This window comes from Marinobacter sp. C1S70, assembly GCF_000475355.1.
Taxonomy (GTDB): Bacteria; Pseudomonadota; Gammaproteobacteria; order Pseudomonadales; family Oleiphilaceae; genus Marinobacter; species Marinobacter nauticus.
In genome coordinates, this window is record NZ_AXBW01000010.1 from 1 (window position 1) to 57671 (window position 57671).

52 protein-coding genes (1 of these 52 running past the window's edge) are annotated in these 57671 nt (G+C 58.4%); 29 read left to right on the forward strand and 23 right to left on the reverse strand.

Features of this window, described 5'->3' with window-relative positions; genetic code table 11:
- The first annotated feature begins 506 nt into the window (after window positions 1–506).
- The gene (locus tag Q669_RS19195; protein WP_022991002.1) at window positions 507–2258 is read left to right on the forward strand and encodes a type VI secretion system PAAR protein; all 1752 of its coding nucleotides are present in this window, start codon (window positions 507–509) and stop codon (window positions 2256–2258) included.
- Window positions 2248–2838: a DUF2931 family protein gene (locus Q669_RS01745; RefSeq protein WP_022991003.1), complete on the forward strand. Its 591-nt coding sequence runs from the start codon at window positions 2248–2250 to the stop codon at window positions 2836–2838. Before Q669_RS19195 ends, Q669_RS01745 begins: the two co-directional genes overlap by 11 nt.
- Before the next feature lie 143 nt (window positions 2839–2981).
- Here the strand turns inward: Q669_RS01745 and Q669_RS01750 are convergent, their stop codons facing one another.
- Window positions 2982–4022, reverse strand: a complete 1041-nt coding sequence (locus Q669_RS01750) for a threonine aldolase family protein (protein ID WP_022991004.1) — start codon at window positions 4020–4022, stop codon at window positions 2982–2984.
- A 222-nt stretch (window positions 4023–4244) separates the two neighbouring features.
- On the opposite strand from Q669_RS01750, the gene Q669_RS01755 reads away from it, so the two are divergent.
- The 5 genes from Q669_RS01755 to Q669_RS01775 all read left to right on the forward strand — a co-directional run bounded on the left by Q669_RS01755 (window position 4245) and on the right by Q669_RS01775 (window position 12616).
- The gene (locus tag Q669_RS01755) at window positions 4245–5222 is read left to right on the forward strand and encodes a TAXI family TRAP transporter solute-binding subunit (RefSeq protein WP_022991005.1); all 978 of its coding nucleotides are present in this window, start codon (window positions 4245–4247) and stop codon (window positions 5220–5222) included.
- Window positions 5223–5306: 84 nt separating this feature from the next.
- The gene (locus Q669_RS01760) at window positions 5307–7502 is read left to right on the forward strand and encodes a TRAP transporter permease (protein WP_022991006.1); all 2196 of its coding nucleotides are present in this window, start codon (window positions 5307–5309) and stop codon (window positions 7500–7502) included.
- 107 nt (window positions 7503–7609) lie between these two features.
- Window positions 7610–9424, forward strand: a complete 1815-nt coding sequence (locus Q669_RS01765; protein ID WP_022991007.1) for a sensor histidine kinase — start codon at window positions 7610–7612, stop codon at window positions 9422–9424.
- The gene (locus Q669_RS01770; RefSeq protein WP_022991008.1) at window positions 9421–10773 is read left to right on the forward strand and encodes a sigma-54-dependent transcriptional regulator; all 1353 of its coding nucleotides are present in this window, start codon (window positions 9421–9423) and stop codon (window positions 10771–10773) included. The genes Q669_RS01765 and Q669_RS01770 overlap by 4 nt, the downstream gene beginning before the upstream one ends.
- 148 nt (window positions 10774–10921) lie before the next feature.
- Window positions 10922–12616, forward strand: a complete 1695-nt coding sequence (locus Q669_RS01775) for a methyl-accepting chemotaxis protein (RefSeq protein ID WP_022991009.1) — start codon at window positions 10922–10924, stop codon at window positions 12614–12616.
- Between the two features lie 70 nt (window positions 12617–12686).
- Here the strand turns inward: Q669_RS01775 and Q669_RS01780 are convergent, their stop codons facing one another.
- The 3 genes from Q669_RS01780 to Q669_RS01790 are packed head-to-tail and all read right to left on the reverse strand — an operon-like array spanning window position 12687 to window position 17147.
- Window positions 12687–14345, reverse strand: coding sequence for an acetolactate synthase large subunit (locus Q669_RS01780; RefSeq protein WP_022991010.1), 1659 nt, complete (start codon window positions 14343–14345; stop codon window positions 12687–12689).
- Window positions 14342–15529 carry an L-lactate dehydrogenase gene (locus tag Q669_RS01785; protein ID WP_022991011.1) on the reverse strand — a complete coding sequence of 396 codons (1188 nt, stop codon included), beginning with the start codon at window positions 15527–15529 and terminating at the stop codon, window positions 14342–14344. The genes Q669_RS01780 and Q669_RS01785 overlap by 4 nt, the downstream gene beginning before the upstream one ends.
- Window positions 15530–15533: 4 nt before the next feature.
- Window positions 15534–17147, reverse strand: a complete 1614-nt coding sequence (locus Q669_RS01790; protein WP_022991012.1) for an FAD-binding dehydrogenase — start codon at window positions 17145–17147, stop codon at window positions 15534–15536.
- A 90-nt stretch (window positions 17148–17237) separates the two neighbouring features.
- On the opposite strand from Q669_RS01790, the gene Q669_RS01795 reads away from it, so the two are divergent.
- Window positions 17238–18245: an AraC family transcriptional regulator gene (locus Q669_RS01795; protein ID WP_036148391.1), complete on the forward strand. Its 1008-nt coding sequence runs from the start codon at window positions 17238–17240 to the stop codon at window positions 18243–18245.
- Window positions 18246–18248: 3 nt separating this feature from the next.
- Here the strand turns inward: Q669_RS01795 and Q669_RS01800 are convergent, their stop codons facing one another.
- The 3 genes from Q669_RS01800 to Q669_RS01810 all read right to left on the reverse strand — a co-directional run bounded on the left by Q669_RS01800 (window position 18249) and on the right by Q669_RS01810 (window position 20959).
- Entirely contained in the window at window positions 18249–19634 is a 1386-nt protein-coding gene (locus tag Q669_RS01800; protein ID WP_036148393.1) for a PhoH family protein, read from the reverse strand.
- Between the two features lie 24 nt (window positions 19635–19658).
- Window positions 19659–20150 carry an HPP family protein gene (locus tag Q669_RS01805; protein WP_014420722.1) on the reverse strand — a complete coding sequence of 164 codons (492 nt, stop codon included), beginning with the start codon at window positions 20148–20150 and terminating at the stop codon, window positions 19659–19661.
- A gap of 83 nt (window positions 20151–20233) precedes the next feature.
- On the reverse strand, window positions 20234–20959 hold the full coding sequence (locus tag Q669_RS01810; RefSeq protein ID WP_022991015.1) for an START domain-containing protein: 726 nt from the start codon (window positions 20957–20959) through the stop codon (window positions 20234–20236).
- Between the two features lie 137 nt (window positions 20960–21096).
- On the opposite strand from Q669_RS01810, the gene Q669_RS01815 reads away from it, so the two are divergent.
- The gene (locus tag Q669_RS01815) at window positions 21097–22104 is read left to right on the forward strand and encodes a DUF2804 domain-containing protein (RefSeq protein WP_036148395.1); all 1008 of its coding nucleotides are present in this window, start codon (window positions 21097–21099) and stop codon (window positions 22102–22104) included.
- A gap of 14 nt (window positions 22105–22118) precedes the next feature.
- On the opposite strand, the gene minE is transcribed toward Q669_RS01815, so the two are convergent.
- The 5 genes from minE to Q669_RS01840 all read right to left on the reverse strand — a co-directional run bounded on the left by minE (window position 22119) and on the right by Q669_RS01840 (window position 24665).
- Entirely contained in the window at window positions 22119–22370 is a 252-nt protein-coding gene (minE, locus tag Q669_RS01820; protein ID WP_011785800.1) for a cell division topological specificity factor MinE, read from the reverse strand.
- A 3-nt stretch (window positions 22371–22373) separates the two neighbouring features.
- Window positions 22374–23186, reverse strand: a complete 813-nt coding sequence (gene minD / locus Q669_RS01825; RefSeq protein WP_011785799.1) for a septum site-determining protein MinD — start codon at window positions 23184–23186, stop codon at window positions 22374–22376.
- A gap of 65 nt (window positions 23187–23251) precedes the next feature.
- On the reverse strand, window positions 23252–24001 hold the full coding sequence (gene minC / locus Q669_RS01830) for a septum site-determining protein MinC (RefSeq protein ID WP_022991017.1): 750 nt from the start codon (window positions 23999–24001) through the stop codon (window positions 23252–23254).
- Window positions 23998–24387 carry a HopJ type III effector protein gene (locus tag Q669_RS01835; protein ID WP_011785797.1) on the reverse strand — a complete coding sequence of 130 codons (390 nt, stop codon included), beginning with the start codon at window positions 24385–24387 and terminating at the stop codon, window positions 23998–24000. Before Q669_RS01835 ends, minC begins: the two co-directional genes overlap by 4 nt.
- Complete coding sequence (locus Q669_RS01840; RefSeq protein ID WP_022991018.1) at window positions 24387–24665, reverse strand: DUF1244 domain-containing protein; 279 nt, start codon at window positions 24663–24665, stop codon at window positions 24387–24389. Before Q669_RS01840 ends, Q669_RS01835 begins: the two co-directional genes overlap by 1 nt.
- Before the next feature lie 112 nt (window positions 24666–24777).
- Here Q669_RS01840 and dinB point away from each other — a divergent pair, with 112 nt between their 5' ends.
- The gene (gene dinB, locus Q669_RS01845) at window positions 24778–25839 is read left to right on the forward strand and encodes a DNA polymerase IV (protein ID WP_022991019.1); all 1062 of its coding nucleotides are present in this window, start codon (window positions 24778–24780) and stop codon (window positions 25837–25839) included.
- A gap of 161 nt (window positions 25840–26000) precedes the next feature.
- The gene (locus Q669_RS01850; RefSeq protein WP_022991020.1) at window positions 26001–27410 is read left to right on the forward strand and encodes a pectin acetylesterase-family hydrolase; all 1410 of its coding nucleotides are present in this window, start codon (window positions 26001–26003) and stop codon (window positions 27408–27410) included.
- Here Q669_RS01850 and Q669_RS01855 read toward each other — a convergent pair.
- The 3 genes from Q669_RS01855 to Q669_RS01865 all read right to left on the reverse strand — a co-directional run bounded on the left by Q669_RS01855 (window position 27398) and on the right by Q669_RS01865 (window position 29888).
- Window positions 27398–28060, reverse strand: a complete 663-nt coding sequence (locus Q669_RS01855) for a hypothetical protein (RefSeq protein WP_022991021.1) — start codon at window positions 28058–28060, stop codon at window positions 27398–27400. The genes Q669_RS01850 and Q669_RS01855 overlap by 13 nt on opposite strands.
- 66 nt (window positions 28061–28126) lie before the next feature.
- Entirely contained in the window at window positions 28127–28675 is a 549-nt protein-coding gene (locus Q669_RS01860; RefSeq protein ID WP_011785792.1) for a phosphatase PAP2 family protein, read from the reverse strand.
- Window positions 28641–29888, reverse strand: a complete 1248-nt coding sequence (locus tag Q669_RS01865; RefSeq protein WP_081699705.1) for a glycosyltransferase family 4 protein — start codon at window positions 29886–29888, stop codon at window positions 28641–28643. Before Q669_RS01865 ends, Q669_RS01860 begins: the two co-directional genes overlap by 35 nt.
- Before the next feature lie 104 nt (window positions 29889–29992).
- Here Q669_RS01865 and Q669_RS01870 point away from each other — a divergent pair, with 104 nt between their 5' ends.
- The 4 genes from Q669_RS01870 to Q669_RS01885 all read left to right on the forward strand — a co-directional run bounded on the left by Q669_RS01870 (window position 29993) and on the right by Q669_RS01885 (window position 34447).
- The gene (locus tag Q669_RS01870; RefSeq protein ID WP_022991024.1) at window positions 29993–31030 is read left to right on the forward strand and encodes an NADP(H)-dependent aldo-keto reductase; all 1038 of its coding nucleotides are present in this window, start codon (window positions 29993–29995) and stop codon (window positions 31028–31030) included.
- Window positions 31031–31263: 233 nt separating this feature from the next.
- Window positions 31264–31617 carry a hypothetical protein gene (locus tag Q669_RS01875; RefSeq protein WP_011785789.1) on the forward strand — a complete coding sequence of 118 codons (354 nt, stop codon included), beginning with the start codon at window positions 31264–31266 and terminating at the stop codon, window positions 31615–31617.
- Between the two features lie 140 nt (window positions 31618–31757).
- On the forward strand, window positions 31758–33971 hold the full coding sequence (locus Q669_RS01880) for an acetyl-CoA hydrolase/transferase C-terminal domain-containing protein (protein ID WP_022991025.1): 2214 nt from the start codon (window positions 31758–31760) through the stop codon (window positions 33969–33971).
- A complete protein-coding gene (locus Q669_RS01885; protein WP_022991026.1) occupies window positions 33971–34447 on the forward strand; it encodes an FKBP-type peptidyl-prolyl cis-trans isomerase in 477 nt (158 codons plus the stop codon). The genes Q669_RS01880 and Q669_RS01885 overlap by 1 nt, the downstream gene beginning before the upstream one ends.
- Here Q669_RS01885 and Q669_RS01890 read toward each other — a convergent pair.
- A complete protein-coding gene (locus Q669_RS01890; protein WP_036148401.1) occupies window positions 34407–35225 on the reverse strand; it encodes a lysophospholipid acyltransferase family protein in 819 nt (272 codons plus the stop codon). The two genes, Q669_RS01885 and Q669_RS01890, sit on opposite strands and share 41 nt — an antisense overlap.
- A 15-nt stretch (window positions 35226–35240) precedes the next feature.
- Complete coding sequence (locus Q669_RS01895) at window positions 35241–36002, reverse strand: GNAT family N-acetyltransferase (protein WP_022991028.1); 762 nt, start codon at window positions 36000–36002, stop codon at window positions 35241–35243.
- A gap of 242 nt (window positions 36003–36244) precedes the next feature.
- Here Q669_RS01895 and Q669_RS01900 point away from each other — a divergent pair, with 242 nt between their 5' ends.
- From Q669_RS01900 to glpK, 3 genes are all read left to right on the forward strand, one after another.
- Complete coding sequence (locus tag Q669_RS01900) at window positions 36245–36979, forward strand: response regulator (RefSeq protein WP_011785784.1); 735 nt, start codon at window positions 36245–36247, stop codon at window positions 36977–36979.
- A 58-nt stretch (window positions 36980–37037) separates the two neighbouring features.
- Window positions 37038–38609, forward strand: coding sequence for an ATP-binding protein (locus Q669_RS01905; protein WP_022991029.1), 1572 nt, complete (start codon window positions 37038–37040; stop codon window positions 38607–38609).
- Window positions 38610–38853: 244 nt separating this feature from the next.
- Window positions 38854–40335, forward strand: coding sequence for a glycerol kinase GlpK (gene glpK, locus Q669_RS01910; RefSeq protein WP_022991030.1), 1482 nt, complete (start codon window positions 38854–38856; stop codon window positions 40333–40335).
- 3 nt (window positions 40336–40338) lie between these two features.
- On the opposite strand, the gene Q669_RS01915 is transcribed toward glpK, so the two are convergent.
- Together Q669_RS01915 and argF are read right to left on the reverse strand one after the other, a co-directional pair.
- Entirely contained in the window at window positions 40339–41415 is a 1077-nt protein-coding gene (locus Q669_RS01915; protein ID WP_011785781.1) for an ABC transporter ATP-binding protein, read from the reverse strand.
- Between the two features lie 3 nt (window positions 41416–41418).
- Window positions 41419–42333, reverse strand: coding sequence for an ornithine carbamoyltransferase (gene argF / locus Q669_RS01920; protein WP_022991031.1), 915 nt, complete (start codon window positions 42331–42333; stop codon window positions 41419–41421).
- A gap of 200 nt (window positions 42334–42533) precedes the next feature.
- Between argF and grxD the strand changes: the two genes are divergently transcribed.
- Entirely contained in the window at window positions 42534–42860 is a 327-nt protein-coding gene (gene grxD / locus Q669_RS01925; RefSeq protein WP_014420735.1) for a Grx4 family monothiol glutaredoxin, read from the forward strand.
- An 8-nt stretch (window positions 42861–42868) separates the two neighbouring features.
- On the opposite strand, the gene Q669_RS01930 is transcribed toward grxD, so the two are convergent.
- The 4 genes from Q669_RS01930 to Q669_RS01945 all read right to left on the reverse strand — a co-directional run bounded on the left by Q669_RS01930 (window position 42869) and on the right by Q669_RS01945 (window position 48154).
- Complete coding sequence (locus tag Q669_RS01930) at window positions 42869–43633, reverse strand: TonB family protein (protein WP_036148405.1); 765 nt, start codon at window positions 43631–43633, stop codon at window positions 42869–42871.
- Between the two features lie 5 nt (window positions 43634–43638).
- Entirely contained in the window at window positions 43639–45846 is a 2208-nt protein-coding gene (locus Q669_RS01935) for a DUF1631 domain-containing protein (RefSeq protein ID WP_022991033.1), read from the reverse strand.
- Between the two features lie 128 nt (window positions 45847–45974).
- Window positions 45975–47255, reverse strand: coding sequence for an HlyC/CorC family transporter (locus tag Q669_RS01940; RefSeq protein ID WP_011785776.1), 1281 nt, complete (start codon window positions 47253–47255; stop codon window positions 45975–45977).
- A 92-nt stretch (window positions 47256–47347) separates the two neighbouring features.
- Window positions 47348–48154, reverse strand: coding sequence for an inner membrane protein YpjD (locus Q669_RS01945; RefSeq protein ID WP_022991034.1), 807 nt, complete (start codon window positions 48152–48154; stop codon window positions 47348–47350).
- A gap of 161 nt (window positions 48155–48315) precedes the next feature.
- Here Q669_RS01945 and ffh point away from each other — a divergent pair, with 161 nt between their 5' ends.
- The 10 genes from ffh to recJ all read left to right on the forward strand — a co-directional run.
- Entirely contained in the window at window positions 48316–49701 is a 1386-nt protein-coding gene (gene ffh, locus Q669_RS01950; RefSeq protein ID WP_014420740.1) for a signal recognition particle protein, read from the forward strand.
- A 165-nt stretch (window positions 49702–49866) separates the two neighbouring features.
- On the forward strand, window positions 49867–50106 hold the full coding sequence (gene rpsP, locus Q669_RS01955) for a 30S ribosomal protein S16 (protein WP_011785745.1): 240 nt from the start codon (window positions 49867–49869) through the stop codon (window positions 50104–50106).
- 30 nt (window positions 50107–50136) lie between these two features.
- Window positions 50137–50664 carry a ribosome maturation factor RimM gene (gene rimM, locus Q669_RS01960; RefSeq protein WP_011785744.1) on the forward strand — a complete coding sequence of 176 codons (528 nt, stop codon included), beginning with the start codon at window positions 50137–50139 and terminating at the stop codon, window positions 50662–50664.
- Window positions 50665–50667: 3 nt separating this feature from the next.
- Entirely contained in the window at window positions 50668–51426 is a 759-nt protein-coding gene (gene trmD / locus Q669_RS01965; RefSeq protein WP_022991035.1) for a tRNA (guanosine(37)-N1)-methyltransferase TrmD, read from the forward strand.
- 25 nt (window positions 51427–51451) lie between these two features.
- On the forward strand, window positions 51452–51808 hold the full coding sequence (rplS, locus tag Q669_RS01970; RefSeq protein ID WP_011785742.1) for a 50S ribosomal protein L19: 357 nt from the start codon (window positions 51452–51454) through the stop codon (window positions 51806–51808).
- A 97-nt stretch (window positions 51809–51905) separates the two neighbouring features.
- Window positions 51906–52811, forward strand: coding sequence for a site-specific tyrosine recombinase XerD (gene xerD / locus Q669_RS01975; protein ID WP_011785741.1), 906 nt, complete (start codon window positions 51906–51908; stop codon window positions 52809–52811).
- A gap of 83 nt (window positions 52812–52894) precedes the next feature.
- Window positions 52895–53629 carry a DsbC family protein gene (locus tag Q669_RS01980; RefSeq protein ID WP_022991036.1) on the forward strand — a complete coding sequence of 245 codons (735 nt, stop codon included), beginning with the start codon at window positions 52895–52897 and terminating at the stop codon, window positions 53627–53629.
- 140 nt (window positions 53630–53769) lie between these two features.
- A complete protein-coding gene (locus Q669_RS01985) occupies window positions 53770–55071 on the forward strand; it encodes a homoserine dehydrogenase (RefSeq protein WP_036148423.1) in 1302 nt (433 codons plus the stop codon).
- A gap of 11 nt (window positions 55072–55082) precedes the next feature.
- Window positions 55083–56483: a threonine synthase gene (gene thrC, locus Q669_RS01990; RefSeq protein ID WP_022991038.1), complete on the forward strand. Its 1401-nt coding sequence runs from the start codon at window positions 55083–55085 to the stop codon at window positions 56481–56483.
- A gap of 6 nt (window positions 56484–56489) precedes the next feature.
- A protein-coding gene (gene recJ, locus Q669_RS01995; protein WP_022991039.1) for a single-stranded-DNA-specific exonuclease RecJ crosses the window boundary here: on the forward strand, window positions 56490–57671 show its 5' portion. It continues 552 nt past the right edge of the window; the window shows 1182 of its 1734 coding nt (coding positions 1–1182); it begins with the start codon at window positions 56490–56492; the stop codon falls past the right edge of the window.

Genomic DNA, 57671 nt, shown 5'->3' on the forward strand with positions numbered 1-57671 from the left:
TTGGGTCGCGCCCCTCGCGGGCGCGTGGATTGAAACAGAGCATCGGCAAGCCAGCCAAAAAACAGGTGCGTCGCGCCCCTCGCGGGCGCGTGGATTGAGTCTCAGAAATAACCATGGCGACTGCTCTGGATGCTGTAATCAATTACGATCGGTAACTTGATGATCGACGCAGCTACAGGTGGGGTTCAGTTTCGACTGAGTCCTATTGGGTGGCACGTTCCAAAATGGAACATGCCACTTCTCCGTTCAGGTCTCCACTTTCAATATGTTGTTAGGTACTTGGGTATTGCCCGGTGCTGTATTCTAAACAACTCCTTCACGTACTATTGTGACTAGTATTCGATTACATAGTAGATGTTTCCTTATGGGAGAGTGGTGCTGATACACTTTGCTCCACAGCAATAAGGAGCGCATGTGGTCTTATTGAAGTTGGCATGAGGGCAGGATTGCCCGTCAAGGAACCCCGAGGATTTTCGGGCATCAAGGAAGAAGCAAGGAGCAAAGCCATGAGCGGCAAGAAAGTTGTGCTGTTGGGGGATCTCGGTACCGATCATGAGGGTTTTCCGCCCACCCCGGTAATCAATGGTTCTCCGGATGTACTCATCGACGGCAAGCCCGTCGCGCGGGTAGGTGACCAACTTGCCCTGCACTCCAAACCCAAGCATTCCCCTCATCCGCGTACTATCGCTTCCGGTTCAAGCACGGTTTTCATTAACGGGTTACCCGTTGCCACAACCGGTGGTGCGATTTCCTGTGGTGGAGTCACCATTGGCAGCAGTAGTGTGGTGGTTGGCGATACCCATGCGCCATTGCCATTTTCTGGTGTTTCGGGGGCAAATGCTCACTCTGCGCCTTTGAGCTCAGAATCCAGTACAGCAGAAACACACACAAACGGCATGCAGGCCTCTTCCGGGGCGCAGCTACGCAGTCGCACCTCCAGCCATGCAGGTGGAAGAGGTGGCTCAGCCGCAACCCCTTCTCAGGCCACCAAGGATATTGATGAGTCTGGCAAAACCCTCCGCCTGGGGGTGTTTTTTGATGGCACTGGCAACCATCGAGGCAATGACCAGATCCTGGCGAACCGCGATGTGACGAATGTGGCGAAGTTGTATGACCTGTACCGTGACGATGGCCTTGGCAGCAAATATCGAAGAATCTACGTTAATGGACCTGGCACCATTGACGGCCAGCACACTCCGAATGGCTTTGAGGCCTCGGAGGACCTCATGGGTTTGGGTTTGGGCATTGGGCCCGAGGGTGGACATGACAGGATAGAGTTTGCGATTAGACGGATGCGAGATGAAATCCATGCTGGGGATTACGACGAAGTGGTCTTCGATGTATTCGGCTTCAGCCGTGGCGCGGCTCTGGCCCGGCATTTTGTCAATCTGATTAATGAACAACGTGAAGCGGTCCTGCTGCCCCAGTTTAAAGGTGCCTCTTTGTTTTCCCCAATGGTTAGCGTCACACCCGTACCTGCATTCCCGCCTGGTGTGAAGGTCCGGGTGAATTTTGTTGGCCTGTTCGATACGGTGGGTAGTTTTTACCTACCTGGAGACAACGCCAACCTGGACTTTAACCTGAACCTTTCGCCCAGCAGTGCCGAACGGGTGGTGCACCTTACAGCCCATCACGAGATCCGCAAGAATTTCCCATTGAGCAGTATTATGGATGCCAACGGTAATGGGCCCTCACACTTTATGGAAATAGCTGTACCGGGTGCCCATTCCGATGTGGGCGGCGGTTATGAAAATCCGGACAAGGGCTTCGAGAATATTGAGAAGATCGTTCTGGGTATCCACTCGGGGCTTGCGGACGGCGGCCATACTCAGCGCACAGCGATTCCACATCTTGAGGCGAAGTACGCGCGCCCAGGCCGGACGGTGGTAGCGGTGCCCCAGCCAAATGGAGACATCCACGTGCAGGAGCGAAGGCGCACCCGTAAGGAATTGGCTATCTATAACCTGCATCGGATGTACGAATTCGCGTTGCAGAGCGACGTGCCACGCAGGCAGATGAATACCAACAACAAAGACTTCCAAATCCCTCAAGACTTGCAGGCCGCGCTGAGCAGTTGGCATACAAGTGGGGGATTACTTGATGCGTCAAGAGATTACCTGGGTGGATATATCCACACCTCTGACAGCATCTACCGGCTTGGTCTGGAGCCGGACCCCTCTGGTAATCGAACAGTGTTTTTCAACCGGCCAACTAAGGCCATAACCCCGCTCAGCAAAGGAGTTGCTCATGCGCAATAACATCACGGCAAGGGTAGCCTTTTCATTTCTATTGCTGGTCTTGGTAACGGCTTGCTCCTCGGAACCTCGCAGGTACGACTTTGCCGTGTCCGTGGCTGGAGGGCCAAAAGGGTGGCCTGTTTGGATTGAGAGCATAAAGTTTGATGATTCATGGATTGCTCGTGGCGGCACATCGGGAGGTGGCTTTGACCACATTCCCCCAGGAGGGGCTATCGTGGGGATAAGCCCTAAACCTGCCCCCAGCACCGTGCATGCCCGCTGGTTCTCCTACCGGACCCAGACATTCTATGAAGTTATCCTTTCGCTGCCAGAGGATCTTGATGACAAACTGCGCAAATGGTATCGGGACTATCCGCTTGATGACTATAGCCATACTCTGATTGTTGGGTTTTCAGGTAAGGGAGAAGCGCTTGCCTGGTGGAAGGCTTTTTGCTCCACCTGCAATTACGATCGCAGCCACGATTTCTACACGCCGCTGATCGAAAACGTCCAAGCCGAAGAGGTCGAAGGGGACCCAAGCGGTTACCGATTGCAAACTCAGGAGTTGATTGATGAGGGAAGTATGCCGTCGCCGTGGTAGCCATTCCATTGGCAGCACCATAGGGTTAGCTAGTGCGCGACAAAACCAATGCAGGGGCCACCCATCGGTCCCAATGAGTAAGTTTGGATGGAGAACAGGCTGCCCTTTGCCAAACAATCCACGTAGTATGCGATTTGTCGCTTCTACCCAGGTACCCCCGCAAACTCCCGAACATCCCGCAAAAACCGATCTACCTGCTCCTCCGAGGTCGACCAGGAGCACATCAGCCGGGAACAGCCGCCAATAAAGTTGTAGAACTTCCACCCTTTCGCCCTTAGCGCAGCCTGGGTAGTTTCCGGTAAATCCACAAACACACCATTCGCCTGCCTGGGGTAACGCAGGGATACGCCTTCAATACCCCGCAGTCCATGCTCCAGTCGTTCGGCACAGGCATTGGCGTGCCTGGCATTTTTTAGCCAGGTATCGTCCGTGAGCAGTCCGCACCAGGGGGCTGAGATATAGCGCATCTTTGAGGCGAGTTGCCCCGCCTGTTTACAGCGCCATTCAAAGTCTTCGGCCAGTTTACGGTTGAAGAAAATGACCGTTTCACCCAGGGCCAGGCCATTCTTGGTGCCGGAGAAACAGAGCACGTCGACACCCGCTTTCCAGGTGATTTCAGAAGGGTGCACGTCCAGCGCTGCTACCGCGTTGGCAAAGCGTGCGCCATCCATATGAATGTTCAGGCTATGGCGGTCGGCCACTGCGCGCAGCGCACGGAGTTCTTCTGGGGAATAAAGGGTACCCACTTTCGTTGCCTGGGTGATGCTCAGGGCCTTGGGTTTGGGATAGTGAATATCGCTGCGTTTGGTGACAAGGTGTTCCACGCTTTCCGGGGTCAGCTTGCCGTTGGCACCGGTACCCAGCAACAGCTTTGCCCCGTTGGAGGCGTATTCCGGGCCGCCGCATTCATCGGTCTCGATGTGGGCCAGTTCGTGGCAGATGACACTGTGGAAGGACTGCCCGATGGACGCCAGAGCGAGCGAGTTTGCGGCTGTGCCATTGAATACGAAGTAAACGTCGCAATCGGTACCAAATACTTCGCGTAGTTGGTCTGCCGCTTTGGTTGTCCAGCTGTCTTCGCCGTAGGCAGGTTCGTCCTTCTGGTTGGCCTGTTCCATGGCGTTCCAGGCCTGGGGGCAGATACCACTGTAATTATCGCTGGCGAATTGCTCCGAGTCTGACATTGGTTCTCCCGAAAATATCATGGGTGAATATCCACCCATTATTAGCTTTGCTGTGGGTGGTTAGCCACCCAATGTTCTTCGTCTATTTGTCTAATAAGAAATCAATTAATTGTTTTGTAAGTATTTTTACTAACTGGCCTGGCCCTTGCTGATAGCTCCCCCAGCGAGGCCGGGCAGGCCTCATCAGCACCCAACCAACAAGATGAATCGGGAGCATTTCTTATGAAACTTCAAACCATTCTGGCGGCTGCGATCGCCTCCTCCGTTGTTGCTGGCCCTGTGATTGCCCAGGATCGTGCCGGCTGGCCCGAGAGCTTTACCGTTGGCACGGCAAGCCAGGGCGGCACCTACTTTGCCTATGGCTCCGGCTGGGCAAATTTCGTGGCGGAGAATCTGGGAGTGTCTGGTGGTGCTGAAATCACTGGCGGCCCGGTTCAGAACATGGCGCTGGTTCACACCGGGGATCTGAAGTTTGGCCTGACCACCATGGGCCCGGCCCGTGAGTCCATGGAAGGCGAGAGCCCGCTGGCCCCGGGCATGAAGATGGACAACGTGTGTGCCATGTTCCCGATGTATGAAACCCCGTTCTCCATCGCCACGCTGTCCAGCTCTGGTATTACCAGCATCTCCGAGATTCCGGACGGTGCCACCATTGGTTTCGGGCCGGCCGGCTCCACCTCGGATACCTACTTCCCGCGCATGATGGAAACGCTGGGCGTCAAGTTCGAGCGTCGTAACGGCAGCTGGTCAGACCTCGGTGGCCAGCTTCAGGATGGTCTGATTGATGTGGTGGCCTTTGCGGCCGGTATTCCCATTCCGGCGGTCAGCCAGCTGGAAGTCCAGACCGACGTTAACGTGATCGGCATGAACGATGATGAAGCCAAGAAGATCGTCGATAACTTCCCGGTGTCGGAGTTCGTCATTCCGGCCAGCACCTACCAGTCCCTGGACGCTCCATCCCGAGTGGTCTCCATGTGGAACTTCGCCATGGTGAACTGCGACATGCCGGAAAGCTTTGTGTATGAAATCACCAAGCTGACCATGGAGAACAACGACAAGATGGTGTCGATCCACAAGGCAGCGCGCCACTCCGTTCCCGAGAACTACACCAAGAATAAGGTACTGCCCTGGCATCCGGGTGCAGCACGCTGGTTCAACGAGAACGGCTATCCCATCGAAGACGCGGCCATCAAGCAGTAATGAACCAGGCCGAAGGGTCGCCTGACGACCCTTCGGCATCCGGTCGATACCGATTCACCGCCTCTCAGACAGGCAGGACTTATCATGACCAAAGAACAATCCCATGCCGGCGGCGAAACGCAGCTGGCAGAAAACCTGACGGTCAATGAAGACCATGTATTGGCCCACAATGTGGATGAAGAACCGTTAGAGGCGAACCGTCGCCTGTACACCGGTATTTTGCTGAAGTTCGTGGTGTTGCTGGCCATTGCCTATTCGGCGTTTCACCTCTACACCCTGAACGTGTCGCCCATGGAAACCTGGTCGTTCCGTATTGTGCACGTGGCCGGTGCCCTGGTGTTGGGCTTTATCCTGTTTGCCGGTGCCCGCTTCGTTTCCAGTGAAGAAGGTGCTGCGCGGCATCGCTGGACCACCTGGTTTGCAGCAGTCGCACTGATTCCAGCGCTCTATGCGCTGTACCAGACTTACGCCTTTCACCAGATGATTCTGGGTGGTACCCTGCGGATTCCCGCCGAGCTGGAAACCTGGCACTTTGGCTGGCCGCTGCTGGCGGCTTCCGGTGTGGGTATTGTCATGAGCTGGTTCCACCAGCGCGATCGTGCCCGGTTCAGCGTGCCGGATCTGGTTCTCATCATCTGCTCTGTGGCGGTTGCTGCCTACCTGCTGGTGGTGTTCAACACCTCCATGCGGATGACCACCGGCACCGCGTTCGCCCCCGTGGGTATTTCTTTTGCCGCTGTGGCCGGTACCGCGCTGATTATGGAGCTTACCCGCCGGGTAGCCGGTATGGCTCTGGTGGTGATTGCGCTGGTGTTTCTGGCCTACGTCTTCGCCGGCCCCTACCTTCCGGGCTTTCTGGGGTATCCCGGGCTGTCGGTGCAGCGCTTCTTCAGCCAGGTGTATACCGATGCCGGTATCCTCGGGCCGACCACGGCGGTGTCTTCGACCTACATTATCCTGTTCATTATCTTTGCCGCGTTTTTGCAGGCGTCGAAGGTAGGTGACTACTTTGTGAATTTCGCCTTTGCAGCGGCTGGCCGGTCCCGGGGTGGTCCCGCCAAAGTCTCCATTTTCGCCTCTGGCCTGATGGGCATGATCAACGGCACCAGTGCCGGGAACGTGGTGTCCACCGGTTCCCTGACCATCCCCCTGATGAAGCGGGTTGGCTACAGCAAGGAATCCGCCGGCGCGGTTGAGGCAGCAGCGTCCACGGGTGGGCAGATCATGCCGCCGATCATGGGTGCGGGTGCCTTCATCATGGCGGAAATCACCGGTATTCCCTATACCGAGATTGCCATTGCAGCGATCATTCCGGCGATTCTGTACTTCGCCTCGGTCTACTTCATGGTCGATTTCGAGGCCAAGAAGCTGGGTATGCGCGGCATGCGCGAAGACGAACTGCCCAATCTGCGCCTGATGCTGCGCCAGGTATACCTGTTTGTGCCCATCATTATTCTGATTGTGGCGCTGTTCCAGGGCTACTCGGTGATTCGCGCCGGTACCCTTGCCACGATTTCCGCGGCGGTGGTCAGCTGGATTTCGCCCAACAAGATGGGCCTGCGGCAGATTCTGCATGCGTTTGAGATAGCGGCCTACATGTCGATTCAGATCATCGTGGTCTGTGCGGCAGCCGGCGTGATTGTGGGTGTGATCTCACTCACTGGCGTTGGCGCCCGGTTCTCGGTGCTGTTGCTGGATGTGGCGGCCCATAGCCATCTGCTGGCACTGGTGTTTGCCATGTTCATTTCCATTCTGCTGGGTATGGGCATGCCGACCACCGCGGCTTATGCGGTTGCGGCTTCGGTCGTGGCGCCGGGCCTGGTGCAGCTGGGGATTGAACCGCTGACCGCGCACTTCTTTGTGTTCTACTTTGCGGTGGTCTCGGCCATCACACCGCCCGTGGCGCTGGCCTCCTATGCGGCAGCGGGTATTTCCGGTGCCAACGCCATGTCGACATCGGTCGCGTCGTTCCGTATCGGCATTGCAGCGTTCATCGTGCCCTTCATGTTCTTCTACAACAGTGCCCTGTTGATGGAAGGTGGATGGTTCGAGATCGCCCGGGCGCTGATTACCGCTACCTTTGGCGTGTACCTGCTGTCTGCCGGTGTGCTGGGTTGGTTCGCACGGTCGTCTGCCCCGGTTCTGGTACGGCTGCTGCTGGTGGCGGCAGCCCTGCTCACCATCGAGGGCGGTTTGTGGACGGACCTGGCAGGTATCGCATTGGCGGTGATCGCCATGCTCATCCAGCGCAAACGTGCGCCGGCTCTCGCCACGGCCTGATCTGGCCAGTGCCCTGAGGGCAGCCCGCTGCTGAGCGGGTTGTCCTGCCGGGCCGGGGGCGCTAGGCTTGGCCGAGGCCCCTCTTTGCTGTTTCGGAACTGAACTCCATGCTCCAGCGCCTCAGCGTCGTTGTCATTCTGGTTGTCATCATGCTGCTGTCCTGGCTTCTGGGCGGTTGGTACGGTTACCGGCAACTGGAGCAGGAGGCCTTGCAGGAGGCCTTCCGGTACCGGCAACTGGTGGCCAACGAGCTGAACCGTTACCTGCCGGTACCGGCCCTGATTGCCGAACACCCCCTGTTGGCTGGTGCGCTCGAGCAACCGGACGATGCCGTGACCCTGCTCAGGGCCAATGAGCAGATGCAGCGGATGGCGACCATTGTTGGTGGCTCCGACATCTATCTGATGGATCTCTCCGGCATGACCATTGCCGCCAACAATTTTGGTCAGCCGGACACCTTCGTTGGCAACAACTACGCCTTCCGACCCTACTTTTATCAGGCCGTCCGCACCGGGGAATCTGTTGCCTACTTTGCGCTGGGCTCCCGCTCCCTGGAACGAGGCCTTTACTTCACCCATCCGGTGCGTGATCAGCGGGGGAACATGCTGGGGGTGGTGGCCATCAAGGTGCTGGTGCACGAGCTGGAATCCCAGTGGCACCGGCCTGAATCGTCCCAGCAGGCTGAAATGGTGGTGCTGGATGGCGACGGTATCAGTTTCCTCTCCAGTCGCAGCCAGTGGCTTTATCGGGATTTCCGACCCGGAAACGATGCCGAAAAAGCCAACCGGATTCACCAGCGGTACCCGGAGCGGGATCTGCGGCCTGTCGATTTCTCGATTTCCGGCAGGCCCTGGGGGCTGGCTGAAGAATCCGCCCGAATCCAGTTGCGGGACAACGACAGGGTTGGCACCTATCTGACCGTACAAATCGGTCTGCCCCGTCTGGACTGGAGCCTGCTGGTACTGACGGAAACCCGATCGGTCCTCTGGGTTCGCGCCGGGTTTGTGGCCGCAGGCCTCGCGCTGTTCCTGGCCGGTTTCCTGACCTGGCTTTACCTGCGGGAGCGCTACCGGCGAGAGCGTGAGCTGGCCTTGCGGGGTGAACAGCTGGAGCGTCGCGTGGCACAGCGTACTGCGGACCTGAAACGCTCCAACGATCAGCTGCTGGGGGAGATCCAGGAGCGAGAACGCGCCCAGACCGAATTGCGCGAAACCCAGCAGGAACTGATTCAGGCAGCCAAGCTGGCGGTGCTGGGGCAGATGTCTGCGGGGCTGAACCACGAGATTAATCAGCCCCTGACGGCGATTCAGGGCTATGCCCGCAATAGCCGGAAGTTTCTGGAGCGGGGCGCCACCGACATGGTGGATGCGAATCTGGCGGAAATCGTTGGCCTGTGCGACAAAATGGCGGAGCTGATCCGGCAGTTCAAGGTTTTCGCCCGCAAGTCTGAGGGGCCGCCGTCGATAGTCGATCTCAGGCTGGCGGTTGATGCGGCTCTGAAGATTATCCGTGCCCAGAACAGCAGCACCGGCATCGAGATGCGCTGGCACCGGCCCGATCAGCCGGTCATGTGCCATGGCGATCTGATCCGTATTGAGCAGGTGATGGTCAACCTGATGGCGAATGCGGTCCAGGCGCTGGAAGGCCGTGACGATCCGGCTATCGATATTATGATTGATGATGACGGTGATCACTGGCGTTGCCGGGTGCGGGATAACGGTCACGGTCTTCCTGGCAACACCGAGCAGGTGTTTGAGCCGTTTTTTACCACCCGCTCGGTCAAACAGGGCCTGGGCCTTGGGCTATCCATCTCGCGCCAGATAGTTGAGGCGCTTGGTGGCAGTCTGGTCGGCCACAACCGTAACGACGGCCCGGGTGCAGAATTTGTTCTGAAACTGAAACAGCGTAGGGCAGAGGAATGACAACAGCTTCGGTCATTTTCGTGGATGACGACCCGGATATCCGGCCACTGATGGAGCAGACCCTGGCGCTGGAAGATATTCCGGTGGCCTGCTTTGCCGATGGTGCGTCGGCCTTGAAACAGATTCATCCCGAGTTCGAGGGCATCGTTCTGTGCGATTACAACATGCCGGGTATGGATGGCCTGGAGCTGTTGCAGAATATCCGGGCGCTGGATGAGGATATTCCGGTGATCCTGTTGACCGGCCAGGGCGACATCAGTACCGCCGTGTCGGCCATGCAGCAAGGGGCCTATGACTTTATTGAAAAGCCATTTGATCACGAGGAGCTGATTGAACTGCTGCGCCACGCTCTGGAAAAGCGCCACCTGGCTTTGGAAAACCGCCGGCTGAAAGCCCAACTGAAGCACCTGGCACGGCCTGGCCCACGCATGCTGGGGGACTCCCCCGCCATGCAAAAGGTGATGGCTACCATCGACCCGGTACTGGATATCTCGGCCAATATTCTGCTCCATGGCGAGACCGGCTCCGGTAAGGATGCCCTGGCTCGCTATATTCATGAGAACAGTCCCCGCAGCGGCCACAATTTCGTGGCCATCAACTGCGGTGCGGTGCCGGAGCACCTGATTGAGAGTGAACTGTTTGGCCATGAGGCCGGGGCGTTTACCGGTGCCGACAAGCGCCGTATCGGCAAGATTGAGCATGCACACCGGGGTACCCTGTTCCTGGATGAGCTGGAAAGCATGCCCATGCCGTTGCAGGTAAAGCTGCTGCGGGTTCTGGAGGAGCAACGGGTCGAACGTCTGGGCAGTAACCAGGTGGTGGATGTGGACGTGCGAATTATCGCCGCCACCAAGTCCGATCTGAAGGAACTGAGTGACAAGGGCGACTTCCGTTCCGATCTGTACTACCGCCTGAACGTGGTGAAGGTGGATATTCCGCCATTGCGGGAGCGAAAGGAAGACATCCCCAAACTGTTCCATCACTTTGTCCTGATTGCTGCCGCTCGCTATGACCGCGAGAGTGTGCCTTTGGACGCACGTCAGGCTGCCCGGCTGATGCAGCATTCCTGGCCCGGCAACGTTCGGGAACTGCGTAACCTGGCTGAGCGATATGTCTTGCTGGGCCCGGCAGCCCTGGCCGAAGGGGATTCCGCCAGCGGACCGAACATTGCCAGCCGGCAGACGTTGTCGGAAATGATGGATGGCTTTGAACGCTCGGCTATTGTCAGTGCTCTGAACGCCTGCCACGGTAGCATCAAGGACACCATGGTTCAGCTCGGGATTGCCCGCAAGACGCTGTATGACAAAATGAAGAAACACGGGCTGGACAAAGCCGAGTTCAAGGACTGACCGTTACAAAAGATAACGCCCTGGTTGCACTGGTTTTACAAACTACGAGGTTTCCTCGATAAATCTGTCGTGTGTTTTTCTGTAGGATTGCTAATCTTTTTTTAGCGGACTTCTCCGACAGCCATTCCAACCACGGAAAACACACCACATGAAGAATTTGACCATCCAGGCGAGGGTGCTGTTGCTGGCACTGGTGCCGGTTATTGTTCTGACTGCATTGCTGACCACCTACAACCTGAATCAGGCCCGCTCGATCGGGGAACAGGCGGTTGCCAGCTTCTCGGAAGACATGGAGGCCAGCAAGCGCCAGGAACTGCGCAACTATCTGGAACTGGCGAAAACTTCCATCCAGCACCTATATGAGCAGCCAGGCTCGGCCAATGATCCTGAGGTCCAGCAGCAGGCCTGGGACATCTTGCGGCAATTGCGTTTTGATGACTCCGGCAGCGAGGGCTACCTGTTCGCCTACAACACGGAAGGTGTTTCGCTGATGCACGGTGTCAATCCCGCCCTGGAAGGTCGTAACCTCTGGGGCTTTCAGGACCCGAACGGCACCCACCTGATCCGGGAACTGATTCAGGCTGCGCGCAATGGAGGCGGCTATGTACCCTATGGCTGGAAACACCCGGAAACCGGTAACGTAGCCCCCAAGTTAGGCTATGCCGAAATGCTGCCGAAATGGGGCGTGATGATCGGCACCGGATTCTGGATTGACGGCCTGGAATCTCAGGTTGCTTCCATGGAACAGCGGGTGGGCGATTCCCTGGGTGAGGCGATCATTGGCTCGGTGACCACCTCCCTGATCGCCCTGGCCATTATTGTCTTCCTTGCCCTGGTAGTGGTTCGCGGCATTATCAGTCCGTTGAAGTCGGCGGTGACGGCGATGAATGGCATTGCCAGTGGCGACGGGGATCTTACCCGTCGGCTTGACGTCTCGGGCAGGGATGAGCTGTCCCAGTTGGCCACGGCGTTCAACAGCTTTGCGGATCAGGTGCATGGGCTGGTCCGCCAGGTCCGCCAGTCGGCCGAGACATTGAATGTTACCACCGGCGAGTTGAACGAGGTCATGGTGGAAGCCGAGCAGGGCGTTGAGCGCCAGAAATCGGAAAGTGATCAGGTAGCCACCGCCATGAATGAGATGACCGCCGCAGCCCAGGAAGTGGCCGGTAATGCCAGTGAAGCGTCGGATTCGGCTGGACACGCTACCGCTCAGGTAACCGATGCCCAGGGGCTGGTCTACCAGGCCATCGAGGTGATTGGCGGGCTCTCCAAACAGGTGGAAGAGGGTGTTCAGGTCATAGAAAAACTGGGCACCGACTCCCGCCAGATCGACAGCGTGCTGGAGGTTATTCGGGAGATTGCCGACCAGACCAATCTGTTGGCCCTGAATGCTGCCATCGAGGCGGCTCGCGCCGGAGAAGCCGGCCGTGGCTTTGCCGTGGTTGCCGACGAGGTACGTACGCTGGCAAGCAGGACCCAGAAGAGCACTCAGGAGATCCAGGCGACCATCGAGCGGCTGCAGAAAGGTGCCCAGCAGGCGGTAACGCTGATCGGCGCCATCAGCCAGCGCAGCGAGGAAACCGTGGAGGAAACCCGCCAGGTGAACGAAGCGCTGCAGCGTATTTCCCAGGCCGTGAACACGATTACCGATATGAACACCCAGATTGCCAGTGCTGCGGAAGAGCAGACCAGCGTGTCGGAAACCATCAACCAGAATGTCCACGAAATCGTGGCAATCTCGGAACAGACTGCCCAGGGAACCCGTCGCGCCGGCGAAGCGACCCAGCGCCTCAAGGCACTGGCCGGTGAGTTGACCGACCAGGTCAGCCGCTACCGGGTCTGAGCAGAGTTACCTATCTAGTCGAAGGAAAAGGCGCAGTCACGAAAGTGATCTGCGCCTTTTTTTGCCCGGATCAGGGCGCGATTTTCTTTTTCAGGGCTTTGGTCAGCGGCCTTGGCAGGCTCGGCAGCGACTTCAGCAGCCAGGGCAGAACCTTTCTTTTTACGCCATTCAAGGATTCCGGCACCACCGCTTCAATCAGGTGCGGGCCGGGGTTGTGTTTGGCGTATTCCATGGCTTTGATCAGCTCTTCCGCCGTGGTTACCCGGGTGCCGTGCACGCCCATGCTCTGGGCCAGCAACGCGTAGTTGGTGACCGGGCCACTGATGTCGAGTTGGGATTTCGCCTTGGCACCGGCTTCTTCTGCGCCAACCCGTTCCAGTTCTACGTTCAGGATCGAGTAGGAAGCGTTGTTGAAGATGATGGTGGTCACGTTCAGATTTTCCCTCGCCATGGTCCACAGGGCCTGGTTGGTATACATGGCGGTGCCGTCACCGATCAGTGCGTAAACCTGGCGATCCGGACAGGCGATGGCTGCGCCGATGGCGTTGGGCATGCCTTGCCCGATGGCCCCGCCGGTGAGGGTGATCAGGTCGTGCCGTGGCGAGCCTGCGGTCATGGCGTTCAGCATCAGGCCGGAGGTGATGGCTTCATCCACGATAATGCTGTTCTCGGGCATCAGTTCGCCCACCGCCCGGCAAACCTTTTCGGCGGTGAGTTTACCTTTGGGCAGGCCGGGGCGGCCGGGCGCCTGCAGCTTGGGTTGGGCATTGCTGGCACCGAGAGTATCGGCCAGCTTTTTCAGGCTGGCGGTGGCATCCTGCTCCGGCGTGCTCAGGGTGTGAGCCGTGCAGTTGTCTGGCACCAGGTAGCTTTGTTTGCCCGGATAGGCGAAGAAGGATACCGGGGCCTTGGCATCCACCAGAATCAGGTGGTCAAACTCGGAGAGCTGCAGAGTGGCCAGTTCCGCCAGGTAAGCGATCCGCTCCACCGGCGGCAGGCCGGCGCCCCGTTCAATGCGGGTTGGGAAGGTTTCGGCAAACAGGGTGACACCGTTGTGGGCGGCAATGCGTGCCGCCTCCAGCAGAGCGGGCTCACGCAAGGCGCGGCCACCCAGCAGCAGGGCGGTTTTCTTACCGCTCTTAATGGCTTCTGCGGCCGCTTTAACAGCGCTATCTTCAGCTGCAGGCGCTTGCGGTTGAGTGGGTGCGGCACAAGGCTTGCCGCCTTCGCCCCAGGACACATCCGCTGGCAGAATCAGAGTGGCTACCTGCCCTGGCAGGCCCCGGGCGGCGGTGATGGCTTCGGCGGCATCCTGGCAAAGGGCTTCTGTGCTTTGTGACGTGCGCACAAAACTGGGGGAGATGTTGCGAGCGACCGTTTCGATGTCAGACTGCAACTGGGCGTCGTATTTCACATGGTAGGTGGCATGGTCGCCAACAATGTTGACCACCGGTACCTTACCCTTGCGTGCATTGTGCAGATTGGCCAGGCCATTACCCAGGCCACAGCCCAGGTGCAGCAGGGTAGCAGCGGGTTTGTCCGCCATCCGGGCGTAGCCGTCGGCGGCACCGGTGGCGACGCCTTCAAACAGGGCCAGTACCGCCCGCATTCCGGGTTCGCTGTCCAGGGCGGCGACGAAATGCATTTCGCTGGTGCCCGGGTTGGTAAAACAGACTTCAACACCCGAATCCACCAGGGTTTTCATGAGTGCCTGAGCGCCGTTGGTCATTGTTGTTCTCCAGCTTGGGTCAATTCGTTTGTATTGGTCCGGTCGAGATGGGTCTCGTTGATATCGGCAATTCTGGTGACACCGGTCAGGGTCATGGCCAGTTTCAGTTCCTGCTGCCAGGTGTTCAGGAGTCGGGTTAATCCAGCCTGACCTTCTGCCGCCAGGGCCCACGCCCAGGGGCGACCAATCATCACGCCGTTGGCTCCCAGGGCAAGGGCGCGGAAAACGTCTACGCCGTTGCGGATGCCGCCATCCACCAGGATCTCGGTGTCTTGACCAACGGCGGCAACGATATCAGGGAGTTTGCGGGCGGTGGCGGCTACACCGTCGAGCTGGCGACCGCCGTGGTTGGACACCACGATGCCATCGGCGCCTACGTTGACGGCTGCTTTGGCATCATCCACTTCCAGTATGCCTTTCAGGATCAGTTTCCCTGGCCAGCGTTCCCGCAGCCATTCGATGGCCTGCCAGGTGACGGAGGCATCGAACTGGGTATCGACCCAGCGCTTGAAGGAGTCCAGGTTACTGGCCTCTGGTACCGCGTCGCTCAGGTTGCCAAAGGTCAGGGGTTTACCTTTTATCGCTACCTGCCATAGCCACCCGGGCCTGGATAGCAGTTGCTGCGCTTTGAGCGCAACGGAACGGGCGCCGGCGCTGTTCAGGCCGTTACGGGTGTCCCGATGCCGGGGGCCGGGCAGGGGCAGGTCGATGGTAAAGATCAGCGTCTGGCAACCGGAATGCCAGGCTTTTTTCAGCAGGTTTTCTACGTAGCCCCGGTCGCGAATCATGTACAACTGGAACCAGAACGGCGCCGTGGCGGCTGCTTTCACTTCTGCCAACGGGCATATGCCAACGGTGGAGAGGGTGAAAGGCACCTCGGCCGCATTGGCGGCTTTTACTGCCTGGGCTTCTCCCCGTTGTGCCATCATTCCGGCCAGCCCCAGAGGCGCCAGGGCGACAGGCATGCTGCAGGATTGCCCGGCCAGCTCGGTGCGGGTGTCCACGTTATCGACATCAATCAACACACGTTGGCGCAGGGCGATATCCTTCCAGCCGCTGACATTGGCCCGCAGGGTTTGCTCTTCGGTGGCACCGCCGTCCAGGTAGTCTGCCAGGAAACGGGGCAGTTTACGGCGGGCGAGGATCTGGTAATCGGCGGCGGTGGCCGGATAACTCAGCGGCATGGTGTCAGCCTCCGTTGGTGATGGAACGGGCGGCCGCCCGGGCCGTCAGTATGCAACCGGGCAGGAAGGTGCCTTCCAGTGACCGTTTGCCGTTGCTTCCTCCACCACCAAAACCGGCCGCTTCGCCCACGCAGTAAAGGCCTCGGATGGGCTGGCCGCTGGCATCCAGCACCCGGCTTTGCAGGTCGGTGCGTAGGCCGCCCAGGCTCTTGCGGGTGGTCAGTTGCATGTGAATGGCGATATACGGCCCGGCGCCTGGTTTCTGCAGAGGCGCCGGTTTGCAGGTGCGCAGCCGGTCCGGGCCCCATTGGCGGGCGTGGCGTATCATGCGTATTTGGGCATCGTTGTTCAGTTGATCGCCCTTTCTGAAATTGGCATCGAAAGCATCGGCAGTGGCCTGCAGGGTGGCGGCGTCAATGTCCAGAGAGCAGGTCAGGGCGTTCATTTTCTTCGCCAGCCCTTCCAGGGTGTCATCCACCAGGAAGTGACGGCTTTCGTTCTGCATCTGATTCACCAGCGGTTTGTTGCCCAGCAGCAGTTCTTTCAGGAACAGCGGGAATTGTTTGTCCCGGATGCGGGCGTTGTGTTCAGCGCCGGAGATGGCAAATTCTTTCAGAGCGATGCGCCGGTTCAGCAGGTGCCAGGTCCAGGGCTTTTCCTGCTCGGCTACCCGTTGGCACAGCCAGTGAGTATCAAAGCCGGTCACCAGGGGTTCCGGCCCGATACGTTCGCCCCGGTGGTTCAACCAGAGTGCGGATTTACACGGTATCGTAGACAGGCCGTGGCCCGGGAAATGCGGATAGGGGTGGGGGAAGCCCGCTGCATAATTCCACATTTCGCCGGCGTGAGTGATGCGCGCGCCCAGGTGATCTTTGGCCCAGTGATGCAGTTTGCCATCGGCAAACGGGTGGGCACCGTTAAGCATGGTGGCCGGTTGCGGGCGATGTTTGGGCCAGTTGGCCCGGCATTCGGCGTGGCTGCCGTTGATGCCGCCCATGGCCAGCACCACATTGGCGGCCTCAAACCGGACCTCTTCGCCGGTTTCTTCGTTGATGGCAATGGCGCCACAGACCTCACCGGCCTGATGGTCGAGTGCGGTAATTCGGTGCCGGTGATGAATGGCCAGTCTGCCACCGGTACTGGCTTCGTGCAGGGCATTGACCATGCAGCGCACCAGTTCCCGGGAGGTGCCCCAGGTGATGTGGTAGCGGGGCACGCTGTTGCCATCGCCAAAACGGCCTCGCTCCACCCAGTTCACTGCCGGCATGAATTTAATGCCCTCGTTGGCGAGCCAGTCGTGTACCTCGGTGCGGGAATGCTCAACGTAGTAGCGGGCCCACTGCACAGGCCACTCATCGTTTGGGTCCAGTTCGCCGAAACGCAGCCAGTCGTTCAGCGCCAGTTCCGGCGAATCGGCGATTCTCATGCGCCGCTGCAGCGGCGTGTCAATCAGCATCATGCCGCCAAAGGCCCACAGCGCCAGACCTCCGAAGCGTTCGGGGCTGTCACGATCAACAATGGTTACGGACTTGCCAGCCCGCAGCGCTTCCAGGGCGGTGACAATGCCCGCCAGGCCGCCGCCGGCAATCAAAAGGTCTGAGCTAACAGGTTTCACCATGATGCGTTTCCGGATTGTATTCTTGGTTTTGTTGTTACAGACCATATAACGCTATGATCGGTTCTGAATTGACTTCAGAGGCCATAATAATTGACGTTAGAAGCCACCGTATCCATGGGCTGGGTCAATACCGTGATCGATGCCGCGAGGAATCTGGGCGTTCCGCAGAACCTGTTGCTGGAAACCGCTGGTCTGCCGGCCGGGGCCCTGTCTCTCGAACGATGGCCCATCGACTTCATTACCCGTCTCTGGCACGCCGCGGAGCAGTGCACGCGGGATCCCGGGTTTGGTCTGAAAGTTGGCGCCGGGGTGCGGCCGGCCAGTATTGATGCGGTCAGTTTCGCCATGCAGAGCGCCGCCACGCTGCGCGAAGCCATCACCCTGGTCCAGAAATACCAGCGGCTGATCTCTGATGGCGGTCGCTTCCAGATGATACCGGGTAGCAGGGGCACCTGGATTGTCTACCACCCCCGGCAGGGGCGTCTGGCGTTCAGTCCGCATCAGATTGAAGCGGTGCTGTCGGCCGTGGTCAGCCTGACCGACTGGATTGCCGGTTCTGCGGTTGGGCCTGTGCGAGTGCAATTCAGTCAGGCCCGTCTGGGGCCGCTGTCAGGGTACCGGGAGGTGTTTGGTTGCCCGGTGGAGTTCGAGCAGGCGTTCAGTGGTTTGCTGGTGGGTAATGAGGTGCTGGACAGGCCTTTGCCACAGGCAGATCCGGCCCTTGCCCGTGTACATGAACAGTACAATGCAGGACGGCTGGCGGCGCTGGAAAAGGGCGCTGTGTCGGCAGAGGATCTTCGACAATGGCTGGTCGCCCGGATGGGGCCAAACCTTCCACGACGGGCAGAAGCGGCCAGGATGTTGGGGCTCAGCGAACGTACGTTGGCCCGTCGGCTGGAGGCACAGGGCTATACGTTCAACAGCTTGTTGGACGAGGTGCGCCGGGAGCTCGCCCTGGCGGCGGTGCGGGAATCGGGGTTGTCACTGGCGGAGATCGCGTTGTCGCTCGGGTTTGCAGAGGCCAGTACCTTTTACCGGGCATTCCATCGCTGGACTGGCATGCCCCCGGCTCGCTGGCGCAAGCAGGGGGCGCACTGAAGCCTACAGATTGGCTTCGGCAAACTCGGCCAGTACCGAGCGGGGTACGCCTTGCAGGTGAATGTGACCGCCATGGCGGAAGCCCTTGAAGCGTTCGGTCATGTAGGTCAGGCCGGAACTCAGGGGGCTCAGATAGGGGGTGTCTATCTGCGCCAGGTTGCCCAGGCAGATCACCTTGGAGCCGTTACCGGCCCGGGTGATGATGGTCTTGATCTGGTGCGGTGTCAGGTTCTGGGATTCATCAATGATGATCAGGCTGTGCTGGAAGCTGCGGCCCCGGATGTAGTTCATGGATTTGAAGTGCAGGGGCACTTTGCTGAGGATGTAGTCGACACTGGCGGTCATGTTCTCATCGTCTTCGTGCAAAGCTTCCAGGTTGTCCACGATCGCACCCAGCCAGGGTTCCATTTTCTCGGCTTCGGTACCGGGCAGGAAACCGATATCCTCATCCAGGCCCTGGGTGGAGCGGGTCGCGATGATGCGTTTGTAGAGTTTGCTGGCCACGGTCATTTCAATACAGGCGGCCAGGGCCAGAATGGTTTTACCGGAACCCGCCGAGCCGGTCAGGTTCACCAGGTGGATGTCGGGGTCCAGTAACAGGTTCAGGGCCATGGCCTGATAGATATCCCTGGGCACCAGGCCCCAGACTTCTTCATTCATCAGGTCATGCTGGTGCAGGTCCTTGAGTACCAACTGATCCTCTGAGATATCGACCACCTTGCCAACGAATCCCTGCTCGTCAATCACGAACTCGTTGATGTTCAGTTTCGCCAGTTCCCCTTCGCGTTTGAGCAGGTGTTCCGTCACTCCCTCCCGCTGTATGGTTTCCACCTTGGCGATACCGTCCCAGAACGAGTTCGGGAACTCCTTGTAGCCCTTGGGCAGCAGGTCAATGTCGTCAAGTAGCTGGTCGTTGTGGTAGTCCTGGGCTTCGACACCAAAGCCGCGGGCCTTTAACCGCATGTTGATGTCTTTACTGACCAGGATGATATCCCGGGACTTGTGCCGTGCCTGCAGGGCGGCGAGGGTGTTGATGATCTTGTTGTCGTTCAGGTGTTCGGGCAGTGAGTGATTGCCGGCACCTTCGGTGCTCATGATGATGGAGAGAGCGCCCAGCGGGTCCGCTTTCTTGCCGCGCAGAATCGGCACGCCTTTCTCGATGTCCTTGGGGCTGGCATCACCCAGCAGTTTGTCGATGTTGCGAATGGCCTGGCGGCAGTCGGCGGCCACCGTCTGTTTGCCGGATTTCAGGCTGTCGAGTTCTTCGAGGACGGTCATCGGAATGATGACATCATGTTCTTCAAAGTTCAGGAGGGCATTCGGGTCGTGAATCAGGACGTTGGTGTCGAGGACATACATTTTCCGGCGAGCTTGCGGTGCTCTTGGCATAGGGGGCGCTACCTCTCTGGTGGCTCAGTCGGTCTCGGCGCAGCGTTGCGTCAGGTCTCTGTCGGAGATCAGTTTCAGCATGTCATAAGTGGTTATGATACCGGTGATTTTTGAATCCCGGGTGACAAAGATCCGGTGCAGGTGCTCTCGCATCATGATATTGGCAATGTCTCGCACTGGCGTGTCTTCGTCAACCGACAAAACAATGGGCGTCATGATGTCCCGGACTTCAACCGGAACCTTGCCCATCTCTTCGAAGATGACCATACGCAGACGCCGGGCCTCTTCCTGCTCCTCTTCGGTCAGCCTGGGCTGATCGCCGGAACGGGAGGCATTCCAACGGAATTCGGTAATGTCCTTGAGGGTGGCTATGCCGATGATGTCGCCGTTGTCGTCGGTAACCGGGCTGCCGGTGATTTCGTTGTCGGTGAGGAACCTGGCGAGGCGATCCATAGTCCAGTTGTGGGGGACGGCCTTGATGGTCGGGGTCATGATCTCATGGGCGAGAACACTCATGTGCGGGCATCTTCCGTTTGCTGTGCTTTTGATGAAGCTTAGCCGTTCCGTGGCCTGCCGTCACCCCTGCATTGTGGGTCGGGTTAACGGGCTTCCGGGCTTACGCCCTGCAATGTGCCGTCTTCGCCCCATTGCAACTGGTAACCCTGATAGCGATCCTGTTTGGCGACGGCTTCCAGTGCGAGGATGGATTTGACCGGTATATCGACAATCAGGCTATTGACCAGCCACCCGGGCAATGCGCCGTTGGGTTCGGTGTGCTGCACCCAGACCATTCGGGTTCGGTCGCCCTCCGGGGTAAACCGGTAGAGTGTGTCGGAGCGGTCCACCCGCACGCGACTGTTGAACTCGGCCCGCATGTTGGGAGTGGCGTTTAGGTCCATGATAATCTCGCCGGTGGACGCGTCGCCGCGGGTACGGATGCGCAGTACATAATCACGGTCGGCTACCGGCCACGGCATATCGTTGACCGAATAGGCATAGCGATCGTGGAAGTCCCCCTGGCCAAAGGCATGGGATTCGGTGCAGTTGTGTACCCATTCCTCACAGGATTCCGGATTGACCATGACGGCCATCAGGTTCTCGATAGGAACGTCCAGTTCCGCTACTGCCTTGAAAGCCTCGAACCCCGAGCCTTCCCGCGCCATGGTGTATATCCGCACATTGTCCACTTCCTTGCGCAGTGACCAGGCCTCGGCATCTTCCGATGGCAACGGGACGGTTTCACTGGCGGACACAGACAAGGTCATCAACAGGCCCATAATGCCGGAAATCAGGCGGCTAACGCCGTGGGCTCTGGTTGTGGTCATAGGCTAAACTTCCGTTGTAAGAGTGAGCCGAGTCTACCACGGGGCGCAATGGCCCCCGCCTGTGAATGCGGGGGTTTGTGAACCAGGTAGCTTAGTTACACACCGCACAATACGATTGGCCTGATCTGACGAAAATTATGACAACACAGAAACTGGTAGACGCCCGCGGACGAATAACGCCAGGGCTGATGGACCACCCTGTCGACACCATCAATTACCTCGACTACGACCTGCGCACGGTGATGGACAGGCCGCGAACCCGCCTGGCCAGACACTGGCGCTTCAACCAGTTCCAGTTTGTCAGTGCGATGGCGCCGGGCTGGGTGTTTGGCCTTGCCATTGTGGATCTGAACCTGGTGGGTAATGGCTTTTTCTATCTGTTCGATTTCGAGAGCGGACAGATGTTCGAGCATTCGTTTTTGCAGCCTCTGGCCAGGAACACGAACATAGAGCCCTATCCTGAACGCGGTCACGCCCGGTTCCGCAAAGGCGACTTGAGCATGGCCATTGAACCGGCCACCGGCGGTCGGAATGTGAGAGTGAGCGGACCCGGTAATATCCGGGTGGATCTTGAGTTGCGGGACCCCGAACAACCCTTGCGGCTGGTGTCGCCGGCCGGATACAACGGCTGGGTGTTCACCCGGAAATCGGCCGGGCTGACGGTGGACGGTGAAGTGCGCCTGGGCGATGTGGTCTGGCGTTGCGATGAGTCTACCCGTGGGTCCATCGACTGGAGCTGCGGCTTCATGCGCCGGGAGACTGCCTGGAACTGGGCCAGTCTGGCTGGGGTTGCCGACAATGGTGTTTCAGTGGGGCTGAACCTGGCCGCTGGTGTGAACGAGACCGGGATGACCGAGAACGCGCTGTGGCTCGACGGACGTCGCATTCTGCTGGGGCCGGCCCGATTCGAGTTTGATCGCTATCAGCCCGGGGCAGACTGGCGGGTCACCACCGACGATGGCCGCGTTGACCTCCGTTTCGTGCCCGCTGGCGCGCGCCGGGAAAAGCTCAACGCCTGGGTTATTGCCTCCAATTTCCGTCAGTTTGTGGGCACTTTCCAGGGTACGGTTGCGGATGAAAGCGGCAAAAAAATCCCCGTAAACGGGTTACGGGGATTGATGGAAGATCACTTTGCCCGGTGGTAAACCGGGCATAGCCATCACTTTTCGGGCAGGGTGACGTTCAATTCCAGCACGGAGCAGTGGTCATTGCGATCCACCTCCACCTGTACCATGTCGTCGCTGATCTGAACGTACTTGCGGATCACCTGCAACAGCTCCTGCTGCAGCTGGGGCAGGTAGTCCGGCTGTTCACGCTGGCCCCGCTCATGGGCCACGATAATCTGCAGTCGCTCCTTGGCGACACTGGCCGTACTGTTTTTCTTGCTTCTGAAGTAATCGAAAAAACTCATCCCTTAGCCCCCTTTGAACATCCGTGAGAAGAAGCCTTTTTTCTGGGACGTCATGAAACGGTGTTCCCGTTCCTCGCCCAGCAGCCTCGCAACGGCATCTTCATAGGCCTGGCCGGCATCGCTTTGCTCCTCCAGAATGACCGGCAGGCCCTGGTTGGAGGCATTCAGTACGATCTGGCTCTCGGGAATCACGCCCAGCAGGGGAATGGCCAGGATTTCCTCAACATCCTGTACCGACAACATCTCGCCCTTTTCTACCCGGTCCGGGTTGTAGCGGGTCAGTAGCAGGTGTTCCTTGACTGGGTCCTGCCCCATTTCCGCTCGCCGGGATTTGCTCTGCAGTATGCCCAGGATGCGGTCTGAATCCCGTACCGATGAGACTTCCGGGTTGGTTACGACAATCGCCTCGTCGGCATAGTAGAGCGCCATCAGGGCGCCATGTTCGATGCCGGCCGGGGAGTCGCACACGATGTAGTCGAAGGTTTCGGACAGTTCGTTGATGACCTTCTCCACACCATCTTTGGTGAGAGCTTCCTTCTCGCGGGTCTGGGAGGCAGGCAGGATGTAGAGCGTTTCTACCCGCTTGTCCTTGATCAGGGCCTGGTTGAGAGTCGCTTCGCCCTGAATGACGTTAACGAAGTCGTACACCACCCGGCGTTCGCAGTTCATGATCAGGTCCAGGTTGCGCAGACCCACGTCGAAATCAATCACGACGGTCTTGTGGCCACGCTTTGCCAGACCAGTGCTGATGGAGGCGCTGGTGGTGGTTTTGCCCACGCCGCCTTTTCCTGAGGTAACGACAATGATTCTAGCCAAGGTTCAGTTCCTGTTTCTCGGTGGATTCGTCATGGTTTCAACTGTTGTTATCGGTTGTCACAACATCAGGCCTTGTCCAGTGGCGTCACCACCAGCACATCGTCCCTGAGCTGGATCTGCACAGCGCTTTTCCAGCCAATGTCCTGAAGATCTTCGGAGATTTTATAGTGTCCGGCGATGGACACAAGCTCCGCCTCAAGTGACTGGCAGAACACCCGGGCAGACTCGGCACCGTGAATGCCGGCCAGCGCCCGTCCGCGTAACGGGCCGTAAACATGAATATTGCCGGCAGCCAGAACTTCGGCTCCGGCCTGCACCGGCGCAAGGATGATCAGATCGCCTTCCGGCGCGTATACCTGCTGGCCCGATCGAACCGGCTGATTGACGATTTTCGCCGGTGCGGGTTCGTTTGCAGGCTCCGGTGCGGTTGCCGTTTCCGGTTCTGCTTCTGCCGGGGCTTCCGGCGCCGGCCTTTCTTTCAGGCTGCCGCCGGGCAGCAATGCCAGCGAGGCTCCCCGGGCAAGCCGGCGCTGATCGTCGTTGGCGGCGCGTACGCCAATCACATGGATGTTGTGGCGGCGGCAGGTCCCGATCATCTTGAAAAAATCGAGTTCGCTGTCCAGGCCTTCATATTTCTCCAGGCTGATAATCAGCGGGATGTCTTTGAAGAAGCCCGGCGCCTGGCTGATCTTGTCCCGAAGATTGGCTTCAAATTCGTCGTTGTCGAAGTAGTAAAGCTCAAGGGCGGTCAGGGAAACACTGGCACTCTTCAGTTGAAAGCTCTGTTTTGTGTCGGTGGCTGCGGAATCGCTCATGGATGGACCTGTTCTCCGGTGTCTGAGGCATGGGCATCTCCGAGGGCGCGCAGCGGAGGGGCATCGAAACGGATGCCGGACCAGCCCGTGCTGATAAACTGGCGAATGTTACCATGGCTGTCCCCGGCCGGGTCGCCGAGCACCTGCTCGTAGTGTTGGGCGAACAGGCGAAGGGTGTCGGTCTCGCTCAGATTACAGTACTGACCCAGGCCGAAGACCCGGCAGGAGCCAGCGTTTTCGCCAGTCTCGTTGCGAAGCGGGCCGTTGCTGAAACCGGTGGGCCGAAATTCGAAATACTGATTGATCAGTTTCAGGGTGTCGTCGAAATCGGCATGACCGGCCTGCACTGAGGCCAGGTGGATACGAACCGCTTCATTAACATTCATTATTTGTGATCCTGCTTGGGGCCGGTCTGGTAGTTGGCTTTCCATTCTTCGTACGGCATGCCGTAGATTTCTTCCCGTGCGGCGGGATCAGAAATGTCGAACCCCCGCTCTCCCGCTTCGGCCCGATACCATTTGGACAGGCAGTTGCGACAGAAACCCGCCAGATTCATCAGGTCGATGTTCTGGACGTCGTTGTTTTCACGCAGGTGCTGCACCAGGCGCCGGAAGGCGGCGGCTTCGATTTCGGTGCGTTCAGACTCGGGAATCGGGTTGCTCATGGGGCCTCGCTGTTGCTTGCCGGGACTATCGGGATTTCCTGACATTCTCGGCATGTTACCGTAAGATACAAGGCTGTATAAACGTACAGATTGTTAACGTGAGCCCGCCCCTATGGCCCAGCGCAAGATCATTCATGTGGACTGCGACTGCTTCTATGCCGCCGTCGAGATGCGTGACGACCCAAGCTTGCGGGAGGTTCCGCTGGCGGTGGGTGGCGAGGGCGGCCGTGGTGTGGTGACCACCTGCAACTACCGGGCCCGGGCTTTTGGCGTGCGTTCGGCCATGCCCGGCAGCGAAGCCCGGCGGTTGTGCCCCGGCCTGGTCACGGTACCGCCGGACATGGGCCGTTACCGGGCAGTTTCCCAGCAGGTGATGGCGATACTGCGGGAGATGACCGATCTGGTTGAGCCCTTGTCCCTGGATGAGGCGTTTCTGGATGTGACCGATGTTGACGCGTTCAAGGGCAGTGCCACCTTGATGGCGCGGCACCTGCGGGAGCGGGTGAGCAGGGAAGTCGGCATTACCATTTCCGCCGGCGTGGCCCCCAACAAGTTCCTTGCCAAAATTGCCAGTGACTGGCGCAAGCCCGATGGTCTGTTTGTGATTACGCCGCCGGAGGTGGCCGACTTTGTAAGCGAGCTGCCGGTGGAAAAGCTCTTCGGTGTAGGGCAGGTGACCGCGGCCCGGCTGCACGCCCTGGGTGTGAAAACCTGTGGCGATATGCAGGCGCTGGGTGCCGACGTGTTGATCGAGAAGTTTGGCAAACAGGGCTATCGTTTGTTTGAAATGGCCCATGGCCGGGACAATCGCCCCGTTGTGGTGTCGCGGGTGGCCAAGTCGGTGAGCGTCGAGCGTACCTTTTCCCAGGACCTCCCTGACCGGAGCGCCTGCGATACCGTGATGCCGGCCCTGGTGGCCGACCTCAATCTTCGCCTCTCGCGCAAGGGGCTGCACAAGCCGATACACAAGCTGTTCGTGAAAATCCGCTACAGCGATTTTTCCACCCACACGCTGGAGCGGGTTCGGGAGTCCGTTACCGAGCCAGCCCTGGTGGATTTCCAGCCACTGCTCGAAGAGCTGATGCCCAAAGACCGCCCGGTTCGCCTGCTGGGAGTGGGTGTCCGGTTCCGCAATGACGATGCTCCGGTCACCCAGTTGCGCCTGTTTGACTGACTTCGGTCCCCGCGGGCATATCCGCCATTTTTTTAGGTTAAAACGGCATGGCTGCCGCTTTGACGTGACAGTGTGTCACCTCTAGCTTTTAGTTGACGCTATCCTGCTGTAAGCGTTGCGGGCCACGCCCGCCCCGAAACAACAATCGCAGGAGAACAAGAATGAACAAAGCTGGCTGTTGTGGCCCCTGGCGCTCCGGTGCGCTGGCGGGCTTGTTGTTATTGTTGCTGTCGGCTCCGGCGTCGGCGGAGCTGGGGGATTATGGATTCTGGCGCACCCTGGGTAACCTGGCGTCGCCGCCCGGTGCCGATAATCCGGTGACATCGGATCAGCGCCAGGGTGCCTACCCTTTGTTGGCCAATCCCGATGGCTACGAGAATTTCTCGGCGGGGGCCTACTACCAGTGGCAGACCATCGCACTGGCGCCGGAAACCGGCGCTGTATGCGGTAACGGTTCGGAGTACAAGTTCTTCGTGAACCGGGTGCCGAACACTTCCAATACCGTGGTTTATTTTGAAGGTGGCGGTGCCTGCTGGGATTACGAGAGTTGCAGTGGCCAGACCGGGATCCGGGGAGCTCGTAATCCCGATGGTATCCCGGATGATTACATGTCTCTGTTGAATCCCGGCGCCAGCCTGGTGAGCCCGTTTGTGGTTCGTCTGCATCCCTGGACCCGGGTAAAAACCCAGAACTGGAACATGGTCTACGTACCCTACTGTACGGGGGATATCTATTCCGGCGACCGGGTGGCGGTGTATGAAGATCCTGAAGGCGAGGCGGAACCTCTGATCTGGCATCACAACGGCCTGAGGAATACCCGGGCGGTGATCAGCTGGCTCAAGGACAACCTGCAACGCCCCGGGCAAATGCTGGCGACCGGTTGCAGTGCTGGTGGCATTGGTGGCTTGACCAACTATCACCCAACCCGGCGGGACATGGCGCCGACTCGAAGTTTCCTGATCAACGATTCAGGCCCTGCCTTCAGTGCGCCGGTTGGCGCCGACCCTCAGCAGTATCCTTCGGTGCTGCTACAGAGCTTCATCAGGCAATCCTGGGGGCTGGACCAGCCGGGCGGCCCGCTGGCTTACCTGAAGTCCGGTTTACCGGCACTGAACCTGAATGACCTCGGCAGCCTGTATCCTGCGCTGGCGACGGCGCTGCCACAGGACCGTATGGGGCATACGCATTTCTGGCGGGACCTGAACTACTCCTCCTATTCCTATGAGCGCTTCTTCCCGGAGATCGAGAATGCGCCGGATCAGGCCACCAAGGAGGCTTTGCTGCATCAGAAGTGGGCCGTGGATACCGAACGGTTGACGCAGACGCTGGCCGGGCTGGATAACTTCGGCTATTACCTGCCCATGTTTCGGGACGTGAATGAAAGTCACTGCACGTCCATTATCGAGTTCGCCAATTCGGATATTCAGGAGTTGGGCCTTGAACTGGGGGATTTCGTCAATAACGTGATGAATGGCAGCGGTGCGGTGATGCAGGCCTCGGAGACCGATACGGTGGCCGATTACAATAAACCGTTCAACCTGTTGTACTGGTCGCTGGATCAGTTGCTCTGATTATTGCCGGCGGACCGGCCCATGGCCTCTACCCGAGCTTCCTGAAGGCGCTCGCGCAGGTATTGGTCCCGGGTCAGTCCGCCGGGAATATCATCCATGGCCATCACTTCTTCCACAATCGCCTTTTCCCGGGCCTTGTAGCGTTCGAAGTCCGGCCTGGGTTCGTCCAGCCAGGCCTGCAGTCTGGCTCCGGATTCAGCCCGGTACCGGTCCATGAGTTGCTGTGCGGCGGCTTTTGCTGCCTCCTCATCCGGCTCCAGAATCTGGATCATCGCCAGTTGAATTAGCGCGGCTTCCGGAGCACTCATCTGCACAGATCCCTCGTATTCGTTCATACGCTCTTGCAGGGCATCGGCCAGGGCCCGGCGTTCCTGTTCGGGGAGAGATGGGGCGTTGGCAAAGAAATCGTGCAGGTCATCTTCAAATTCAAGCCGCTGGGCGTAGGCCTTGACCTTGGGGTTGTCCAGCAGCGCCTGTTGTTCTGGTGACAGGGCATCGGAAGAGGGCGGGGGGGCCTCGGCCGGATCTGAAGCGGTATCCGGAGCGTTTCCGGCTGGCGGTAACTCGGGTGGCGGGGTATTGGTCGGCCACAGGAGCGCCAGCGCCAGAATAATTGCGGCCCCGGTGACCAGCAGGATCTTTGTGTTCATGACTCACTCCGGCAGGATTCTCCGGAATCAGTGTAGACCAGAATGCGGCAACTGCCTGGGTTGGGCTCAGCCGGCCAGCCACTGCATAGAGGCCCAGCCCATAGTGCCACCAATCAAGGCGCCGGCCAGGACATCGCTGGGGTAGTGGAGCCCGAGAATGACCCGGGATGCCGCCACTGACAAGGTGAACGGAAGCACACACCAGGCCAGGGCCGGGAGCGCAACGAACAGCATGGCCTGAAAACACACCGCGTGCAGGGTGTGGCCGGACGGAAAGCTGTACCGGTCCAGTGGCGGCGTTGCACAGTTAATAACCGGAAACGAAATAAAAGGCCGCTCGCGAATCAGCCAGCGTTTGAGGGCCTTGTAGGTTAGCGTGCAGGTGAGCCCGGTAAGCGCCATTTGAAGTGCCAGGGCCGGGCCAGAGTCCCCGGCGTAGAAAGGCAGTGAGAGAATCAGTGCGTACCAGAACCAACCGTCGCCAAGTCGGCTGACGACTCGGAAATACCCCAGAATCGGCCGGAACCGTACGCTGCGATTAATGGCCTGGCAGACCGCGAATTCTCGCTGGTCTGCCAACTCAAAGAAGCGAGATGCCTTGCTTGTTAATGCCATGGTATCGGGCCTGTGCAGTTTGGTTTAAAACCAGCTGTTCAAACTGGTCGATCTGGCTGCTCCAATTCAATTCAAGAGCGTCCAGGCGAGCCTGGGCGCGGACTCGGTTCAACAGTGAGGGCTGGTCGGCCAGTCTCAGGGCGTGATTGACGAAGGCTTCGTCGTCTGTCAGTTCAGCCTTCATGCCGTTTTCGTCATGTCGGATATGTTCTGCGGCTGCAGCATCGTCGAAGGCGACGATGCCCAGTCCGCTGGCCATGGCTTCCAGCACCACGTTGCCGAAGGTGTCGGTTTTACTGGGAAACAGGAACAGGTCACCGGAGGCATAGTGCCGGGCCAGATCTTCGCCCCGTCGGGTGCCACAGAATATGTAGTCCGGGTGCCGGTCTTCCAGGGAGCGGCGCATGGGGCCATCCCCTACCAGCACGAAGCGGGCATTAGGATGCAGGCCGCGGATACGCTCGAAGCAGGCAACAGCCATGCGCAGGTTTTTTTCCGCAGCCAGGCGCCCGACATAGAGTACGGCACGTTCGTTGTCGTGCAGCCCCCATTGCCGACGCAGGGATTGGTCGCGTTTGTGGGGGGTGAAGCGCTGGCAATCCACGCCCCGGCTCCAGAGGCCGGTGCAGGTGATCCCCATGTCCCGGGTCACCCGCTGCATGCGACCGGTAGGCACCAGGGTGATGGCTGTTCTGTTATGGAACCAGCGACCGTAGGCACACAGTAACCGTTCGAGCAGGCCCGCTCCGTAATAGCGAGAGTACTGATGGAAGTTGGTATGGAACCCGGAACTGACAGGCAGGGCGAGGCTGCGAGCCGCGTTCACGGCCGCCACGCCGAGTGGCCCCTGGGTTGCCACATAGATGCCGTCGGGCCGCTGTTTCTGCCAGAGCTTTTTCAGGCTCGAGGGGCGGGCGGTACCGAAGCGCAGCTCTGCGTAGCCCGGAAGAGGCAAGCCATTAACCACCAGTTCGGTGGAAAACAACCCGCTCCCGGTACTCTCAAACAGTCCTTTCTGTTCGTGGGGCTGCCGAGGGCGCACCACGGTTACATGGTGGCCCCGTTGCATCAGCCCCTGACACAGGTGCCGCATGGTGTTGGCAACACCATTGATTTCCGGCGGAAACGTCTCGGAAACAATGGTAATGTGTTGCGGTCGCCGTTCGGTCAACTGGGCTTCGGTCACGGGGGTTCCTGAAGGTTCTGCTGTCATGCCTTTACTATGGAAAGACGCCATGACAGAAATGCGACAACTCCGTGACATTCCGTTTACGTGTTTATACCCCGTCTCTTATCGACCTATTGCAAGGAGATTCCATGCAAACGCGAAAACTTGGCTTTACAGATATCGAGGTCAGCCTGATCTGCCTGGGAACCATGACCTGGGGCGAGCAGAACAGCGAGCAGGAAGCCTTTCAGCAGCTCGACTATGCCATGGAGCAGGGCATCAATTTCATCGACGCCGCTGAAATGTATCCAGTGCCACCCAGGGCAGAAACCCAGGGTCTGACCGAGCAGTATCTGGGCAACTGGCTGGCCCGCCGTGGCCAGCGTGATGATCTGGTGATCGCCAGCAAGGTGGCCGGGCCGGGTAATGGTCTCGGGTATTTGCGCGGGGGGCCGAGGCTGACCCGGGAGCATATCCGCTCTGCCTGTGAGGGCAGCCTCAAGCGCCTGCAGACGGATTACATCGATCTTTATCAGGTGCACTGGCCGGACCGGAGCGCCAATTTTTTTGGCAAGCTTGGTTATGACCGCAATCCCGATGAGCAGATGACGCCCATTGAGGAAACACTGGAGGCACTGGATGAACTGGTTCGTGAAGGAAAGGTCAGACACATCGGGCTTTCCAACGAGACACCGTGGGGCACGATGCAGTACCTGCGCCTGGCGGAGCAGCGTGGCTGGCCCCGGGTGGTCTCTATCCAGAACCCCTACAACCTGTTGAACCGGTCCTTTGAAGCGGGGCTGGCGGAGTTTGCCCATCGTGAAGGCACCGGCCTGCTGGCCTATTCACCGCTGGCCTTTGGCATGCTGACCGGCAAATACCTGGGGGGAAAATGGCCGGAAAAGGCCCGGCTGACTCTGTACGAGCGGTTCAGTCGCTATACCAATGACCGGGCGGCGGACGCCACGAGGGCCTATGTTGAGCTGGCTCACCAACATGGTCTCACGCCGGCCCAACTGGCACTGGCCTGGGTGAACAGTCGGGAGTTCGTAACCAGTAACATCATTGGCGCAACCACCATGGAGCAGCTCAGCGAGAACATCGGGGCAGCCAGTGTGACTCTGAGCCCCGACCTCGTGTCCGCCATCGAGGCGATCCATGCCGAGTTCACCTATCCCTGCCCTTGAAGACTGTATGCATAAGGGCTTGCAGTAGCCAGGTGCGATCCTGCCGCTCCGACCAGCGGCAGGGTCGTTACATACTGCAATATAAGTGATCATTTATTGACAAAAAAGCTGGTGCCAGGCGACGGAACGCTGGCGAAATTGTGTGCAAAATCACACCAATCTTCGTCGCAATCATTAGACTTTGGTACTGTGAATTACATAAAGCCAATGTCGATACCGGATTTCCTGTTGCCATGATTCTTCGCCTGTTCGTCGTCCTCCTAGCCCTGAATAGCGTCGCCTTTGCGATGCGGGCTGACGCTGCGCAGCCCATGTTGTCGGAACCGATGCTTTCCGAGCGCATGATGGCCGAGCGCGACGAAATGACGACGGCGGAGGATGTTTACGAACTTCAGGAATGGATGTCCGGCGATTATGAAGACGACCGCAGCGATGCACTTACCGCTATCGGCTCCCGTCTGCTCAGCCTGAGCCTCAGCCGCTCCCGCACTGCTGAAAAGACCTATGCTTCCGATCCGGCTCAGCCTGACCACGGCATCGCCCTGTTGAACGAAGGTGCCTGCCTGAACCTGCGCTGGAAGTTCTGACCGCTGTTCCCTGGCGTGCCCGCCATCTTTCTCCCGACCTTCCGCTTTGTCAAAATGTCATGACCTGACGCATTGTCAGCTTGAATCTGCCGTGTGATCATCCACCTTAATTGAGATTCTCAAGCGACGAGGAGCCGGTAATGGCAGCAGAGAACGGAGTCTATTGCGACGACGCAGAACGGTGTGTTGATCGGGTGATTGAACGGGTTGGCAAGCGCATTACCCTGGGCTTGCCGCTTGGTCTTGGCAAGCCGGTGAGGTTTGTGAATGCGCTCTATCAGCGTGCCAAGGATGATCCAGACATTGAACTGCATATTGTGACCGCGCTCTCCCTGTTAGCGCCTGAGGGCAGTTCTTCACTGGAAAAACGTTTCATGGGGCCCTTCGCCAAGCGCCTGTTTGGCGATATTCCGGAACTGGCCTATGCCCGTGATGTCGCCAATAACCGCTTGCCAAGCAATGTCCAGGTGTCTGAATTTTTCTTCAAAGCTGGCAGCTACCTGAACAATCGCAACCAGCAGCGAAACTACGTATGCACCAATTACACCCATGCCGTTCGCGACCTGATGGCGCAGGGTGTGAATGTGGTGGGGCAGATGGTTTCCCCAGGCGAGCCCAATGGCTTTCCGGGCCAGGTGAGCTTTAGCTGTAACCCGGACCTGTCACTCGATATCCTGCCGCTGCTGCGGGAGCGTGAACAGCAGGGCGTACCGGTGGCCATGGTGGCTGAAATCAATCAGTACCTGCCCTGGTTTGGCCATCATGCAGCCGTCGAGGAACAGCAGTTTGATCTTCTCTTCAGTCATCCATCGACAGACTATCCGTTATTCTCGGCTCCTCAGATGGCCATCAGTCCGTCTGATCACCTCATCGGATTCTACGCCAGCTGCCTGTTGAAGGACGGCGGAACCCTTCAGGTTGGCATCGGTTCACTGGGAGCCTCGCTGGTTCACAACGCCATTCTGCGCCACAAACACAATGATGCCTGGCGCGCAGTTTATGACCACCTGGATGTGGGATCCAGGTTCCCTGTGGTTGACAGCTGCGGCGGTACCGGTACGTTCGAGACCGGCCTGTATGGCTGTAGTGAAATGATGGTGGATGGCTTCCTGTATCTGATGCAGGAGGGCATCCTGAAGCGGGAAGTATTTGATCATGCCGGTTTGCAGACTCTGATCAACCGGGGCGAGATTACCCTGACGCCGTCGCTCGACATGCTGGATGTGCTGGTCCGGGAAGGGCTGATCGACTCGCCATTGCGGGCGCGGGATGTCAACTGGCTGATTCAGTACGGCATTCTGCGGGACACAGTGGAATTCCGTGGCGGACGCCTGCGCCTGAGTGAAGATCACGCTGTAGAAGCAGACCTCAGCCAGGATCAGACCCGTGAGGCGCTGGCGGCCCTGGGTCTTGGTTCAAGGCTCACCGGTGGTATTGCCATGCACGGTGGCTTCTACGTGGGGCCGGAGGCCTTCTACCAGGCTCTGAGAGATCTGTCGCCAGAGCAGCGTGACAAGATCTGCATGACCAGTGTCAATTTCATCAACCATCTTTACGATCACCGGTTCGGAGATCAGAAGCTCAAAGCCGCCCAGCGTTTGCACGGTCGGTTTATCAACTCTGCGATGATGTACACCCTCAATGGCGCGGCAGTGTCAGATGGGCTGGATGATGGTCGCGTGGTCAGTGGTGTGGGGGGGCAGTACAACTTTGTTTCGATGGCCCATGAGTTGCCCGGGGCGCGCTCCATCCTGGCTCTCAGAGCCACCCGCATGTCGGGTGGGCAGGTAGTGTCCAACATTGTCTTCAACTATGCCCATTGCACCATTCCAAGGCATCTCAGGGACATTGTGATCACGGAGTACGGCATTGCCGATTTGCGGGGGCGGTCCGACGAAGATGTGTTCCTGGCGCTGATCCGTATTGCCGATTCCCGTTTCCAGGCGGATTTGCTGAAACATGCCCAGAAGGCGGGCAAGGTCCGTGACGATTTCCGCTTGCCTGCGGACTGGCAGAACAATACGCCGGCGTCGGTTCGCCAGGCTTTGGCTGCACCCGGTAAGGGCGACTGGTTCCCGGCGTTCCCGTTCGGCCGGGATTTTACCGATGAGGAGCTGACCCTGGGGAAAGCCCTTAAAGGACTGAAAGCCGCAACCGCCACTCCCCGTGGTAAACTGGCGACCCTTTGGCAGGCCATCCGGGCTGAAGACGATACTGGCCAGTACGCGGTGCTGCTCGAACGCATGGGGTTGAACAACCCCTCAGGCATTCGGGAGAAGCTGGATCGCAAACTGGTGATACATGGCCTGCAGCAACTTGAACCCGCGACAAAGACAGGAAGCGAAAACAGCTGATGCAAGCCGATAACCCGAACACCCGGCCGGATGTTTTTACCGTCCATTACGTGCTCAAGAACCGCATCGGTGAGCTGGTGGATACGTCTGAAGGCAGCGAGCCTCTGCACTTTATCTACGGCAGCCCCGATATCATTGCCGGCATTCAGGAGGCGGTGAAAGACCGAAACGTAGGTGATTGCCTGGAAGTGACCGTGCCACCGGAGATGGCCTACGGCGAATACCGCGAGGACCTGGTGCGCAAGGTGCCCCGTTCCCTCTTTGAGGGCGTTGAAAACCTGGATGTGGGCATGAAATTCCAGACTAACTCCGGTGATCAGGCCCAGGTGGTACAGGTGGTGGCGATCGACGGCAACCTGGTCAAAGTGGATGCCAATCACCCTCTGGCCGGTTTCACTCTCTATTTTGATCTGGAAATCGTGGGTCGTCGCGAGGCTACTGAAGACGAGGTAGCTCAGGGTCGCCCGCTGTTCTGAGAGGGCGTTCGGGTACCTGGTCGAACTCGCCCGAGTGAATGCGGGCGAGGCCCTGGCTGATCTGCTGGTGTATGCACCCGGTCAGCTCATTCAGGGATAGATCCGGATCCGGTCCAAGGGGCGGATGCAGTATTACGATGATCTGCCCCGTTGGCTGCCGCAGCAGCCTGAACAGATGACAGTGGAAACTGTCATCGCCCACAAAGGGCGCCAGTGAGTCAGGGCGCCGTTCTCGCCGATAACCGATGGACACTGGCTGTATGGCCGTGTTGCTGTCCCGGGCGGCGCTCATCAACAGTCCGTGCATGGGTAATACGGCTACCCCGGTGCTGGTGGTTCCCTCGGGATAGACCATCACCGATTCTCCAGCCTGCAGGCATTGCGCGATACTGGCTTTGATAGCTCTGGCCTGACCGCCGCCACGTTTGATAAACAGCGTGCCGGCCTGCCGGGCCAGCCAGCCGATCACCGGCCATTGACCTACTTCCGCTTTTGACAGAAACCGCATGGGCGTGATGCTGCCAAGAACCGGGATGTCTGACCAGCTGATGTGGTTGGCGACAAACAGGGCGTTTTCCGGGCAGGGCTGGCCATAAACCTGAACCTGCCAGCCCAGGCACTGACATGCCTTCCGAAAACAGATTGTGGCCCAGGGATTCTTGTCCACCGGTCTGGTCCTGGCCAGATCGGAGATCCGGAGCAAAGCCGCCAGCGCGCAGGCTCCGACAAGGAAGCCTGCAAACATTGCTAAGCGAAAGCTCAGTCGAAGCCAGCTCATCGGCAATCCTCCGAATCAGGCGGGGCGACGCAGGAAGTGCCGGCTGTAGCGGCCGGCCAGGTTACTGACCTCCAGCAGCACCAGCATGTCGGCACAGCGGAATTCAGGATCCCAGCAAGGCTCGCCACAGACCCTTGCGCCCAGGCGCATGTACGCCTTGATCAGGGGCGGTATGTCCACAGAGCGTTCTGATTCCGGATGGGCAAGATGTGGCAGTTGGCGCTTTGGCGTTACCCGGCAATGCGGCTCAGACAGATGCTGTTGTTGCAGAAGCCGGGCCACATGCCAGGCTTTTGCCCCGCCGTCGGCCATGCTGATACTGGCGCAGCCGATCAGATGGGTAACGTTGCGCTGCACCAGGTACTCCGCCACCGCTGACCACAGCAGCGTGATGGTGCCGCCATTGCGGTAGTCCGGGTGCACGCAGGTGCGGCCGAGTTCAGCCAGTGTTCCGGGCAGGGCTTCCAGAGCCGCGAGATCAAACTCGCCTCGGGAGTAGAAGCCGCCAACTGAAGCCGTATCGTCCTGGTGAAGTATGCGGGTGGTGGCCACCAGTTCACCGGTGTCTGCGTCAGTGACGATCAGGTGATCGCATGCCGCATCGTAGGCATCGGCATCAATACCCGGGATTGTGGCGCCGAGATCGCTGCCATACTCCTCGGAGAATACCCGGTAACGCAGGCGCTGCGCCGCTTCTATGAGCTCCGGGTCACGGGTCAGTTCGGTACTCAGGTTACGGCCCCGGCGGGGTTGAAGGCTCGCGGTGGTTGCAGTCATGGCTTGGCCTCTGTGTTTCTGTTTCAGGTCAAGGCTATGAAGCCGGTATGACAGCGCGGTGACGCCAGGGTGACGTCTCTGTGACAGTGCGAGACCCTTTTCAGGAAAACGGATATGTGTCACAGGCTGTAACCCTTTGGCGGTTCCATGTATATTTCTGAATAGCATGTATAATTGCTGTAACTGAACGTTGCCTGTATCGTCGGGTGTACAACCCTGAAACCGGAATAAAATAATCAGAGATGGATGGCGTGGAACAAACAAACGAGAGTTGGCGAATCCTGATCGTAGAGGACGATGAGCGGCTTGCGGATCTGACCCGCGAGTACCTTGAGAACAATGGCCTGACAGTGTCGTTGGAAACCCACGGGGGAGCCGCTGTTGAGCGGATCCGCAACGAGCAGCCTGATCTTGTGGTTCTGGATCTGATGCTGCCTGGCGAAGATGGTCTGTCCATCTGCCGGCGGGTACGGCCGTTCTTCAATGGCCCTATTATTATGCTCACCGCCCGGACAGACGACCTGGACCAGGTCCTGGGCCTGGAAATGGGCGCGGATGACTACATTGGCAAACCGGTCCAACCGCGCGTTCTGCTCGCCCGCATCCGTGCCATGCTGCGCCGGGTAGAAACCTCGCCCGTTAGCGGGCAGGAGACGTCCGGGGAGGAGCCGGTGCGTTTGCAGTTCAACGACCTCGTGGTCGATCGTTCCATGCGTGAAGCCTGGTTAAGTGACGAGAGTATCGACCTCACCAGTGCTGAGTTCGACCTGCTCTGGCTGCTGGCCAGTAATGCCGGGCGGGTGCTGAGCAGGGAAGAGATTTTCACCGCACTCCGGGGCATCGAGTACGATGGGCAGGATCGTTCCATTGACGTTCGCGTGTCCAGGATCCGCCCGAAAATCGGTGACGATCCCATCCACCCGCGCCGTATCAAAACCGTTCGCAGCAAGGGCTACCTGTTCGTCAAGGAAGCCTGATCGCGCCTGAGGCGTTGCCGCCCCGAAGGTGGCAACGCCGGTTACCAGGGTTGGCCCGATGTCCCTGAAATTTTTCCTGAAAGCCTACGCTCGTATTGCTGCCATTGCGGCGGCGGTCGTGCTGGTGTGCGTCCTGCTGTTTAACGGCATCAACTCCGTTCGCGAACAATACTGGCATGAGCAGGCCATGACACCGGTTATGCGTTGGCTGGCAGCGGCCCCGGATCCGCTCAGTCAGTATCACTGGATGGCCCCGATGTTTGGTCTGCACAGTGGCGTTGCGGCCGACTTCGGGCTTTCCCAGGTTGCGCTTGAGCGCCTGGGCTATGGCCAGGTGGTGGCGCAGTCAACCGATAGCGGGTATGGCTATTATGTCCTTGGTCTCGGGGGCGAGGTGCTCGGCATACATCTGGAGCAACCCTACCGGGATCTGGCCCGGGCAATCTCGTTGATGGTGCGTTGGCATCTGGATACCAGCCCTGCGGCTCAGCGTGCGGATGTGGCGCAGCAATTGGCAGAGTCTCTGAATCTCGATATCCGTCTGGTTCAGAAGGCCGAGGATCTGCCGGATCAGCAGGCGCTTGAGCGGCTTGGCGACACCGGGCTGGCGATTTTTGAACACGGTGATAACCGTGCCAGGGCGCTGGTTCGTTTGTCGGAAGGCGCGTTGGTTGTGGTGACATTGCCTCCCCCCTTCAATTCCTGGGGTTGGCCGATTATCTTGCTGCTGACCGCTGTTGTCGGTGGCGTGCTGGCAGTGGCCCTGTTTCTTGCGTTGCGTTTTGTAGAGAGTCATCTGCGCAAGGTTGAGTCGGTAGCGATTCGTATTGCCCGGGGTGAGATGGGAGCCCGGGTGGAATCCGAGCAGGGCACGCTCGTGTCCCGGCTGGGGACTTCGTTCAATGGAATGGCGGAACATATCCAGCGCCTGGTGCAGGTGCAGCGGGAAATGATTCACGCGGTTTCCCACGAACTGAGAACGCCGGTGGCCCGTATCCGGTTTGGCGTTCAGATGATTGAATCCGGTAGTACCCAGGAAGTGCTCGAAAAGCAGCTCGAGGGCATTGATGGCGACATCCAGGAGCTCGACGAACTGATTGACGAGATTCTGACCTATGCCCGGCTGGAGCAGGGCGGGCCGGTGTTCAGTCTCCGGGAGGGCTCGGTCACGGATATAGTCAGGCAGGTTGTCTCCGAACAGCGGCTGATCCGGGAGGGAGTCGACATTGAGTGTCAGATTGACGAAGCCTCGGAGCGCTGGGCGCAGGCCGATATGGAGCCTCGTTACATTCACCGGGCGGTTCAGAACCTGGTCGGCAATGCCGCGCGCTATGCCGCAGGCCGTGTGCGGGTGAGTTGCCATCTGGATGAAGATAATTGCCGGATTGATGTGGAAGACGATGGCCCGGGCATTCCGGAACAGGATTGGGAGAAGGTGTTCACCGCCTTTGCCCGGCTAGATGACAGTCGTACCCGCACCTCAGGCGGCTACGGGTTGGGCTTGTCCATTGTTCGCAGGATTCTGTACTGGCACGGTGGGCAGGCGTTTGTGGGCCGCAGTGATGTCTTGGGCGGAGCCCGGTTCAGCCTGGTCTGGCCGCGCCTGAAGCCCGCAGACCCGGATTTGTGAACCAGTGCTCGGTACCTCACCTGATGTAACAAAGCTCTACACAACCACAACTGAACCCTCCGCAGCCCTGGGTAATACTTCAAAGCGTAAGGGATGACTTTTGAGGTTGTAGTTCTTACGAACTTTCCTTGTTTCATTCGTCATTTGAGGGCCGGTTTTTCCGGCCCTTTTTTTATTTCCGCGCCGCGTCACACCGCTCGATCCCCTTCCTGTTAAAATCTCCTGAAAAAAACAGGAGGTTTTGATGTCCCGATATCTGCTTGCCATAGACCAGGGTACCACCAGTTCCCGCGCCATCGTGTTTGATGACAAAGGCGCTCAGGTGGCCGTTGCCCAGCAGGAGTTTCACCAGTACTTCCCCAAAGATGGCTGGGTTGAGCACGATGCCATGGAAATATGGGACAGTACGCTGGCGGTCTGTCGTTCAGCCCTGAACAACGGCAAGATTAAGGCATCTGACCTCGCAGGCATCGGCATTACCAACCAGCGGGAAACCACTGTGATCTGGGACAGGGCGACGGGGCAGCCGATTCATCACGCCATTGTCTGGCAGGATCGCCGTACCGCGTCCTGGTGTACCAAGTTGCGCCAGGATGGCCATGAATCCCTGGTGGTTGACCGCACCGGATTATTGATTGATCCCTACTTCTCTGCCACCAAGATAGCGTGGATTCTGGACAACGTTGACGGTGCCCGCCAGCGCGCGGAAGCCGGTGAGTTGGCCTTTGGCACCATTGATACCTGGTTGCTCTGGAATCTGACCGGCGGCAAGCACCATCGTACCGATGCCACCAATGCGTCCCGCACTGCACTGTTCAATATCCATACACAGCAATGGGACCCGCAGCTGCTCAAGCTGTTTCGGGTGCCTGCTGCTCTGTTGCCGGAGGTATTCGACAGTGCAGCTGAGTACGGGTTGACGGAACCCGAATGTCTGGGCGCTTCGGTGATGATTGCCGGTATTGCCGGTGATCAGCATGCCGCTTTGATCGGCCAGGCCTGTTTTGAGCCGGGAATGGCCAAGAGTACCTATGGCACAGGCTGTTTCCTGATGCTCAACACCGGCCAGCAGGCCCTGCGCTCTGAAAACCGGTTATTGACGACGGTAGCTTACCGCCTCAACGGCAAACCCTGCTATGCCATTGAAGGCAGTATTTTTGTTGCCGGTGCCGCCATGCAGTGGCTCAGGGATGGGCTTCGGTTGATTTCCCATGCCCGGGAATCGGCGGAGCATGCGGCGACGGTCGGTGTGAATAATCCGGTGTATCTGGTGCCCGCGTTCACCGGCCTGGGAGCCCCGCACTGGGACCCGAACGCCCGGGGTGCAATCCTGGGGCTGACCCGGGATACCGGCATTGCCGAGATTGTCACGGCGGGTTTGCAGTCGGTGTGCTATCAGACCAAAGACCTGGTGCGCGCCATTCGCAACGATGGCGCCCGACTGGAATCGCTGCGAGTCGACGGAGGCATGGCTGTGAACGACTGGGTGATGCAGTTTTTATCGGACATTCTCAATGTGCCGGTTGACCGGCCGAGCGTGACCGAAACCACGGCGCTGGGGGCCGCATATCTTGCGGGTTTGCAGACCGGGGTTTTCGATAGCCTGGAGCAGATTACGTCGCTTTGGGAATGCGAGCACCAGTTCCGGCCGGATATGGCGCCGGGGCTGCGGGAATCACTCTATGCCGGCTGGCTGGATGCTGTTGAGCGAGTCTGTAATCACTGAGGTTCAATGGCCGGTGCGTTCGAAGGCGATCAGGTGATCAGCCTCCACCCGGACCGGTACCTGCTCACCCAGGTTAAAGTCCAGGTGGCTCCGGAAGAGGGCCTCAAATTCAGTGTCTTCTGAACACCGGAAACGATAGAGCGTGGAGGTTCCGGCAAAGGTTTTTTCCACCACCTTTGGCTTCAGCTCTGAGTCTTCATCGAAAACAATGTCGTCCGGCCGGATCAGGACGTCCAGCAGGGTGCCTGGTTGCCATTTGTAGGCCCGGTTGCCATGGATGACGCCCAGTTCCGATTCTATGGTGTCAGGGCCCAGGGCCTTGCCGGGAATAAACCCACCTTGCCCGACAAAACTGGCCACGAACCGGTTCGCCGGCTCATGGTAGAGGTTGTAGGGTACATCCCACTGTTGAATCTGCCCGTCCCGGAGAACCGCCACCTGATCACACATGGCAAAGGCTTCCTGCTGATCATGGGTAACCAGGATGGCGCTGATGCCGAGGGTCTTGAGGATTTCCCGCACATCCAGGCTCAGCCGGCGGCGCAGATCTGTGTCCAGGTTGGAGAAAGGCTCATCCAGCAGGATCAGTGTTGGCTCTGGTGCCAGTGCCCGGGCCAGGGCCACCCGTTGTTGCTGGCCGCCGGACAGCTCGTGGGGATAGTTGTCTGCAAGGTCCTGGAGGTGCACCAGGTTCAGCAACTCCATGACCTTTTGTCGACGTTCCGCTTTGCTTAATGACTTCAGACCGAAGCCGACGTTATCGGCAATGCTCAGATGCGGAAAAAGGGCATAGTCCTGGAACACCATGCCAATCTTGCGCTTTTCCGGTTGCAGTGCCCGCCCGGGCAGGCTGATGGCCTGTGACTGCAGGCGGATTTCACCCCGGGAAATCGGCAGGAAGCCGGCCAGCGCCCGGAGAATGGTGCTCTTGCCACAGCCGCTGGGGCCCAGCAGGCAGCCAATATCACCGTGGCTGAGGGCAAAGCTGACGTCCTTGACAACGGAATCACCGCCGTAGCCACAGGACAGATTGTTTACTTCCAGCAGCCAGTCTGCGGGGGGCACCAGGGCTTCGGGCATGGATCAGTCCAGACGATTGAGAATCAGGAATTCCAGCAAGGCTTTCTGGGCATGCAGCCGGTTTTCCGCCTCATGCCAGACTGCCGAGCTTTCGTGGTCCATCATGTCTGCCGAAATCTCTTCACCCCGGTGGGCGGGCAGGCAGTGCATGAAGAGGGCGTCTTTGTCGGCCTGAGCCATCAGAGCCGGGTTGATCTGATAGCTGCGGAAGGCTTTTTCCCGGGCTTTCTGCTCGTCTTCCTGGCCCATGGAAGCCCAGACATCGGTGACCAGCAGTTGGGCGCCTCGTGCTGCCTCTTCTGGCGCGCGCACAACGGTCACCCTGTCAGCATGCTGTTCGATCAGTTGTTGATCCGGTTCGTAACCCTCTGGGCAGGCAACGTTCAGGTGGAAATCGAAACGCTCTGCAGCGTTTATGTACGAGTGGCACATATTGTTGCCGTCACCAATCCAGGCCACGGTGGCACCACGGATGCTGCCGCGAAGCTCCCGATAGGTCTGCATGTCGGCCAACAGCTGGCAGGGGTGGAATTCGTCGGTGAGAGCGTTGATCACGGGCTTGCTGGAGGCAGTGGCAAAGCGCTCGACAGTTTCGTGGGCAAAGGTACGGATCATCACCGCATCGACCATGCTGGAGATCACAATGGCAGAATCTTCGATCGGTTCGCCGCGGCCAAGCTGTGTATCCCTGGGCGAGAGGAACATGGCGGTACCCCCGAGCTGGGTCATGCCGGCTTCGAAGGAAACCCGGGTCCGGGTGGACGATTTTTCAAAGATCATTGCCAGCACCCGGTTTTTAAGGGTGTCCCTGGTCTGGCCTGAACGCCACTCTTTGCGCAATTTGGAAGCATGATCGAGCAGATCTTCCAGTTCTGCTGTGGTCATGTCGTTCAGTGTCAGAAAATGTCTCGCTGCCATGAAAGGCCCCTGTTTCAAGCAAACTGCCCGTTCGGAAAAGCCAACAAGTCTAGCCCGTCGCTACCCTGAAAACAACGCCACGCGCGGTGCTGTTGTTCTGGGTCAAAACGGACGGTTTGTTGAGGCCTGAGGCACCCGTGTACAATAAGTGCAAATGCCGTTTGGCGGCAAAGCTGACTCCCAACCAGAGGAATGAGTTCATGGACATCAATGAAACCATCAAGAGCCAACTTGAAGAGAACCCGGTTATTCTTTACATGAAGGGCACCCCGCAAGCTCCGCAGTGCGGTTTCTCGGCACGTACTGTTCAGGCTCTGATGGCGTGCGGTGAGCGCTTTGCGTTTGTGAATATTCTCGACAATCAGGAACTGCGTGAGGCCCTGAAAGTCTACTCCAGCTGGCCAACCTATCCGCAGCTCTACATCAACGGTGAGTTGGTGGGTGGTTGCGACATCGTTCTGGAAATGTCAGAAAGTGGCGAGCTGGCCAAGATGGTCAAGGATGCTGCAGGTCAGGCCGAAGCCTGATCATTCTGCTACTCGTAACGGTACTTAAGCTTTATCGTAAAACGACCTCCTATCCCGCTCTCTGGAGCGGGATAGGGGCTTGCCTCTAAAGCCGCCCGGTATATTGCGTCGTCTACATCCTTCAGACCCGTTGATTTAACGATTTTCGCGCGCGTCACCGCGCCATTTCCCATTAATCTGAGTTCTATTTCTGCTATCCATGTCTTTGATCCCACCGAGTCTATAGGCACCCTAATCGTCTCTCGGAAGAGATTTTCCGACAAATGACTTGAGAGTTTTGCGACAAAAGGGTCTCTTTCATCGGGAGTCTCAGTCTTTTGCCTTACTGGCTCCGGCGTTTCTACGGCCTCGCTTGCACGTGCAGTCAATGCAGGTGTAGCAACTGATGCAGGGGATTCGAAGGATGTTGCCCGGGTTTGGGTGCTTTCGGTTGTCCGCTTCGGGGAATCTGGCTGTGTCGCAGCGACGGTTTGCGATTCGGGCGGAGCACTGAAGGTAGATTCTGTCGAGGTTACCACCGGCTCGGCCGGCGGGATCTCGAATTCGGAGTGCCTGGGCTTTGGCGGTTCCGGGCTTGCCATGCTCTCTGGTGTCGGGACGGCCGCCGGGCTTGTCAGCGTAAAAACCAGGCGGTGTGTCAGTTCCCGGGCCTCCTTCAGTGGCGATGGAAGCCCGGCCAGTACCAGAGTATGGGCCAGTATGGCAAGGGAAACAGCCAGCAGAAGCCGATAGGGTGCCGGCATTGAGGGTGGACGAAAACCCGTGTCCGGCATCTATATCAGGCGGTTTTTGTGCGCAGATTGCCCACGACGGCATTCAGAGCCCGGTCAATCAAGGCGCCCTGTTCGAGCAGCGTCAGGCGGCCACGGCGCATCTCATGAGCCAGCTCGACACGGGTTTTCTCGATGACTTTCAGGCCCATACGGTTGACGAACACAAAGCAGTCCGCTTCATCAATAATGGCTGAGAGCTTGCAGCGGAAGCTGGTGCCGTTGACCAGGCGGAACTCCACCCAGTTGCCAATTTCGATAGTGTCGAGTTTGGCTACGTATTCGGCAATCGCGGCATCTTCCAGTTCCTGCTGCCGTTCCACGGCCGTCTGGTGCACGGTCGGGGCTTCGTCTTCGGCATCCGACGGTGCATCCTGACGGGCTTCGATGGCAGCGTTGGTCCGGAAGGCCTCAGCCAGCTCATGCTTCAGGTGGCCCATCATCTGATCAAGCCGGGTGGCGTTGTAGGAGACTTCCTCGAGTCCTGCCCGCAGTGATTTCAACAGACCGGGTACAACCCGAACCCACTGGTCACGCTCTTCATCTTCTTCGTGGGGGTGCAGGCACCAGATCAGGTCATCCACGACCCGTGCTGTTTCGTGCCAGCGATGTTCGGTGTCGTCCTTCAGGTAGGCCAGGAACATAACCCGGCTCCAGCCATTCATCAGAATATCGCTGACCGAGTCCGGAAGCCGGTAACGGGATACTTTTTCCCGTAACAGCCGGTCCACCTCTTCCTGGGCCTTCTGGGATTTGATGCGACCACGTTCCGATTCTCGTGTTCTCTGTTCCACCAGGGAGGCCTTACGGTTTTCTCGCTCCAGGAATTGCTCAAATTCTTCGTTCAGGGTTTCGAACAACTGAATGTTGCCATCGAATTCATTGAGGATTCGTTGCACCACGTTGTGTATCTGACCGTACAGCTTGTCTCGGGTTTTCTCATCGCTGCTGCTCCAGCCAATGCCCGCGCGGGCGAGGGAGTTGAGCAGCTTGCGGGCCGGGTGGGTTGCCTTGCTGAAGAAACTCTTGTCCTTGATCACAACCTTCAGAATCGGAATCTGTAGGCGACTGATCAGCACCTGAACCGGGGCGGACAGGTTGTAGTCATCAAGGATGAACTCGAACAGCATGGAGACCAGATTGATCAGATCTTCATCCACTTCATTCAGTGCGGGCTGGCGACCATCTTGAGCGTCGGCCTTAGCCAGCAGTTGCTGAACGACCTGGCGCAGGTCGACGGTTACGGGCTCACCCGTGCTAAGGTCGTCGGTTTCCGGCCAGTTTTGCTGAAGCGGAATGGCGTTGAGCATATCGGCCAGTTCCCGGCCTCCGACCACTCTCAGAGAGGGATCGGTGCTGCGTGGGGGTATGCCGGCATTGGACCTTTGCAGAGCCAGCATCTGACGGATCTGGTCAAACAGTACGGTGTCTTCCGGGCGTTGATCGTAGCCGGCAGTCGTCTCGCTGGGGCTCTCGGCAGAGCTGTCTGCCGTTGCCGATGGCTTCTGGCTCTGGCTCTTCTTGCCGTGATAACGGAAGTTCGGGATAACGCCGGCCTGGATCAGAATGCGATTGGCTTCATCCAGGAGCATGCCCAGGTTGGAGATAACGTAACGGTCAAATTGCTTGAGCAGGATGAGCCGTTCGCGAATCTGGATATCGAGGGCCTGGATCGCTTCGGTAAAAGCGCTGCACAGGTGCTCCGGTGCCATCGGGTTGACTGGCTCCTGCTCGGTGGCGTCCGGATAGATCTCGGTAAAACGGGCCTGCAATTGCAGTAAAGGGCCTTGGAAGTGCGCCTTGGCCTTGGTGGTCATGGCGTTGAAGGCAACCTGTTCTTCCAGATCGTCATTGCCAACCAGCGAAAGAGTGTCGGCACTGGCCTGCGGGCTGGCTTCGGTTGAAGGAAGCTGGCCGGCATGGGGCGGGTTGGCAAAGAACTGGGCAACCGTATTCTGAAAATGACGCTCTACGCCCTTGCGCTTGATGCGAATCTCGCGCATGGCTTCGAAGTAGCGGTTTTGTTCATTGTTGCTGCGGGCATTGTTGGCCAGTTCGAAGAGTGAATCATCGACGGCATCGAAAGCCCCCTGCAACAAATCACCCAGCCCCGCAACAACGGTGTCGCGGATGCGGGCTACCTCCGCAGGAACCGGTCGGGTGCTTGCCGCTTCCCTGTGCTCGCGGAGGTAATGTATGCCGGACTGCTTGTTCATGGCCGACTCCTGTTTACGCCTCAACCGGATACATGACCGAGCCTGATTCTTGTCTGTTCTGATTATTGGATAAATTTAGCGCATTTTGATCTGCATTAACATGAATAAACGCTAACCTGCGATCAGGTTCATAAACTCCGGCCACGCTTTTTCTTGCGTTTGGGGTGGACAATGGCGGCTTTAACCACGTTGTCCTTGATTTGCAGGACTTCAATACGATGACCGCCAACTTTCAGACACACGTTGGTGTCCGGAATATTTTCCAGAGTTTCGGTGATCAGTCCGTTCAGGGTTTTCGGGCCATCGGTTGGCAGATGCCAGCCCAGGGTCTTGTTGATCGTCCGCACGGCGGCACTGCCATCGATGATAAAGGTGCCGTTGTCCTGGGGAATGATGTCGGGTGAGGTGGCGGCATAATCGGTGGTAAATTCCCCGACGATTTCCTCAAGAATATCCTCAAGCGTAGCCAGGCCCAGTACATCGCCGTATTCATCCACCACAATGCCGAACCGGCGTTTGCCTTTCTGGAAGTTCAGTAGTTGGGTATTGAGCGCAGTGCTCTCCGGAATGAAGTAGGGTTCCTGGCACAGCTGCATGATCATCGCCTTGTTGATGTCTGCCTCCTGCAGCAGCCTGGCCGCGCTGCGAAGGTGCAGAATGCCCTGAATGTTGTTGATGTCACCCTTGAAGATAGGCAGCCGCGTGTGTTGGCTGCTTCTGAGTTGGCGCAGGATAGTGTCTGTGTCGTCTTCCAGGTCGATGCCGACGACTTCGTTTCGGGGCACCATGATGTCATTGACGGTGACATTCTCCAGATCCAGGATGCTGACCAGCATGTCTTTGTGCCGGGCCGGAATCAGTGCGCCGGCCTCGTTCACCACGGTTCTGAGTTCTTCACGGCTGAGATGATCTTCCGAGGCCTGGGCCGAGGAGACGCCCAGAACGCGAAGAATGCCGGTCGTAAACAGGTTGACCGTCCATACCAGCGGGTACAGAAGTTTCAGCAACGGCCCAAGAATATGACTGGCCGGGAAGGCAATTTTTTCAGGGAACAGGGCTGCGAGAGTTTTCGGGGTGACCTCGGCAAAAATGAGGATAACGATCGTCAGCAGTAAGGTGGCAATTGCGATACCGGCGTCGCCCCAGAGGCGAATTGCGATGACCGTGGCGATCGATGACGCAAGAATGTTCACGAAGTTATTGCCGATCAGGATAACGCCGATCAACTGGTCGGTTCGGTTAAGCAGGCCTTGCGCTCGCTGGGCCCCTTTGTGGCCGGTGTTCGCCATGTGTTTCAGGCGGTAGCGGTTCAGGGACATCATGCCGGTTTCAGAGCTGGAGAAAAACGCAGAGAGGATGATCAGTCCGACAAGTAGAATAAACAGCGCGGTGAGCGATGTTTCGTTCAAGAGAGCAGCCCTTATATTGAGGATAAGTTGCGAAAATAGGATTTGAAGGTAACAGGTGTCAAGCGGGTTAGGTCAGTAAGGGGGTTCGGGTCTCAGACGCCCCGGTGGAAAACCAGCTCGAGAACAAACTTGCTGCCGTAGAAGGCCAGCATCAGCAGTGCGCAGCCTGCCAGTGTCCAGCGACTGGCGGTGATGCCGCGCCAGCCTTTGGTGTAGCGGCCTACCAGCAGTCCGACAAAAACCAGCAGGGACAGCAGGGAAAAAATGGTTTTGTGGGCCAGATCCTGAGCAAAAAGGTCTTCAATGAAAACAGCGCCAGTGACAATGGCGAGTACCAGCAGCACAACACCCGCCCAGACCATTTCAAACAACAATGACTCCATGGTTTGCAGCGGTGGCAGGTTCCTCACCAGCAGGCTGTTGTAGTTGCGCTTGAGCTGCCGGTTCTGTACGTACAGTAAAACCGCCTGTATGGCTGCAAGGGTAAACAGGCTGTATGCCGTGATTGACAGGGCAATGTGAGACAGCATGCCGTAGCTTTCTTCGGAGACCAGACGCGACGGTGTGTGGGTAATCAACGCCATGACAATGGTCAGTGCTGCAATCGGATAGGCCGCAATGAACAGGCTTTGTACGGGTTTGCTCAGATTAAGTCCCAGAAGCAGAAAGACAATGAGCCAGGAGATCAGAACGGAGCTCTTGAAGAAACTGAAGTCGAAGCCGCCGTCCAGGTGTACGGTCTGGGCAATGAGCAGGCCATGGCCGATCAGGGCAAGCAAGCCAATCAGTGTCGTAACCGCCAGGTTGTTGTGCACCTTTCCACGTAAATGGAGGGCCTGAAGCGCGGTTCCAACGCTATAGAGGAAAAGTGCGGTAACCGCGAGAATCAGCGTTCCCATGACATCCTTAATCGTGTTGCCTGATGAAGTGAAATCGGCGCGGAGTTGTTCAGAGGCTCCGTAGTCTGGGTATAATGTCGCGATTATGCAACAGGAATCAAGCAGGCCGAGCTGGCTTCTTGATCTGTGTGAACAAATTCTCCGGGGTACGGAAGAGCAACATGTTTGAGAATCTCCAGGACCGGCTATCCGGTAGCTTGCGCAAGATCTCGGGCCAGGCGCGCCTGACTGACGACAATATCAAGGACACGCTCCGTGAAGTGAGGATGGCCCTGCTGGAGGCTGATGTCGCCCTGCCGGTGGTCAAGGCCTTTATTGAAGGGGTTCGTGAGCGTGCGATTGGCCAGGAAGTTCAGCGCAGTCTGACCCCGGGCCAGGTCTTCGTTAAGGTTGTCCAGCAGGAGCTGGAGCGGGTCATGGGGGAGGGCAATGAATCCCTGAACCTCGCCACGCGTCCGCCCGCGGTCATTATGATGGCGGGCCTCCAGGGTGCGGGTAAAACCACCACGGTGGCCAAGCTGTCCCGTTTCCTGAAAGAGCGTGAGAAAAAGTCCGTGCTGGTGGTCAGTGCCGATATTTATCGGCCGGCGGCCATCCGTCAGCTGGAAACGCTTGCCGGTGAAGTGGGCGTTGAATTCTTCCCCAGCACCACCGAGCAGGATCCGGTGGATATTGCCAATGGTGCCATCGAGGCTGCCCGCCGCAAGCACATTGATGTGGTTATCCTGGATACCGCGGGTCGTCTGCACGTGGATGAGCAGATGATGGGTGAAATCGGTCGCCTGCATAAGGCGGTGAATCCGGTTGAAACCCTGTTTGTGGTTGATGCCATGACGGGCCAGGACGCGGCCAATACCGCCAAGGCATTTAACGACGCGTTACCGTTAACCGGCGTGGTCCTGACCAAGACCGACGGCGATGCCCGTGGCGGTGCGGCGTTGTCCGTGCGTCATATCACCGGCAAGCCCATCAAGTTCCTGGGTATTGGTGAAAAGTCAGACGCTCTGGAGCCTTTCTATCCCGATCGTGTTGCCTCCCGCATCCTTGGCATGGGGGATGTGCTCTCCCTGATTGAGGAAGCTGAGCGCAAGCTGGACCGAAAGAAAGCCGAGAAGCTCACCAAGAAGATCAAGAAGGGTAAAGGTTTTGATCTGGAAGACTTCCGCGACCAGCTCCAGCAAATGAAGAATATGGGCGGTATCGGCGGACTGTTGGACAAGTTGCCGGGCATGGGGCAGATGGCCCAGATGGCGCAGGCACAGGTTAACGACAAGTCGGTTGGTCAGATGGAAGCCATTATCTGCTCCATGACGCCAAAAGAGCGCCGCTATCCGGACGTCATCAATAACTCTCGCAAGCGTCGGATTGCCGCCGGTTCCGGCACCCAGATCCAGGACGTGAACCGTCTGCTCAAGCAGCACAAGCAGATGCAGAAGATGATGAAAAAGTTTGGCAAGAAGGGCGGGGTGGCTAACCTGATGCGCGGTATGGGTGGTATGATGCCGCCCGGCGGCGGTGGTGGCATGCCTCCGTTTGGCCGTATGTAAAAAGCCTTACATATAAAATGGGGAAACCGGTGGTTTCCCTGTTTTCATTGGCGCTTTTTTCGCATAGAATAGCGCCCCTTTCGAGTATGGGTCTTCCCGTCAGTCGTGAAGCGGCGTGTCGGGAATCGTACAAAGTTCGTACAACAGAACAGGATATTGGTCGAAATGGTAACAATCCGTTTGGCTCGTGGCGGCTCCAAGAAGCGCCCGTTCTACCATCTGACAGTCACTGACAGCCGTAACTCCCGTGACGGCCGTTTCATTGAGCGTGTTGGTTTCTTCAACCCGATTGCCCGTGGTCAGGAAGAGCGTCTGCGTGTTAATCGTGAGCGCGTTGATTTCTGGCTGGGCCAGGGTGCACAGGCCAGTGAGCGTGTTGCTCAGCTGCTGAAGGCTGCTCAGTAATAGCATTGTTGGTACCGGGGTTGTAAAGGCATGACGCAGAATTCGCAGGAAACTGTGATCGGCCGGATCACCTCGGTGTTCGGGGTAAAGGGTTGGCTTAAAGTCTTCTCTTACACAGACCCGAAAGACGGAATACTGAACTACCGTGACTGGACTCTGCTCCTGGACGGCAAGCGTATTCCGATCAGGCTTGAGGAAGGTCGCCGCCAGGGGCAGGGGATCGTCGTCAGGCTTAAAGGTATTGATGATCGTGAAGTAGCCCGCACCTATTGCGGAGCGGAGATCCGGGTTCCCACCGAGCAACTGCCGGAACTGCCCGAAGGGGAGTTCTACTGGCATCAGCTGGAAGGTCTGGATGTCTTCACGGTAGAAGGTGAGTGCCTGGGTAAGGTGCATCACCTTCTGGAGACAGGCTCCAATGATGTCCTGGTGGTGCACGCTACGGCGGGCTCTATTGACCAGCGCGAGCGTCTGATTCCCTATCTGCCGGATCAAGTGGTTCAGCAGGTGGATCTCAAAGGCTCTCGCATGGTGGTTGACTGGGATCCGGAGTTCTGACGGGTGTGGATTGGCGCAGTCAGTCTGTTCCCGGATATGTTTTCTGCGGTGACGGATTACGGGATTACCGGGAGGGCAGTGCGTGAAGGTCTGTTGACCTTTCAGAGCTGGAATCCTCGGGATTACACCCACGATCGTCATCGCACGGTGGATGACCGGCCTTATGGTGGTGGCCCGGGGATGCTGATGAAAATTCAGCCTCTGCGGGACGCAATCCAGGCGGCCAGGGCATCGGCACCCGGCAAGGCCTGTGTGGTCTATCTTTCGCCGCAGGGTGAAAGGCTGGATCAGTCGGTGGTGGAGTCACTCGCCGCCGAGCAGCAGCTGATTCTCGTTGCCGGTCGTTATGAAGGCGTGGATGAGCGCCTGATTGCGGCAGAGGTCGACCGGGAGGTATCCCTTGGGGATTTCGTTCTCTCGGGTGGCGAGCTGGCAGCGATGGCTGTAATTGATGCGGTAACACGCCTCATCCCCGGAGCGCTGGGTCATGCGCAGTCGGCAGAGCAGGATTCCTTTGCCGACGGATTGCTGGATTGTCCGCACTACACCCGGCCCGAGGTTTACGAAGGTCAGGCGGTGCCGGAAGTTCTGTTGGGCGGTCACCATGAACAGGTCCGGCGTTGGCGATTGAAAGAATCGTTGAGGCGAACCAGTGAGCGGCGCCCCGATCTGCTGGAAAAGCGGGAACTTACGGAAGAAGAGCGTCAGTTACTGGAAGAAATTTTGAACGAACCGGGTGTCTCTGAGTCATCAGGGCATTGAAAGATTGGGTATCAGGAGCATTACGATGAGCGGCAAGAACAACATCATCAGTCAACTTGAAGCAGAACAGATGACCAAGGAAATCCCTGCGTTCGCGCCGGGCGATACCGTGGTTGTACAGGTTCGCGTAACTGAAGGTAACCGTGAGCGTCTGCAGGCGTTTGAAGGCGTGGTTATCGGCAAGCGTAACCGTGGCATGAACTCTTCCTTCACTGTTCGTAAGATCTCTTACGGCGTGGGCGTTGAGCGTACTTTCCAGACCTACTCCAAGCTGATCGACAGCGTCAGTGTGAAGCGTCGTGGTGACGTGCGTCAGGCCAAGCTTTACTACCTGCGCGACCTGTCTGGTAAGGCAGCTCGTATCAAGGAAAAGCTTAACTGATTCGGATTCGTCTGTTCAGTACCAAAAAAGCAGCCTCAAGGGGCTGCTTTTTTTATGGTTTAATGCCTGCGATGACTCCGGAATCGAAGAGGGTGCTGTGCCAAGGCCAGAAGATGAGCAGTTGATAGAGCGTTTCAGTGATGCGGTCTGGCTTGAGGATGGCCTTGGCGAGAAAACCCGGCAGGCCTATGCCAGTGATCTGTACCGTTTGTCCGGGTGGCTGGAGCAGCAAGCTGGGGCGCCAACCCTGCGCAGCGCACGACGCACAGACCTTTTGGCCTGGATGTCCCGGGGCTTGTCCGACGGCCTGAAAACCAGCACGGCGGCCCGCCGCCTGTCTGGCGTAAGGCGCTTTTATCGTTTTCTGTTGCGTGAAGGCATTATTGCCGAAGACCCAACGTTGCGGATTGACAGCCCTAGGTTGCCCAGGCGCTTGCCGGATACCCTGACCGAGGCCGACGTGGAGTCGCTGCTGACTGAGCCGGACCCGGAGCTGCCAGTAGAATTGCGGGATCGGGCCATGCTGGAGATTCTCTATGGCTGCGGACTTCGGGTTTCGGAGTTGACGGGGCTGACGGTGGACCAGGTCAACCTGAGGCAGGGCGTGGTTCGCATTCAGGGCAAGGGCGGCAAGGAGCGTTTGGTGCCGCTGGGTGAGGAAGCTGTGGACTGGTTATTACAGTATATGCGGCAGGCCCGGGGCGAGCTGCTGCGAGGCAAAACCAGTGATGCCCTGTTTCCGGGTAATCGTGGCACCGCCATGACCCGGCAGGCCTTCTGGTATCGAATCCGGCATTATGCGATTCGCTGCGGAATCACCAAGCACCTTTCTCCTCATACGCTCAGGCATGCATTTGCCACCCATTTGCTCAATCACGGGGCGGATCTTCGGGTGGTGCAGATGCTGTTGGGGCATTCAGATCTGTCGACCACCCAGATCTACACCCATGTTGCGCGGCAAAGATTGCAGGATCTTCATCAGGCCCATCACCCCAGGGGTTGACTGCGGCCGCTCCGGAGGCTGAACTAATCCGATTTTCCGGTGTCGCAGACACCACACAAACCGACAGAGGTAGTTTCAAGCTCATGAACATCAAATCAGTAGCAGTGTCCGTTGGACTGGCGCTGACCCTGGTCGGGGCACCAGCCTCCCAGGCAGGCGAAGCCGAAGACCGCATTGCCCAGCGGCTGACCGAGGCGGTTCCCGGTCTCAAGGTGAACTCTGTTCGCGAATCTGAGGCAAAAGGGTTGTACGAAGTTCAGAGCAACAACGGCGACACCATCTACACCACGGAAGACGGCACCTATCTGCTGACGGGCGATCTGCTGAAAATCACCGAAAACGGCATTGCCAACGTTACTGAAGAATCCCGTGCGGGTTCCCGTAAGGACCTGATGGCGGATTACGGTGGCAAGGGCGTGATTTCCTATCCGGCCAAGGGTAAAGAGAAGGCGGTCGTTAATGTGTTTACCGATATCGATTGCCCCTATTGCCGGAAGTTACACGATGAAGTGCCCCAGTTGAATGAGTACGGTATTACCGTCAATTACTACGCGTTTCCCCGTTCCGGGCCAGGTACGGCCTCCTTCAATAAATATATCTCGGTCTGGTGCGCTGACGATCAGCAGGCCGCTATGGATGCCGCCAAGGCCGGGCGTTCGGTAGAGCAGAGGAGTTGTGAGAACCCGGTGGCAGAGCAGTATCGGCTCGGCGGCCAGGTTGGTGTGACCGGCACGCCGGCTATTTTGCTGGAAGACGGCAATATGGTTCGGGGTTATGTGCCGGCCCGAAATCTGGCCGAGGGTCTCGGTATTCTGTGACCCTGTCGGTGTTCGTCGCCAGTCGTCATCTTTGTTGAAAGTGTGACCGATTCAGGGCTTATTCAGCCGGCCCTGAATCGGTATACTATGCCCCCTTATTGCAATCCATCAGCACCCCCATCGGGATCAGAGGTGAGAGCTTGAAAGACGTCAATGTCGGAATTTGCGGACTGGGAACCGTAGGCGGCGGTACATTCAATGTCCTGACTCGCAACGCCGCGATTATTGCGGGTCGTGCCGGCTGCAACATCCGGATTGCCCGGGTGGCGAGCCGCCATAGCCGCGATGACCTTGATCTGGGCAATGTCCCGTTCAGTACCGACATTTATGACGTGGTGAACGATCCTTCGATTGATATCGTGGTGGAGCTGATTGGTGGCTACGATGCGGCCAAAGAGCTGGTGCTGGCGGCCATTGCCAACGGCAAGCATGTGGTGACTGCCAACAAGGCCCTGATTGCCGTGCACGGTAATGAGATTTTCGACGCAGCGGAGAAGGCCGGCGTTGTGGTTGCCTACGAAGCCGGCGTTGCCGGCGGCATTCCGGTAATCAAGTCTGTGCGTGAGGGCCTGGCCGCCAACCGCATTGACACCATTGCCGGCATTATCAATGGCACCGGCAATTACATTCTCACCGAAATGCGCGCGGGCCGGGAATTTGGTGAAGTCCTCAAAGAAGCGCAGGCGCTGGGCTACGCGGAAGCGGATCCGACGTTCGATGTGGAAGGTATCGATGCCGCTCACAAACTGACCATCCTGGCGGCGTCCGGGTTCGGCGTTCCCCTTCAGTTTGAGAAAGGTTTTACCGAGGGCATTTCCGGTATTACTCCATATGATATTTCCCACGCAGAGTTGCTGGGGTACCGGGTGAAGCACCTGGGCATCGCCCGTCGTCGTGAAGACGGTATTGAACTGCGGGTGCATCCGACGCTGGTGCCACAGAGTCATCTGATTGCTCAGGTTGATGGCGTTCTTAACGCGGTCCTGGTGGATGGCGATGCTGTTGGCCAGACTATGTATTACGGTCCTGGTGCCGGGGATGAGGCTACAGCATCTGCGGTCATCGCAGACGTCGTGGACGTCGCCCGTGCGGTGGCCAGCAACAGCCAGCAGCGCATTCCCTACCTCGGATTTACGCCGGACGCCCTGGAAGACCTGCCGGTGCTGCCAATGGAAGATGTCCAGTCGGCTTACTACCTGCGAATCCAGGCCTTTGACCATCCGGGTGTGTTGGCCAAGATTGCTGCCATTCTGAGTGAGCATGGCATCAACATCGAGTCAATCATGCAGAAAGAATCCGAATTCAAGGATGGCCGGATTCCGGTCATCATCCTGACCCACACGGTTCAGGAGCGCCAGATGAACCTGGCCATTGACGAGATGGAATCCCTCGCCGACATCGATGGCAAGGTTGTCCGTATTCGCGCAGAAAACTTTAACTGACAGGTACGCACGTGAGATACATCAGTACACGGGGTGAAGCTCCCGCACTGGGCTTTGAGGACGTTCTTCTGACCGGGCTGGCCACCGATGGTGGCCTCTATGTGCCGGAATCGTTGCCGCACTTCAGCCTGGAAGAAATTCGTAGCTGGCGCGGGCTTCCCTATGCGGAGCTGGCCTATAAAGTGATGTATCCGTTCGTAGAGGATGCCATCCCGGCGGACGACTTCCGCAAGATGCTGGATGAAACCTACAGCGTGTTCAGCCACCAGGCGGTGGCACCGCTGGTGCAGCTGGACACCAATGAGTGGGTGATGGAACTGTTCCGTGGCCCGACGCTGGCGTTCAAGGACTTTGCCCTGCAGCTGCTGGGCCGCTTGCTGGACTACGTTCTGGAGAAGCGCAACCAGCACGTTGTGATCATGGGGGCCACCTCCGGTGATACCGGTTCTGCTGCCATCGAGGGCTGCCGCCGGTGCGAGCACGTGGATATCTTTATCCTGCATCCGCATCAGCGAGTGTCTGAAGTGCAGCGCCGCCAGATGACTACGGTGCAGGGCGGCAACATCCATAACATCGCAGTCAAAGGCAACTTCGACGACTGTCAGCGCATGGTGAAGGAGAGCTTCGGCAATCAGTCCTTTCTGGGCGGCAAAACCCAGCTGGCGGCGGTGAACTCCATCAACTGGGCCCGGATCATGGCCCAGATCGTGTACTACTTCCAGGCGTCTCTCGCTCTGGGTGGCCCGGACCGCAGCATGGCGTTCTCTGTGCCCACAGGCAACTTTGGCGATATTTTCGCCGGCTACCTGGCCAAGAAAATGGGGCTGCCCATCAGCCAGCTGGTGATTGCCACCAACCGCAACGATATCCTGCATCGCTTCATGAGCGGCAACAAGTATGAGCAGCACCAGCTGGAGCATACCCTGTCGCCGAGCATGGACATCATGGTGTCCAGCAACTTCGAGCGCCTGCTGTTTGATCTGCACGGCCGTGACGGGGCGGCGGTCAAAGCCTTGCTGGAAAACGCAGCCAAAGGCCCGGTCAGCATTGAAGACTACCGCTGGAAGCACGCCCGCAAGCTGTTCGACAGCGATGCGGTGGACGACAAAACCACCTGTGAAACGATTCGTGACGTCTACGAGCAGAATGAATATCTGCTGGACCCGCACACCGCCATTGGCGTACGCGCTGCCCGCAACTGCCGCCGGGACTCTGCCGTGCCCATGATCACCCTGGGTACCGCGCACCCGGCCAAGTTCCCGGATGCGATTGCCGAATCCGGCCTGAGCGTGAAGCCGCAATTGCCGGCCCACATGGCTGATCTGTTCGAGCGGGAAGAGCGCTACACCGTGCTGGATAACAATGTGTCCGAGGTGCAGGGCTTTATCGCCAAGCATTGGAAGAACGCCTGATCCGGCATGACTCCTAAAAAGATCCTGCGTCGCCCCCAGCCGTCCGATGTGACGGGGTGGGGGCAAAACCTGCCCCCCATCCTTCGCCGTCTGTACGCCGCTCGCGGTGTGCAATCCGACGACCAGCTCCAGTACACCCTGAAACACCTGGCTTCGCCGATGCAGCTTCGCGGCATTGATCGCGCAGTTGAACTGCTGGCCGAGGCCATAGTGCAGAAACAGCGGGTAATGGTGCTGGGGGACTTCGATGCTGATGGCGCCACCAGTACTTCGGTGGCTATGCTGGGTTTGTCTATGCTCGGTGTGGCGGCGATTGATTTCCGGGTGCCCAGCCGATTCTCTGATGGCTACGGCCTGACACCCGGCATCATCCACCGGTTGCAGGAAGACGGGGATTTGCCGGATCTTCTGGTGACTGTTGATAACGGCATCTCCGCCATCGAAGGCGTGCGTGCTGCCCGGGAGCTGGGCATCAAAGTGGTTATCACCGACCACCATCTGGCCGGAGAAGAGCTGCCAGATGCCGATGCCATTGTGAACCCCAATCAACCCGATTGCCCGTTCCTGAGCAAAAATGCGGCGGGAGTGGGCGTGATGTTCTACGTGCTCACGGCGCTGCGTAAGCACCTGCGAGACAACAACCGGCTGCCGGACCCGGAGCCTAACCTGGGTAGCCTGCTGGACCTGGTGGCCCTGGGTACCGTGGCCGACGTGGTTCCGCTGGACCATAACAACCGCATCTTTGTGGAGCAGGGCATCCGCCGCATCCGCAAAGGCGAAGCCAGACCGGGCATCCTGGCTCTGTTGGAAGTAGCCGGCCGCGACTACACCGAAATCAGCGCCACCGATCTGGGTTTTGTGGTTGGCCCGCGCCTGAACGCTGCCGGCAGGCTGGACGACATGAGTATCGGCATCGCCTGTCTGCTCGCCGACAGTCGCGACGAAGCGCTGCGCCTGGCCCGGGAACTGGATAACTTCAACCGCGAACGCCGCACCATTGAAAAAGACATGAAAGCCCAGGCCCAGGACCTGTTGGCCTCCATGTCCCTCGATATTGACGGCCTGCCCTGGGGGCTGGCCCTGTTCGACCAGGACTGGCACCAGGGCGTGATCGGCATCCTGGCGGCCCGCATCCGCGAACAGACTCATCGCCCCACCATTGCTTTTGCGCCCGACGACGACGGCGAA

Bases quoted from the DNA above. Each gene is read 5' to 3' on its own strand.
- Q669_RS19195 (WP_022991002.1), top strand. From the start codon at position 507: ATGAGCGGCAAGAAAGTTGTGCTGTTGGGGGATCTCGGTACCGATCAT.
- Q669_RS01745 (WP_022991003.1), top strand. From the start codon at position 2,248: ATGCGCAATAACATCACGGCAAGGGTAGCCTTTTCATTTCTATTGCTG.
- Q669_RS01750 (WP_022991004.1), bottom strand. From the start codon at position 4,022: ATGTCAGACTCGGAGCAATTCGCCAGCGATAATTACAGTGGTATCTGC.
- Q669_RS01755 (WP_022991005.1), top strand. From the start codon at position 4,245: ATGAAACTTCAAACCATTCTGGCGGCTGCGATCGCCTCCTCCGTTGTT.
- Q669_RS01760 (WP_022991006.1), top strand. From the start codon at position 5,307: ATGACCAAAGAACAATCCCATGCCGGCGGCGAAACGCAGCTGGCAGAA.
- Q669_RS01765 (WP_022991007.1), top strand. From the start codon at position 7,610: ATGCTCCAGCGCCTCAGCGTCGTTGTCATTCTGGTTGTCATCATGCTG.
- Q669_RS01770 (WP_022991008.1), top strand. From the start codon at position 9,421: ATGACAACAGCTTCGGTCATTTTCGTGGATGACGACCCGGATATCCGG.
- Q669_RS01775 (WP_022991009.1), top strand. From the start codon at position 10,922: ATGAAGAATTTGACCATCCAGGCGAGGGTGCTGTTGCTGGCACTGGTG.
- Q669_RS01780 (WP_022991010.1), bottom strand. From the start codon at position 14,345: ATGACCAACGGCGCTCAGGCACTCATGAAAACCCTGGTGGATTCGGGT.
- Q669_RS01785 (WP_022991011.1), bottom strand. From the start codon at position 15,529: ATGCCGCTGAGTTATCCGGCCACCGCCGCCGATTACCAGATCCTCGCC.
- Q669_RS01790 (WP_022991012.1), bottom strand. From the start codon at position 17,147: ATGGTGAAACCTGTTAGCTCAGACCTTTTGATTGCCGGCGGCGGCCTG.
- Q669_RS01800 (WP_036148393.1), bottom strand. From the start codon at position 19,634: ATGCCAAGAGCACCGCAAGCTCGCCGGAAAATGTATGTCCTCGACACC.
- Q669_RS01805 (WP_014420722.1), bottom strand. From the start codon at position 20,150: ATGAGTGTTCTCGCCCATGAGATCATGACCCCGACCATCAAGGCCGTC.
- Q669_RS01810 (WP_022991015.1), bottom strand. From the start codon at position 20,959: ATGACCACAACCAGAGCCCACGGCGTTAGCCGCCTGATTTCCGGCATT.
- Q669_RS01815 (WP_036148395.1), top strand. From the start codon at position 21,097: ATGACAACACAGAAACTGGTAGACGCCCGCGGACGAATAACGCCAGGG.
- minE (WP_011785800.1), bottom strand. From the start codon at position 22,370: ATGAGTTTTTTCGATTACTTCAGAAGCAAGAAAAACAGTACGGCCAGT.
- minC (WP_022991017.1), bottom strand. From the start codon at position 24,001: ATGAGCGATTCCGCAGCCACCGACACAAAACAGAGCTTTCAACTGAAG.
- Q669_RS01835 (WP_011785797.1), bottom strand. From the start codon at position 24,387: ATGAATGTTAATGAAGCGGTTCGTATCCACCTGGCCTCAGTGCAGGCC.
- Q669_RS01840 (WP_022991018.1), bottom strand. From the start codon at position 24,665: ATGAGCAACCCGATTCCCGAGTCTGAACGCACCGAAATCGAAGCCGCC.
- dinB (WP_022991019.1), top strand. From the start codon at position 24,778: ATGGCCCAGCGCAAGATCATTCATGTGGACTGCGACTGCTTCTATGCC.
- Q669_RS01850 (WP_022991020.1), top strand. From the start codon at position 26,001: ATGAACAAAGCTGGCTGTTGTGGCCCCTGGCGCTCCGGTGCGCTGGCG.
- Q669_RS01855 (WP_022991021.1), bottom strand. From the start codon at position 28,060: ATGAACACAAAGATCCTGCTGGTCACCGGGGCCGCAATTATTCTGGCG.
- Q669_RS01860 (WP_011785792.1), bottom strand. From the start codon at position 28,675: ATGGCATTAACAAGCAAGGCATCTCGCTTCTTTGAGTTGGCAGACCAG.
- Q669_RS01865 (WP_081699705.1), bottom strand. From the start codon at position 29,888: ATGACAGCAGAACCTTCAGGAACCCCCGTGACCGAAGCCCAGTTGACC.
- Q669_RS01870 (WP_022991024.1), top strand. From the start codon at position 29,993: ATGCAAACGCGAAAACTTGGCTTTACAGATATCGAGGTCAGCCTGATC.
- Q669_RS01875 (WP_011785789.1), top strand. From the start codon at position 31,264: ATGATTCTTCGCCTGTTCGTCGTCCTCCTAGCCCTGAATAGCGTCGCC.
- Q669_RS01880 (WP_022991025.1), top strand. From the start codon at position 31,758: ATGGCAGCAGAGAACGGAGTCTATTGCGACGACGCAGAACGGTGTGTT.
- Q669_RS01885 (WP_022991026.1), top strand. From the start codon at position 33,971: ATGCAAGCCGATAACCCGAACACCCGGCCGGATGTTTTTACCGTCCAT.
- Q669_RS01890 (WP_036148401.1), bottom strand. From the start codon at position 35,225: ATGAGCTGGCTTCGACTGAGCTTTCGCTTAGCAATGTTTGCAGGCTTC.
- Q669_RS01895 (WP_022991028.1), bottom strand. From the start codon at position 36,002: ATGACTGCAACCACCGCGAGCCTTCAACCCCGCCGGGGCCGTAACCTG.
- Q669_RS01900 (WP_011785784.1), top strand. From the start codon at position 36,245: ATGGATGGCGTGGAACAAACAAACGAGAGTTGGCGAATCCTGATCGTA.
- Q669_RS01905 (WP_022991029.1), top strand. From the start codon at position 37,038: ATGTCCCTGAAATTTTTCCTGAAAGCCTACGCTCGTATTGCTGCCATT.
- glpK (WP_022991030.1), top strand. From the start codon at position 38,854: ATGTCCCGATATCTGCTTGCCATAGACCAGGGTACCACCAGTTCCCGC.
- Q669_RS01915 (WP_011785781.1), bottom strand. From the start codon at position 41,415: ATGCCCGAAGCCCTGGTGCCCCCCGCAGACTGGCTGCTGGAAGTAAAC.
- argF (WP_022991031.1), bottom strand. From the start codon at position 42,333: ATGGCAGCGAGACATTTTCTGACACTGAACGACATGACCACAGCAGAA.
- grxD (WP_014420735.1), top strand. From the start codon at position 42,534: ATGGACATCAATGAAACCATCAAGAGCCAACTTGAAGAGAACCCGGTT.
- Q669_RS01930 (WP_036148405.1), bottom strand. From the start codon at position 43,633: ATGCCGGACACGGGTTTTCGTCCACCCTCAATGCCGGCACCCTATCGG.
- Q669_RS01935 (WP_022991033.1), bottom strand. From the start codon at position 45,846: ATGAACAAGCAGTCCGGCATACATTACCTCCGCGAGCACAGGGAAGCG.
- Q669_RS01945 (WP_022991034.1), bottom strand. From the start codon at position 48,154: ATGGGAACGCTGATTCTCGCGGTTACCGCACTTTTCCTCTATAGCGTT.
- ffh (WP_014420740.1), top strand. From the start codon at position 48,316: ATGTTTGAGAATCTCCAGGACCGGCTATCCGGTAGCTTGCGCAAGATC.
- rpsP (WP_011785745.1), top strand. From the start codon at position 49,867: ATGGTAACAATCCGTTTGGCTCGTGGCGGCTCCAAGAAGCGCCCGTTC.
- rimM (WP_011785744.1), top strand. From the start codon at position 50,137: ATGACGCAGAATTCGCAGGAAACTGTGATCGGCCGGATCACCTCGGTG.
- rplS (WP_011785742.1), top strand. From the start codon at position 51,452: ATGAGCGGCAAGAACAACATCATCAGTCAACTTGAAGCAGAACAGATG.
- Q669_RS01980 (WP_022991036.1), top strand. From the start codon at position 52,895: ATGAACATCAAATCAGTAGCAGTGTCCGTTGGACTGGCGCTGACCCTG.